The sequence below is a fragment of the Providencia sp. wls1916 genome (assembly GCF_009706585.1).
Lineage (GTDB): Bacteria > Pseudomonadota > Gammaproteobacteria > Enterobacterales > Enterobacteriaceae > Providencia > Providencia lanzhouensis.
Window position 1 is genome coordinate 113,571 of sequence record NZ_WLUL01000009.1, and the last position, 57,671, is coordinate 171,241.

48 protein-coding genes (1 of these 48 only partly in view) are annotated in these 57,671 nt (G+C 40.6%); 31 read left to right on the top strand and 17 right to left on the bottom strand.

Features of this window, described 5'->3' with window-relative positions; all coding sequences use genetic code 11:
• On the top strand, window positions 1-2,245 hold the 3' portion of the coding sequence (locus GKR61_RS03775) for a TonB-dependent receptor domain-containing protein (RefSeq protein WP_154639556.1). It extends 788 nt beyond the left edge of the window; the window shows 2,245 of its 3,033 coding nt (coding positions 789-3,033); the start codon falls outside the window, past its left edge; it ends in the stop codon at window positions 2,243-2,245.
• Window positions 2,246-2,295: 50 nt separating this feature from the next.
• Window positions 2,296-3,075 (top strand): energy transducer TonB, encoded by a 780-nt coding sequence (locus tag GKR61_RS03780; RefSeq protein WP_154599301.1) that lies wholly within the window; start codon window positions 2,296-2,298, stop codon window positions 3,073-3,075.
• Window positions 3,076-3,148: 73 nt separating this feature from the next.
• Here GKR61_RS03780 and minE read toward each other — a convergent pair whose 3' ends face one another.
• The 3 genes from minE to minC are packed head-to-tail and all read right to left on the bottom strand — an operon-like array spanning window position 3,149 to window position 5,013.
• Complete coding sequence (gene minE / locus GKR61_RS03785; RefSeq protein WP_036948203.1) at window positions 3,149-3,445, bottom strand: cell division topological specificity factor MinE; 297 nt, start codon at window positions 3,443-3,445, stop codon at window positions 3,149-3,151.
• A gap of 3 nt (window positions 3,446-3,448) precedes the next feature.
• The gene (gene minD, locus GKR61_RS03790) at window positions 3,449-4,264 is read right to left on the bottom strand and encodes a septum site-determining protein MinD (protein WP_036948201.1); all 816 of its coding nucleotides are present in this window, start codon (window positions 4,262-4,264) and stop codon (window positions 3,449-3,451) included.
• A gap of 23 nt (window positions 4,265-4,287) precedes the next feature.
• Window positions 4,288-5,013 carry a septum site-determining protein MinC gene (gene minC, locus GKR61_RS03795; RefSeq protein ID WP_036948199.1) on the bottom strand — a complete coding sequence of 242 codons (726 nt, stop codon included), beginning with the start codon at window positions 5,011-5,013 and terminating at the stop codon, window positions 4,288-4,290.
• A gap of 129 nt (window positions 5,014-5,142) precedes the next feature.
• Here minC and GKR61_RS03800 point away from each other — a divergent pair, with 129 nt between their 5' ends.
• From GKR61_RS03800 to GKR61_RS03835, 8 genes are all read left to right on the top strand, one after another.
• Complete coding sequence (locus GKR61_RS03800) at window positions 5,143-5,412, top strand: YcgL domain-containing protein (RefSeq protein WP_036948197.1); 270 nt, start codon at window positions 5,143-5,145, stop codon at window positions 5,410-5,412.
• Between the two features lie 49 nt (window positions 5,413-5,461).
• Window positions 5,462-6,565, top strand: a complete 1,104-nt coding sequence (locus GKR61_RS03805) for a lytic murein transglycosylase (RefSeq protein ID WP_036948195.1) — start codon at window positions 5,462-5,464, stop codon at window positions 6,563-6,565.
• Between the two features lie 20 nt (window positions 6,566-6,585).
• Window positions 6,586-7,242, top strand: a complete 657-nt coding sequence (locus GKR61_RS03810; RefSeq protein WP_036948193.1) for a fumarylacetoacetate hydrolase family protein — start codon at window positions 6,586-6,588, stop codon at window positions 7,240-7,242.
• A gap of 17 nt (window positions 7,243-7,259) precedes the next feature.
• Complete coding sequence (locus GKR61_RS03815) at window positions 7,260-7,703, top strand: YcgN family cysteine cluster protein (RefSeq protein WP_196231028.1); 444 nt, start codon at window positions 7,260-7,262, stop codon at window positions 7,701-7,703.
• Window positions 7,704-9,373: 1,670 nt separating this feature from the next.
• Window positions 9,374-9,949, top strand: a complete 576-nt coding sequence (locus GKR61_RS03820) for a fimbrial protein (protein ID WP_036948189.1) — start codon at window positions 9,374-9,376, stop codon at window positions 9,947-9,949.
• Window positions 9,950-10,037: 88 nt separating this feature from the next.
• Window positions 10,038-10,739 (top strand): fimbrial biogenesis chaperone, encoded by a 702-nt coding sequence (locus GKR61_RS03825; protein WP_036948187.1) that lies wholly within the window; start codon window positions 10,038-10,040, stop codon window positions 10,737-10,739.
• A gap of 8 nt (window positions 10,740-10,747) precedes the next feature.
• Complete coding sequence (locus GKR61_RS03830; protein WP_154599300.1) at window positions 10,748-13,222, top strand: fimbria/pilus outer membrane usher protein; 2,475 nt, start codon at window positions 10,748-10,750, stop codon at window positions 13,220-13,222.
• On the top strand, window positions 13,213-14,229 hold the full coding sequence (locus tag GKR61_RS03835; protein ID WP_154599299.1) for a fimbrial protein: 1,017 nt from the start codon (window positions 13,213-13,215) through the stop codon (window positions 14,227-14,229). Before GKR61_RS03830 ends, GKR61_RS03835 begins: the two co-directional genes overlap by 10 nt.
• Before the next feature lie 239 nt (window positions 14,230-14,468).
• Here GKR61_RS03835 and GKR61_RS03840 read toward each other — a convergent pair whose 3' ends face one another.
• On the bottom strand, window positions 14,469-14,780 hold the full coding sequence (locus GKR61_RS03840; protein ID WP_154639557.1) for a helix-turn-helix domain-containing protein: 312 nt from the start codon (window positions 14,778-14,780) through the stop codon (window positions 14,469-14,471).
• Between the two features lie 621 nt (window positions 14,781-15,401).
• Here GKR61_RS03840 and grxB point away from each other — a divergent pair.
• Entirely contained in the window at window positions 15,402-16,046 is a 645-nt protein-coding gene (gene grxB, locus GKR61_RS03845) for a glutaredoxin 2 (RefSeq protein ID WP_036948175.1), read from the top strand.
• An 82-nt stretch (window positions 16,047-16,128) separates the two neighbouring features.
• Here the strand turns inward: grxB and GKR61_RS03850 are convergent, their stop codons facing one another.
• Together GKR61_RS03850 and GKR61_RS03855 are read right to left on the bottom strand one after the other, a co-directional pair.
• A complete protein-coding gene (locus tag GKR61_RS03850) occupies window positions 16,129-16,566 on the bottom strand; it encodes an META domain-containing protein (RefSeq protein WP_108478170.1) in 438 nt (145 codons plus the stop codon).
• Between the two features lie 14 nt (window positions 16,567-16,580).
• Window positions 16,581-17,579, bottom strand: coding sequence for a 2-hydroxyacid dehydrogenase (locus GKR61_RS03855; RefSeq protein ID WP_036948169.1), 999 nt, complete (start codon window positions 17,577-17,579; stop codon window positions 16,581-16,583).
• Between the two features lie 276 nt (window positions 17,580-17,855).
• Here GKR61_RS03855 and GKR61_RS17660 point away from each other — a divergent pair, with 276 nt between their 5' ends.
• The 4 genes from GKR61_RS17660 (at window position 17,856) to GKR61_RS03875 (ending at window position 21,793) form a co-directional block, all read left to right on the top strand.
• Window positions 17,856-18,365 carry an AAA family ATPase gene (locus GKR61_RS17660; protein ID WP_230083116.1) on the top strand — a complete coding sequence of 170 codons (510 nt, stop codon included), beginning with the start codon at window positions 17,856-17,858 and terminating at the stop codon, window positions 18,363-18,365.
• A 235-nt stretch (window positions 18,366-18,600) separates the two neighbouring features.
• Window positions 18,601-21,243: a YdbH family protein gene (locus GKR61_RS03865; protein WP_154639558.1), complete on the top strand. Its 2,643-nt coding sequence runs from the start codon at window positions 18,601-18,603 to the stop codon at window positions 21,241-21,243.
• A gap of 38 nt (window positions 21,244-21,281) precedes the next feature.
• Window positions 21,282-21,467 carry a YnbE family lipoprotein gene (locus GKR61_RS03870; RefSeq protein WP_036948339.1) on the top strand — a complete coding sequence of 62 codons (186 nt, stop codon included), beginning with the start codon at window positions 21,282-21,284 and terminating at the stop codon, window positions 21,465-21,467.
• Window positions 21,464-21,793, top strand: a complete 330-nt coding sequence (locus GKR61_RS03875) for a YdbL family protein (RefSeq protein WP_154599296.1) — start codon at window positions 21,464-21,466, stop codon at window positions 21,791-21,793. The genes GKR61_RS03870 and GKR61_RS03875 overlap by 4 nt, the downstream gene beginning before the upstream one ends.
• Window positions 21,794-21,892: 99 nt before the next feature.
• On the opposite strand, the gene GKR61_RS03880 is transcribed toward GKR61_RS03875, so the two are convergent.
• Entirely contained in the window at window positions 21,893-22,492 is a 600-nt protein-coding gene (locus GKR61_RS03880; RefSeq protein ID WP_036948157.1) for an FMN-dependent NADH-azoreductase, read from the bottom strand.
• A gap of 222 nt (window positions 22,493-22,714) precedes the next feature.
• Here GKR61_RS03880 and hrpA point away from each other — a divergent pair, with 222 nt between their 5' ends.
• Window positions 22,715-26,614, top strand: a complete 3,900-nt coding sequence (gene hrpA, locus GKR61_RS03885) for an ATP-dependent RNA helicase HrpA (RefSeq protein ID WP_154599295.1) — start codon at window positions 22,715-22,717, stop codon at window positions 26,612-26,614.
• Window positions 26,615-27,008: 394 nt separating this feature from the next.
• Here hrpA and GKR61_RS03890 read toward each other — a convergent pair whose 3' ends face one another.
• On the bottom strand, window positions 27,009-28,400 hold the full coding sequence (locus GKR61_RS03890) for an amino acid permease (protein WP_036948151.1): 1,392 nt from the start codon (window positions 28,398-28,400) through the stop codon (window positions 27,009-27,011).
• 331 nt (window positions 28,401-28,731) lie between these two features.
• Entirely contained in the window at window positions 28,732-29,682 is a 951-nt protein-coding gene (ydgH, locus tag GKR61_RS03895) for a DUF1471 family protein YdgH (RefSeq protein WP_036948148.1), read from the bottom strand.
• Window positions 29,683-30,069: 387 nt separating this feature from the next.
• Here ydgH and pntA point away from each other — a divergent pair, with 387 nt between their 5' ends.
• Window positions 30,070-31,599: a Re/Si-specific NAD(P)(+) transhydrogenase subunit alpha gene (gene pntA / locus GKR61_RS03900; RefSeq protein ID WP_154599294.1), complete on the top strand. Its 1,530-nt coding sequence runs from the start codon at window positions 30,070-30,072 to the stop codon at window positions 31,597-31,599.
• Between the two features lie 13 nt (window positions 31,600-31,612).
• Entirely contained in the window at window positions 31,613-33,001 is a 1,389-nt protein-coding gene (gene pntB / locus GKR61_RS03905) for a Re/Si-specific NAD(P)(+) transhydrogenase subunit beta (RefSeq protein WP_036948336.1), read from the top strand.
• Window positions 33,002-33,187: 186 nt separating this feature from the next.
• Here pntB and uspE read toward each other — a convergent pair whose 3' ends face one another.
• Window positions 33,188-34,132, bottom strand: a complete 945-nt coding sequence (uspE, locus tag GKR61_RS03910; protein ID WP_036948142.1) for a universal stress protein UspE — start codon at window positions 34,130-34,132, stop codon at window positions 33,188-33,190.
• A gap of 126 nt (window positions 34,133-34,258) precedes the next feature.
• Window positions 34,259-35,014: an FNR family transcription factor gene (locus tag GKR61_RS03915; RefSeq protein ID WP_154639559.1), complete on the bottom strand. Its 756-nt coding sequence runs from the start codon at window positions 35,012-35,014 to the stop codon at window positions 34,259-34,261.
• Between the two features lie 342 nt (window positions 35,015-35,356).
• Here GKR61_RS03915 and GKR61_RS03920 point away from each other — a divergent pair, with 342 nt between their 5' ends.
• From GKR61_RS03920 to GKR61_RS03940, 5 genes are all read left to right on the top strand, one after another.
• Window positions 35,357-36,367 (top strand): NAD(P)H-quinone oxidoreductase, encoded by a 1,011-nt coding sequence (locus tag GKR61_RS03920; RefSeq protein WP_195848376.1) that lies wholly within the window; start codon window positions 35,357-35,359, stop codon window positions 36,365-36,367.
• Window positions 36,368-36,769: 402 nt separating this feature from the next.
• On the top strand, window positions 36,770-38,710 hold the full coding sequence (locus tag GKR61_RS03925; protein ID WP_036948139.1) for a pyridoxal phosphate-dependent decarboxylase family protein: 1,941 nt from the start codon (window positions 36,770-36,772) through the stop codon (window positions 38,708-38,710).
• A gap of 82 nt (window positions 38,711-38,792) precedes the next feature.
• Window positions 38,793-39,941, top strand: a complete 1,149-nt coding sequence (gene tyrP / locus GKR61_RS03930; protein WP_230083129.1) for a tyrosine transporter TyrP — start codon at window positions 38,793-38,795, stop codon at window positions 39,939-39,941.
• 306 nt (window positions 39,942-40,247) lie between these two features.
• Window positions 40,248-40,787: a PadR family transcriptional regulator gene (locus GKR61_RS03935; protein ID WP_230082446.1), complete on the top strand. Its 540-nt coding sequence runs from the start codon at window positions 40,248-40,250 to the stop codon at window positions 40,785-40,787.
• A 1-nt stretch (window position 40,788) separates the two neighbouring features.
• The gene (locus tag GKR61_RS03940; RefSeq protein WP_036948133.1) at window positions 40,789-41,007 is read left to right on the top strand and encodes a hypothetical protein; all 219 of its coding nucleotides are present in this window, start codon (window positions 40,789-40,791) and stop codon (window positions 41,005-41,007) included.
• 199 nt (window positions 41,008-41,206) lie between these two features.
• Here GKR61_RS03940 and GKR61_RS03945 read toward each other — a convergent pair whose 3' ends face one another.
• Window positions 41,207-42,952: an ABC-F family ATP-binding cassette domain-containing protein gene (locus GKR61_RS03945; RefSeq protein ID WP_036948130.1), complete on the bottom strand. Its 1,746-nt coding sequence runs from the start codon at window positions 42,950-42,952 to the stop codon at window positions 41,207-41,209.
• Between the two features lie 414 nt (window positions 42,953-43,366).
• Between GKR61_RS03945 and GKR61_RS03950 the strand changes: the two genes are divergently transcribed.
• From GKR61_RS03950 to ahpF, 6 genes are all read left to right on the top strand, one after another.
• Window positions 43,367-43,843, top strand: coding sequence for a GNAT family N-acetyltransferase (locus GKR61_RS03950; RefSeq protein WP_154599291.1), 477 nt, complete (start codon window positions 43,367-43,369; stop codon window positions 43,841-43,843).
• 401 nt (window positions 43,844-44,244) lie between these two features.
• Window positions 44,245-45,315, top strand: coding sequence for an HlyD family secretion protein (locus tag GKR61_RS03955; RefSeq protein WP_154599290.1), 1,071 nt, complete (start codon window positions 44,245-44,247; stop codon window positions 45,313-45,315).
• A 41-nt stretch (window positions 45,316-45,356) separates the two neighbouring features.
• Window positions 45,357-48,098, top strand: coding sequence for a ribosome-associated ATPase/putative transporter RbbA (gene rbbA, locus GKR61_RS03960; protein WP_195848380.1), 2,742 nt, complete (start codon window positions 45,357-45,359; stop codon window positions 48,096-48,098).
• A 2-nt stretch (window positions 48,099-48,100) separates the two neighbouring features.
• Window positions 48,101-49,228 (top strand): ABC transporter permease, encoded by a 1,128-nt coding sequence (locus GKR61_RS03965; RefSeq protein WP_036948121.1) that lies wholly within the window; start codon window positions 48,101-48,103, stop codon window positions 49,226-49,228.
• Window positions 49,229-49,449: 221 nt separating this feature from the next.
• The gene (gene ahpC, locus GKR61_RS03970; protein WP_006659869.1) at window positions 49,450-50,013 is read left to right on the top strand and encodes an alkyl hydroperoxide reductase subunit C; all 564 of its coding nucleotides are present in this window, start codon (window positions 49,450-49,452) and stop codon (window positions 50,011-50,013) included.
• Between the two features lie 126 nt (window positions 50,014-50,139).
• The gene (gene ahpF / locus GKR61_RS03975) at window positions 50,140-51,714 is read left to right on the top strand and encodes an alkyl hydroperoxide reductase subunit F (protein ID WP_036948118.1); all 1,575 of its coding nucleotides are present in this window, start codon (window positions 50,140-50,142) and stop codon (window positions 51,712-51,714) included.
• A 118-nt stretch (window positions 51,715-51,832) separates the two neighbouring features.
• Here ahpF and GKR61_RS03980 read toward each other — a convergent pair whose 3' ends face one another.
• From GKR61_RS03980 to pdxR, 3 genes are all read right to left on the bottom strand, one after another.
• Window positions 51,833-52,159 (bottom strand): hypothetical protein, encoded by a 327-nt coding sequence (locus GKR61_RS03980; RefSeq protein WP_154599289.1) that lies wholly within the window; start codon window positions 52,157-52,159, stop codon window positions 51,833-51,835.
• Window positions 52,160-52,405: 246 nt separating this feature from the next.
• Window positions 52,406-52,987 carry a YebB family permuted papain-like enzyme gene (locus GKR61_RS03985; RefSeq protein WP_036948113.1) on the bottom strand — a complete coding sequence of 194 codons (582 nt, stop codon included), beginning with the start codon at window positions 52,985-52,987 and terminating at the stop codon, window positions 52,406-52,408.
• Window positions 52,988-53,081: 94 nt separating this feature from the next.
• A complete protein-coding gene (gene pdxR, locus GKR61_RS03990) occupies window positions 53,082-54,569 on the bottom strand; it encodes a MocR-like pyridoxine biosynthesis transcription factor PdxR (protein ID WP_036948110.1) in 1,488 nt (495 codons plus the stop codon).
• Between the two features lie 102 nt (window positions 54,570-54,671).
• On the opposite strand from pdxR, the gene GKR61_RS03995 reads away from it, so the two are divergent.
• The gene (locus tag GKR61_RS03995; protein ID WP_154599288.1) at window positions 54,672-55,130 is read left to right on the top strand and encodes a GNAT family N-acetyltransferase; all 459 of its coding nucleotides are present in this window, start codon (window positions 54,672-54,674) and stop codon (window positions 55,128-55,130) included.
• 63 nt (window positions 55,131-55,193) lie between these two features.
• Here the strand turns inward: GKR61_RS03995 and GKR61_RS04000 are convergent, their stop codons facing one another.
• On the bottom strand, window positions 55,194-55,733 hold the full coding sequence (locus GKR61_RS04000; protein WP_036948323.1) for an NADAR family protein: 540 nt from the start codon (window positions 55,731-55,733) through the stop codon (window positions 55,194-55,196).
• A 216-nt stretch (window positions 55,734-55,949) separates the two neighbouring features.
• Between GKR61_RS04000 and GKR61_RS04005 the strand changes: the two genes are divergently transcribed.
• The gene (locus GKR61_RS04005; RefSeq protein ID WP_036948104.1) at window positions 55,950-56,858 is read left to right on the top strand and encodes an AEC family transporter; all 909 of its coding nucleotides are present in this window, start codon (window positions 55,950-55,952) and stop codon (window positions 56,856-56,858) included.
• 78 nt (window positions 56,859-56,936) lie between these two features.
• Here the strand turns inward: GKR61_RS04005 and GKR61_RS04010 are convergent, their stop codons facing one another.
• Complete coding sequence (locus GKR61_RS04010) at window positions 56,937-57,269, bottom strand: MliC family protein (protein WP_132495912.1); 333 nt, start codon at window positions 57,267-57,269, stop codon at window positions 56,937-56,939.
• Between the last annotated feature and the right edge of the window lie 402 nt (window positions 57,270-57,671).

Below are 57,671 nucleotides of genomic sequence, written 5' to 3' on the forward strand. Positions count from 1 at the left end.
ACGGCAAGACAAATTTGACTTGTTATTTGCATATAGCCACCGAAACCAAGGTAACTATTTTGCGGGGCGTCATGGCGCAAACTATTTCCGAGAACCAATTATTCCTCGAGACAATAAATACTCAGAAAAAACGTTAGATCCTAATATCCCTTTTGTTGCCAATGTTTACTTGCCAACTAAAGAAGTAGGTAATACTTCCAGTAATATCGAAACTTTTCTGCAAAAAATGAATGTGCAGCTCTCTGAATCCCAGAGTGTCTCCTTCGGCTATGTGCATACCAAAAGCCATTATGGGGAAATTATGCCCTCGCAAATTCGCTTTCATGATTTGGCAGGGGAAATTCCCCAATGGCCGTTGGCAAATCTTAGTTTAGGCTCTCTCTATGTTAACTATGGATTTAAACCCAGCGACCAGCCGTTTTTTGATTTTCAGTTAAGTTATTGGCTAACAAAAATGGATTTAAATTCTAATACGGCGGGTGACTTGCCTAGGCAAGCGATGGAGTATGACTGGTATGTAAATGGTAATCGTAGAAATCCACATGTTAACGGGAAATTAGTAGATGGAATAAAACTGAGTCAACTCAATGATAGGCAAGGTATTTCCTTATCTAATAAGACCCAATTACTGCCTAGCTTTGATGTGACTTTCATTGGTAACTTTACAAATGAGAAAATTCACAGTCATGATGATATTTATGACCCTAACGCAGAAATACCTAAATACAGCTCATTTCGGGCTATCCCACGTGAAGGAAAGCGCCAAGAGTACAGTGGAGCAATTAGATTGGATTGGCGACCAACGGATTGGCTAAATGTCAATGCAGGTATTAAGTATCAAAATTATTGGTCGCGAGATTTATTAAGAGAACGCCGATTAAAAGTAAAAGATGAGTGCTTTGCTATGCATCAAATTGAGACAGCTATGAACTTTGAATACTCTCGGCCGTTAACGGAAGAGGAAGCGCGTAAAGTGAGAGAGTATGTGGATAACAAAGGACGTACTTTTGATGGTTACAATAAGACAGGGCTCTGGCCGGATAGTACCATTGGTGTTTCTAAAATTGAGTGGTTTGTCGCAGAAGCATTATCACTTCCTAAGTATTCCCTAAAAAAAGCCGAGCACTATTCTACAATCCATGAAGAGTATGAGGGATTTCGTATTACCGGATTCGACTATATCAAATGGCGGGTGGATGAAGATGGCAAACTCACTACAGAGAAAAACCCATTCTATAATGGGAAAATTGACCTATCAGAAGAAGTGATTGACCCGATTAGCCAGAAAAAAGTGAAAGCAATTATAGCCTATCGTGCTCCAAATAAAGAATGGGACTATATTTTAGTCAGTGAGAATGAAAAGTATAAAAAACCGGGTAAACGTATTAACTCAGCGTGGAGCCCATCACTGGGAGGTTCAATTTACCTTTCAGAAAATGATCGCGTTTTTGCTCGTTATGCTGAAACCGTTAGAATGCCAAGTATTTTTGAAGATACCATCGGTTTTTCTGGCGGAGGTAAAGTCACTATAGGGCATCACCCCTTTAAGCCAGAACGTAGCCATACTTTTGAAATCGGTTATGTACGTAATTTGCAAAGTTGGTTGAAAGCAGAAAATGCCGCCGATTTTAGAATCAATTACTACCATAATATTATCGATAATGCGTTTGATCGTGATGGTAATTTGGTTTTTGCGCAAATGGATCAGCACCGAACCGCCGGTTTAGAAGTGTTAGCCCGCTATGATAATGGGCGTTTCTTTGGCGATTTAGGGGTAGATTTCCGACTGAAAAATGAAGTTTGTGATGATGCTTCGATGGTTCTCTTAGACCCGTTGAACAAGTTCAAAGGGTCAATTTGTACTGAAGGTGGCTTTCCACTCGGTTATCTCCGAACCCAGTTGCAACCTAAATACAGTATCCATACTAATCTTGGTATGCGCTTCTTTAATGAAAGTTTGGAAGTTGGCGGGCGGGTGCGATATCACGCCAAAACAGAAAATAAAGATGAAGCACAGATGGCGAGCAAGTTTGGCCCTTCCTATTCACCTTTAAACAATAATCCGATGAGTTGGAATGCGGTATTTGTCACGGATGCCTATGTCACTTATCAAGTGAATAAGAACCTGTTAGTGGAATTGTTAGCCTCTAACGTATTAAACGAATATTACATTGACCCGCTGACACGTAGCATGATGCCAGCACCGGGGAGATCCCTTCGTTTAAGTGTGACCAGTCACTTCTAAGGCTCAGCCCCAGCAAAGCACATTTGCTGGGGCTGATTAGGAATATCGCCATGAATTATTTTCGAATTTATTATGGATTACCGCTTTCTGGCTTATTACACGGCACCATTATTTATTTCTGTTTTTTTGCATTCAATTCATTGTCATTCAAAATGACAGCACCGTTAATTTCGCCAGTAGTGACCGTCGCGTTAACCCAGTTTTTAGTTGAGCAACAAGTGAGCATCCCCCAAGAAAGCCAATCGGTAACTGGCGGTGAACTCAATGTTATTGAGGAGCTTGAGTACGCCAATATCAAGGTCAGAAAGCAGCGTAACCAGCAAGATAATACCTCAAATACCGTCGCTGAAAGAACACCCAAAGAAGTGAAATCTGAAAAACGTAGTTCTATAAAAAATAAGGCTAAGCCGGAAGAAAAAACCAAGAAAGAAAGCCTTCGAGATGATTTGCAAACCCAAAGAGCTAAAGAAGGAGAAAACACAGCAAATTCTTTAGCAGCAGGGCAGCAAGGTGATCTCGCTCATTTTTCTGATGGTGAAAATAGCATCAATGCCAAACAGCGCTATTTAGACCAGATCAAACGGGAAATTGATAGACATAAACAGTACCCGCGACGAGCACGCAAAATGCGTATACAAGGGGGTATTCAAGTTCAGTTTGATGTCACAGAGAAAGGTGAGTTGGTCAATGCGAAAGTGGTGGATTCAGAAAAGAGCCAATTTTTTGAACAGGCGATATTGGATGCGATTAAGCGTTGCAAGCCACTCGGTAAGCCGCCTGAAAATATGAACAGAAAAATGATATTAAAAATTAACTTCAAGTTAGACTAATACTGAAATCGCTAACAAAATCAAGCCGCTATGGCGTTATATAAATATAGCGATATAGCGGCATTGTACAATATTACTGTTCTGCTGGTTTTGCTTCTTTAACGTCTTTACCTTCTTCCGCTTCAGGAAGGGTGACGTTTAATTCGAGAACAGAAATATCATCATCTTTTTGTTCAAATTGTACGGATAACATTTCTGGGTCAACTTGAACATACTTGCAAATAACTTGCAAAATATCTCGCTTCATATCAGCAAGATAAGCTGGCTCACTATCACCGCGGCGACGTTCAGCAACGATGATCTGCAGTCGCTCTTTTGCGATATTTGCTGTCGTCTTTTTTCTCGACAGAAAGAAATCCAATAAAGCCATTATTTATCCCCCAAATAGACGCTTTAAGAAGCCTTTTTTCTCTTCTTCAATGAAACGCATAGGGCGATCTTCACCTAAAATACGTTCTACACAGTCGCTATATGCTTGTCCTGCTTCAGAGTCAGAGTCCAGAATGACAGGTTCACCTTGGTTGGATGAACGTAAAACAGACTGATCTTCTGGGATCACACCCACTAATGGAATGCACAGAATTTCTAAAACGTCTTCCATACTCAGCATATCACCACGAGTCACTCGACCTGGGTTGTAGCGAGTTAATAATAAACGCTCTTTAATTGGGTCTTGACCTTGTTCTGCGCGACGAGATTTAGAGGATAAGATCCCTAAAATACGGTCTGAGTCACGAACAGAAGAGACTTCTGGGTTAGTTGTGATAATGGCTTCATCAGCAAAATAAAGCGCCATTAATGCGCCACTTTCAATACCGGCAGGAGAGTCACAGATAATAAAGTCAAACGCCATTTCGTTGCTGAGTTCATCAAGAATTTTTTCAACACCTTCACGAGTCAGCGCGTCTTTATCACGAGTTTGTGATGCAGGAAGAATATAAAGGTTTTCAGTACGTTTATCTTTGATTAACGCCTGATTAAGAGTTGCATCACCTTGGATAACGTTAACGAAGTCATAGACTACTCGACGTTCACACCCCATGATTAGGTCAAGGTTACGCAGACCGATATCGAAATCGATAACTACGGTTTTCTTCCCTTTTTGAGCTAGGCCGGTAGCTATGGCCGCGCTTGAAGTGGTTTTACCAACGCCACCTTTACCAGAAGTAACAACAATTATGCGTGCCATGAATAATTCCTTGTAAATAAGGTCTAATTTAAGTATTCAATATTAAGTTTGTTATCAACTAAACAAAGTTTAGCTGCTTTGGCGAGAAATTCAGTAGGTATCTGATCACTCAACCAATACTCGCCTGCAATGGACACTAGCTCTGCTTGCAAATGAGTACAATAAATCTGGCTTTCCATATCACCTGAGGCACCAGCAAGGGCACGACCTCTCATAACGCCATAGATATGAATATTACCATCTGCTAATAATTCTGCACCTGCACTAACATTACTTGTGACGATGAGATCACTATTTGGCGCATAAATACGCTGACCTGAACGAACAGGAGTATTGATAATACGGGTTTTGCGATAAGCAGATTCAATTGGAGCAGGTTGTGGGGCAATATCCGATTTCGCAAAAGTAACGTCATCCGTTGATGGTTCTGGCGCTTTTTTGCTTTTACCTTCAATAAGCACTGGTAAGCCCGCTTCATTGATCTTTTGTCTTAACAGTGGATCAGTACAGCCGCTGACACCCACAATTCGAAGACCTGCAGAGACAATCGCTTTGTGGATACTGTACATATCCGCATGGTGAGTTAATTCCGCAACATTAATAACAACTGGGGCATTTTTAAGAAAATCAGGAGCCTGATTGACCTTGTCTTGCAGCGCTTTTTTGATGAGTTTAGGCTCTTCACTGTGTAAGTGAATGACTGAAAGAGTAAAACTGCTGCCTTTAAGTTCTATTGGCGATTGTGGCATCTATCTAGACTCAGCAAATTAAAATTTCCGAAACAATCCTCGGGTGAAGATACTCAGTAAAACAATAGCATGTTATAGTTACTGCATACTTCAAGCAAGCTTACGAACTAAGAAAAAGAGTTAAATATAATGATTTGTGCAATTTATAGAAGCCCGAACCGTGATCAAACTTATTTATATGTCGAAAAGAAAGATGACTTTTCACGCGTACCAGAAGAACTCCTGAAGCAATTTGGCAAACCACAGTTTTCAATGTTAATTTCATTGGATAAACGTGAAAAGCTAGCAAATGCGGACATTGAGCGAGTTCGAGCTGATCTTCAAGACGTTGGCTACTACTTGCAATTTCCACCTCCGGTTGAAAATTTACTTTCTGAATATCGCGAATTAAACGACTAAGACAATTTAGGATGATCCTTAAAAAGCCATTATCGTCAGGAGGATAAAAATGAAGCCAACGTTATTATATACCTTAGTCGCTGGTGTACTTTTAGCAAGTTGCAGTGCTCCGCAAACCCAAAAAGCTGCAACTCAAGCAAACGAAACTCGAATTCTGACAACGGCACAAGAAGCTGCGATTGAGAAAGAAGTTATCGCACTAGATAAAGCTTTTCCAATTGAACAACGTGAGCCTTCACAATTTCCTGCCTATGTGGAATTGCTGAAACAACATGCTGCGGCTCAAGGTATCAAACAGTCTACGATTGATCGTGGCTTTGCTAACATTTATTTCCTTGAACGTGTCGTAAAAGCGGATAAAGGGCAACCTGAAAAACGCGCAACAGTGACGTTAGCCAGCTATTTAAAAAATGTCTTACCACAATCTCGCATTAATGCGGGTGTTGAAAAGTACTATGAAAACCAAGCGGTATTGAACGCAATTAGCCAGAAATATGGTGTACCGCCACAGTACATTGTCTCTTTATGGGGACTCGAAAGTGGTTTTGGTCGTTCACAGGGTAAAGAAGATGTAATTTCAGCGCTTGCCACACTCTCTTTTGAAGGGCGTCGTGAAGCACTGTTTAGTAAGCAATTATTAGCAGCCTTGGAAATCATGGATAAAGGTTATATTCCTGAAGATCAGCAACTGAAAGGTTCATGGGCTGGGGCGATGGGGCAGAGCCAATTTATGCCAACGTCTTATTTATCCTATGCCGCAGATGGCGATGGTGACGGCAAAATGGACATTTGGAATAACAAAGCCGATGTCTTTGCTTCAGTTGCCAACTATTTATCCACGGAAGGATGGCAATCTGCATTACCATGGGGCTATCAAGTTTCACTACCAGCTGATTTTAACCGTAGCTTAGAAGGGGTTAAAACGGAACAAGGAAAAACCGTTCAGGAGTGGGAAAAATTAGGGGTTAAATTACCTGCATTTTCTCGACTATCGCCAGATTTAAAAACATGGGTGGTTATTCCTGATGACCCTGAAGGTCGAACGTTCTTAGTGACCCAAAACTTCCGCACGATTATGCATTGGAATCGTTCATATTATTTCGCATTAAGTGTTTGTATGATGGCGGATGGTATCGCTGCAAAAATACAATAACGATAATAGGAGTTACCGATATGTATCAACATCGCGACTGGCAAGGTGCTTTATTAGATTTCCCTGCCAATAAAGTAGTTTGTGTGGGCAGTAACTATGCCAAACATATTAAAGAAATGGGTTCAGCATTACCTGAGGAACCTGTCTTATTTATTAAACCGGAAACTGCCCTGTGTGATGTGAACCAGCCAATTGTTATTCCTAAAGAATTAGGCTCGGTTCACCATGAAGTTGAGATGGCGATTTTGATCGGTATGCCTCTTAAAAATGCGGATGAAGATAGGGTTGCTCGTGCAATTGCCGGTTATGCAGTCGCACTTGATTTAACCCTAAGGGATTTACAGGCGAAATTTAAGAAAGCAGGGCAGCCATGGGAAAAAAGCAAAGCTTTTGATGGTTCATGTCCAATTTCAGGATTTATTCCCGTTAGTGGTACCAGTGACCTGCAAAATATGTCACTGAGTTTAGAAATCAACGGCGAGATTCGTCAGTCTGGCTCGACCCGTGATATGATCACGCCTGTTTTACCGCTCATTAGCTATATGTCCCGTTTCTTTACCCTACGTCCTGGAGACGTTATCTTAACCGGCACACCGGAAGGTGTGGGGCCATTGGCTTCTGGGGATATGTTAAAGCTAACGATTAATGATAATTCACTGACCACTAGAGTCATTTAAGTATAGGATTTTGCAGTATTATGTCTCAGTTTTTCTGGCAGGTTAAAACCTTAGATGAAATGACCGATGAAGAGTGGGAATCTCTCTGTGATGGATGTGGGCAATGCTGCTTGCATAAATTAATGGATGAAGACACCGATGAGATCTATTTCACTAATGTGGCTTGCAACCAGTTAAATATTAAAACCTGTCAGTGCAGACATTATGCAGATCGTTTCAAATATGAAGCGGATTGCATAAAACTGACTCGGGATAATCTGGAAACATTCGCTTGGTTACCAAGTACCTGTGCATACCGTTTGTTAATGGAAGGAAAGCCGCTTCCTGCATGGCATCCATTGAAAACTGGTTCAAAAGCTGCAATGCATAATGAAGGTATTTCAGTTCGCCATATCGCAGTACGAGAAATTGATGTGGTAGAGTGGGAAGATCATATTATGAACCGACCAAACGACAGATAATGCATCACTAATCGACTCTTCTAAAAACCCGCTTCATTTACACTGAGCGGGTTTTTTATCCTTACGCCCTCATTAGATCCAACGCCATCAATTCGATTAAAAATGACAAATCGAACAAAAAACAACCACTCTTAATCACCTGTCAAGATTTTTTATTACAAAGAAGATATTTGTACTTTGTGGAACCTATTGAAATAGATTACTTATAAATGAGAACAAACTTGGTTTATATTTAGTAATGTTCAAATGTTAAATATTCTTTAATAAAAAGTAGAGTGATATTTAAATAATATTCAGTCAGCCTAATTCACACACATGGTGATTTTAAGTGATATTTCATAGCATATTGAAATAATATACTTTTTCTGTCTTATTTCACTCAAATATCATATTGTCATTCAAGAGCTAATTTAATGAGTCAATGTTATCTAAATAGAACTATTATTAACGTTATTGTCACGTTAGTTCACTGAAAAGATGGGTAGAATAGGTAGTGTTAAAATCGATTAGCACTTAGCTTTAAATGCTTTTTTGTTCAAAATGAAGACATAAGACAAATCAAAAACTCACAAAATGCGTTTTTAGGAATATTCCTAATATGCATTTTTTAGGCAATTTTTATAAATTTGGTCGAACTGTTATTATTGGCAAATAACCTTATATATCACTGAATTACGCAAATTCGCCAAATTTTGATACAGATCAAGTTTTTGGTTAAAAAGTACCACTTATTTAGTATTGTTAGATCAGAAATGATTATTTCCGCTTACATAGCCTCACACCCTGATACTCTTAATAAGATTAAATTGTCAAAGTCTTATTATATGACAGGAGCATTATCTTGCGGTATTTATGATTTTTTATCATAAATATTCTCCCCGCTTCTTTACTGTGTTTTTTCTATTCCCTCTACGATAGTGGTAGTCACTAAAAAATTGTTGTTATATAACTTTTTACTTTGCCCTAATGCGCAATAAAGTTATAGATAATTCTTTTACTCTCAATGAGAGTTAATTTGTGGGTTGGAATAATAATTCGATATTTAATTTTATTTATTGGCAAATGTTTCAATATGAACATGGGTTATTTTAATAAGAAAAATTTATCAATTACGTATTTTTAACACGTATAGCGTGACTCTATTTTGTAATCAAAAGACTAGAAAAAGTGTCTAAATGTAAATAAAAATACAAAATTTAACTTATATCTCAAATTTAAAATATTCACAAAAATCTTTTATATCTTATAAAATCGAAATTAAATTTTATAAATTTAAATATTTATTTTTGAATATGCTTATTCAGCCTCTAAATATGACTTATTAAGTGTAATTAATATATTGACCATTTCGATTAATAGATCATTTGCAATAGTCTATGCCTATCAAAATGTTAATAAGCTAAGGTAAAAACGATTTAATGACACATAAGTTTTTATGTATTCTTTGCTTCGAATTAGATGGTCATACAAGTTGTTGGTCAAAAACAGAATGCACTGAGCTACTTTTGATTTGTGCATTACAGGGATCTGTTAGAAGCTTTAAATATGCTGACTTCTGGCTGTATTTTAATACGGTCGAGCTCTGTTTTTGCTGTTACCCAAGACTGAATAAAAGACCTCTTAATAATTTGTATAAGCAATAAATAAAAAACTCATCTTAGGAATTGAAAATGAAAAAAGTTTTACTGACTGCTATCGCAGCAACAGTTCTTGGTTTCACAACAGCAAATGCAGCAACTTCAGTTGGCGGTGGCCAAGTTAACTTTAACGGTAAAGTTATGGATGTTTCTTGTAACGTTTCTGTTGATGGTCAAGGCAGCGATGCAACTGTGTATTTAGCACCTGTTTCTTTACAAGAAGTTAAAAACGGTGGCGCTAATACTATTCTAAAACCAAAAACTTTCGCTATCGAAATCAGTGATTGTGCACAAAGCGGCAAACCTGTTACTGATACTGCAGCCTTAGGCGTGCGTTGGACTGGTGGTAACTTAGCTGCTAATACTAACGGTAGCTTAGCTAACACTGTTGTTAATGGCGCTAAAAACATCCAATTAGCACTGTCTACTGACGGCGAAAAAACCACTAAAATTTTCCCAGGTCAAGCAAGCCAACCAAAAGCAGTTGGTGAGAAAAACGGTAGCAATACCCGTTTCACTTACTATGTTGGTTACTCAACAGCAACTCCTGACACTGTAAGCGCGGGTGAAATCCAAAGCTACGCGACTTACGAAATTACTTATAACTAATTTTTCAGTCAGTTTTTATCGACATTTTCGATAAAAGCATGAGTTAGTAAGCGGTGGGCTAACTGCCGCTTTTTGCTTTGAGGCCTACATGAAAGCCATTCTATTTAGCCTTTGCTTACTGTCGAGTATGACAGCATTTGCAAATAACATCATCGTTAACGGTACTCGTTTTGTTTATCCTAGCGATGAGAAAGAAATCACTATCCAATTAAATAATACGGCTGACCGCCCGGCTATGGCCCAGGCATGGCTTGATACAGGTGATGCATCTGAAACACCTGATACGATTAAAACGCCATTTCAACTCACGCCACCGATTTCCCGAATTGAAGCAAAAGGTGGACAAACTATCCGCATTAAGCTGATGGATAAATCCGCCTTACCACAAGACAGAGAATCCTTATGGTGGCTGAATTTGTTAGACATTCCACCAATGGTCAAAAATAAAGCAGAAGAAAATCAAAATGTGCTGCAATTGGCTATCCGTTCTCGTTTTAAATTTTTCTATCGCCCATCAGGCCTAGGTAGCCGAGAGCTTGCTCCTGAGCAACTCGTTGTTAAAGCAGATGGCAGCAAACTTAATATCGGCAACCCGTCGCCATACTTTATTACTATTACAAAAATTTCTACTGATGGTTCTAACGGATTGAATAATGAAACAATTTTTTTAGAGCCTAAAAGCCAGTCGACAGTGACACTCAAGCGAGCACTGACGTCAGGAACTAAAATTATTATTAACAATATCAACGATTACGGCTCAGATGTAGCGGTAAAAACTACCGTTAAATAGGATTTAGAATGAAGCAGAGAGAGTTAAAAAATAAATATACAAACTTACTCTCAGTGACAGGTTTAGTCACAGTCTGTGCTTTACCGTCGTTTTATGCTTGGAGTGAAGAAGATACCACGTATGAATTTAACAGTGGTTTCATTATAGGTAGCCAAGAAAACGTTGATTTTGACAGATTTAATACAACAGGGATTGGCCCAGGAAAATATTCCGTTGATGTATATACCAATGGGAGTTGGAAAGGGCGATACGACCTTGATTTCGTCGCAAAAGAAAATGGACAGTTAGGAACCTGCTATACCCCAGCCCTGTTATCTGACTTGGGTATTAATGTCGAAAAGTTTGCCCCGACGGCGAAACCCGATAGCAAAGAGTGTCTCTTTTTAACTCAGTGGAATAGTGATCCTGATGTTAGTGACACATTTCACTCATCAACATTACGAGTTGATATTTCTGTTCCTCAAATTTATGAGCAGAAATCATCTCGTGGCTATGTCTCTGAACAATTTTGGGAAACTGGAGTCCCTGCGTTGAATCTGGGGTATATGAGTAACTATTATGATAGTCGCTCAAACGGTAACAATAATGCGAGTGCTTATCTCGGATTAAATGCAGGATTAAGCTATGACGGTTGGTTATTAAAGCATATTGGAAATTTAAATTGGCAACGTAAAGAGGGTGCTAATTGGCATAGTAACCAAACCTATTTACAACGTCCTATTGTTGGATTGAAATCTAAAGCAACCGCAGGTCAGTTTTATACTGACGGGGATATGTTCGACAGTATCAGTTTATTAGGGGCTAAAATTGCCACTGACGATACAATGTATCCTGATAGCATGAGTTCTTTTGTACCTGAAATTCGAGGTGTTGCACAAAGTAATGCCCTTGTTACCGTCAAACAAAATGACGTCGTTATTTATCAAACCTCGGTTTCCCCCGGGCCATTTAACCTCAATGATGTGTACCCATCTGGTTATGGTAATGACCTTGTTGTGACTATCAAAGAGGCAGATGGAAGTGAATCTTCTTTTAGTGTGCCTTACACGTCTATGGCACAGTTACTACGTCCCGGTTATACCCGTTATCAACTGTCAGGTGGTAAATCAGATGCTAAAGGCATCAGTAACCAACCGTTCATTATGCAAGGTACTTTGCAGCACGGTTTAAATAACACGTTCACACTGTATGGTGGAATCACTGCATTTGATGACTATCAGGCTTATTTGCTAGGTGCGGGTGTGAATACGGTTATTGGTGCGGTTGCCGTCGATGTTACCCAATCAAGAACGGTATTCAATCAAAAAACGGATATGGGGCAGAGTTATCGATTTACTTTCAATAAGTTATTTTCTGATACTGACACAAACCTTGTATTAGCGGCATACCGTTATTCAACAGAAGATTATTACAGTCTTTCTAATGCGATTTACACGATTGATGCGGATAAGAAAGGAATAGATAGTTCATTAGGGCGTGAGAAAAACGGTTTTAGCTACACAATTAACCAAAATTTACCGTACGACTTAGGTAGTTTCTATTTCACTGGACGTATTTCAAGTTATTGGAACCGTAGCGGTATCGAAAAACAGTACCAATTAAATTACAACAACCAATTTGAACGCTTTTCGTATGGCATCTCATTTATGCGAGTCTATTCAGATAATACGCAAAGAACGCAAGATGACCGTGTGAGTTTAAATGTGAACTTCCCTCTCTATTTCGGGGATCGCAATTACGCTGCCATTACCTCAAACACCATCTTTAATAATGATAAATTTGGTTCTTCACAAGTGGGAGTTAATGGGTCAATTGATACAGATAATAATTGGACTTATGGTTTAAATACGTCGTTTGAAGAACATGGTAATAGTAATTTTGCACTGAATACGGGATATCAAACTTCGGTTGTGAATACGAATGCTAACTACAGCCAAGGTAATGGTTATCGTCAATATGGTGCTTCTGCTAATGGATCAATGGTGGTGCATGAGGGTGGAGTCACATTCTCGCCGAATACCTCTTCAACGATTGCATTAATAGAAGCGAAGGGGGCCGAAGGGGCTTCTGTCATGGGGTCACAGAACACCAAAATTGATAGCCATGGGTATGCGTTAGCGCCTTATGTTCGCCCTTATCGTATTAATAATGTCGACATTGACCCGAAAGGTAGCCCTGAAGATATCGTGTTTAACAGTACCACAGCGCAAGTTGTACCGTATGAAGGTAGCGTTGTAAAAGTTGTTTTTGATACGAAAGTTGAGAAAAACGCAGTGTATAGCGTCGTTCGACCGAACAGTAAAGCGCTGCCATTCGGTGCCAATGTGTTGGATCCTCAAGGGAATTACATTGGTGTTGTAGGGCAAGGTGGGACAGTCTTTATCAGTAATAATGAATCTAAACTTGCGACAGTGAAGTGGGAAGGCGGAGAGTGTTCGTTCCCATTAACGACGGAAAATAGTCAGGAGAGTCTATGTCAATGATCAAAAAATGGCGCTGGCTAATTGGTGCTGGTGTTCTCCTTGCTACTCAGTATGCATTAGCTTTCGGGTATGCAGATGTTTGTTATCGCAAGAATGTAAGACCCATAGATCTCAATATGACCTTAGGCAATGTTGTTGTTGATCCAAACCTTCCTGTTGGAGGGGTTATTATGAGAAAACAATGGCCTATGCGTACTAATGGCTATCAATCGTATTTAACATGTTATGGAACGAATACGCTTCAAGCTGAAGTGGTGATGGGTGGTCTGCGTCATTTAGGTGATGGCGTTTATCAATCCAGTATTCCAGGAATAGGTATGAAATTTGAACGAGGTGGAAACCAAGTCAATATTCTCTATCCCGGTACTCATACGATTTATGGCGGACGAAATGGCGTAAGCGTATACCTTGAAAACTCAACGTTCACATTAACGTTGATAAAAACCGCAAGAAAAACAGGTTCTGGCACAATTGCCAATGGGCAGTACACCGAATATGGTTATAAACATAATACGGATCCATTAATTCGAACGTATCTACAAGGAAATGCGATCACGATTGTATCGCCATCTTGCTTAATCAATGGTGGACGAGAACAGAATGTGACACTCGCGCCGATAAAGCGTAATCAATTGACCGCTTATCAAGCGCCTGTAGGAGATATTGATTTTGATATTACCATGGAGTGTAATGGTGGAATTACCTCTTCAGGATTAACTACATTTAATATTGATTTTCGTGGAAATGTGTCGGCGAGTGATGTTAATGGCGTACTAAGAAATGAAGAAGCTGGAACTAATGGTGCAAAGGGTGTTGGTATTCAAGTAATAGAAAGAAGTAGTAAAGCACCATTAAGTTTTACTCGTAGTTATAAAGTCGGTACGGTAGTGAATAATCAGGATGACTTATTGATTTTTCCTTTAACCGCTCGATATTTTCCTTATGAGAGAGCCATTTCGGCAGGTGATGTTCGGTCACACTTAGTTTTCAATGTCACTTACGATTAAAAATCATATTCAACTTCAATAGGAAATCGCATATTTTTAATAAAACATATGCGATTTTTTTGTTTTTAAATTAATGCTGGTCAGTGGTGTGAGGTCGGATGTTTTATTATATATATAATATGCAGCTTTAATTTTTTAAAAGAAATAAAAAAATACCCAGAAAGCTAATTTTAATCGATGAAGATTAATGGTCTACATTAGCGTTAACTGGGTATTTTTAGATAATCGAAAAAAGATTATTATGCGTGATGTTTAGATGGAATAATTACACTTTCTGCTGCGTATTGTAATTCTCTATTCGGAATGTCGAATGAATGGTCATCGTTATTATTAATTTCACTTTTATAACCGTTAAAGAACCATTCAATAGGGCACATTAAAATTTCAGAAATATCAAGCAGATGGTCAATTGGGATCTTGTTAACACCATTTTCATACCGCGATATTTGCTGCTGACTTAAATGTAACTTATTTGCTAGATTTGCACCTGACAAGCCTAGCACTTTTCTCCGGTTTTTTATTCTAAGACCAATGACACTATGAATGTCCATATGACATACTCAACTTATTATTAAGGTTATTATCAGTCGTTTTCACTATATATTATATTAAATTACAAGCTGGTTTAAAAGCTAATAATTAAAATTAACGTCAAATTAAAGTATTTAACTTTCAATGATGGTCTTTCATTTTGTGATAGTCACATTCAAAAATTCGACGTTTGTTTCTGTAGTGCCATTTTGAATATTCCGAATTAAAATAACAATAAGAATATCCCGCTAGAATTACGCGGTTAAACCTGTCTGTTTAATAAAATCAACATTTATCTTATTTGTTAGTTAATTGTTTAATATGTTAATTAGATTAGTTGAACCGTTTCATTATGAAACATTGGGGTTGATTTTGGATGGTTTTCATTTTTGTTATCCTATAATTTATTCATTTTAATTCTAAATTAAAATATAAAATCAGGAATTTAAAATGCAATGTATTACTTTTTTGTGAATTAAATTTCAATTAATTTTATTTATTTTTGTTTTTATAATTAAATATAACTAGATTTATTATATTAAATAATAAAAAAGAAATTTCTTTAGCACTACACTAAGTATAAATATCAAGTATACTTAAGTTAACTTAATTCGCTTTATCACTGAGTGTGTGAGGGTAATATGAAACTGTATATCTATGATCATTGTCCATTTTGTGTTCGCGCCAGAATGATTTTTGGCTTAAAAAAAGTTGCGGTAGAAGAAGTGATTTTGTTGGATAACGATATCGAAACCCCAACACGTATGATAGGGCGTAAAATGGTACCTATTCTAGAGAAAGAAGATGGTAGCTATTTACCTGAGAGTTTAGATATTGTGCGCTATATTGACCAATTAAGTGAGCCTCGTTTAGCCGCAGGGGAAATTAGCCCTGAAATTGATAGTTGGTATAAAGCAGTTTCGTCGACGGTATCTAAATTAGTGACACCACGTTTTACTGAATCTGAGTTTCCTGAAATAGCGACGGAAGCGGCTAAAACCGCGTATATCCAGCGTGTTAGCAAGTTTCATGGAGATGATTTATCTGTACTGCGTAAAGAAACGCACACGCTGTTGATTGAGTTAGAGCCGCATATGGATCTATTAGATGTATGGCTAGAAAAGCGTAACAAAGCACTTGTAGATATTAATGATTTTATTATCTTCCCTGTGTTGCGTAGCTTAAGTATTGTGAAAGAAATAGGTTTTAGCACCACAATTCATGACTATATGGACCGCACATCAAAAGCGACAGGAATTAATTTGTTATTCAGCCAAGCCAAATAATATTTAAGCAATACTAATATAGGAAGATAAAAAAACCGCCAAATTAAGAATGGCGGTTTTTTATTTTGCAATAAAAGCAGAATTACTGCATATAATCACTCAAGATATAAACAAGTTTATAATGGCCTTGTGTCAACGTTAAATGATCTTTGGTTAATGTTACTGTTGCACCATTTGTCAGCATACGGTTAATTAAGGTATCCCATCGTGAAAGATCTTCATCTACGCACTCTAATTCTGTTTTACTTAATGTTTTAACTTTTAGTGTTGCATTATTAATTGCACCCATTCCGTTAAAGTCATTACACATAGAGGCAGAGACAAACATTTTTTCACCGAATGAAATGGACGGTGCGGTCTGTTTTTTGGCAATGCGCTGACCATCCACTTCAGTTAAGACAAAATTATGATGCATCAGCTGCTGCTCAAGGGATTGCTGACTACTACCTGCCTTTACCTGATGGGTTTGGCAAGCTGCAAGTAACAACCCAAAGAGCGTTAGAGGGATCAATCTTTTCATGATGCGAGATCCTGCTAAGGCTTCACAACGTTCGGGCAATTTTCGCCACGACTGATTTGTTGAATATTACTCAGTGTTGTTAAGCTGATACTTGTTAAGGCTTCTTCGGTTAAAAACGCCTGATGGCCGGTAAATAATACGTTATGACAAGAAGATAATCGGCGGAAGATATCATCTTGAATTACATCATTAGATTTATCTTCAAAGAATAGATCTCTTTCATTCTCATACACATCCATACCTAATGCGCCAATTTTTTGGGATTTGAGCGCATTAATCGCGGCAGCCGAATCGACTAAAGCTCCACGGCTGGTATTGATGATCATTACGCCTGATTTCATGCGATTAAACGCGTTTTCATCCAGCAAATGGTGGTTTTCCGGTGTTAAAGGACAGTGCAGAGAGATAACATCGGATTCTCGATACAAGGTGTCTAAATCGACATATTCGGCACCCAGATCAAGGACGGCTTGGCTTGGGTATGGGTCATGAGCCAGTAGGCGCATTCCAAACCCTTTTAAAATTCGTAATGTGGCTTGACCAATTTTACCTGTACCAATAATGCCCGCAGTGCGGTTATGCATGTTAAAGCCAGTTAGGCCTTCGAGAGAAAAGTTAGCATCTCGAGTACGTTGATACGCGCGATGAATACGGCGATTCAAGCATAGCATCATGCCAACAGCATGTTCTGCAACAGCTTCAGGAGAATAAGCAGGAACGCGAACGACTTGAATTCCCAACTCATGGGCTGCATCTAAATCAACATTATTAAAGCCAGCGCAGCGTAACGCGAGAATATGCACATCGAGAGCCGCGAGCTCTTCCAGCACAGCACGGTTTGCTTCATCATTAACGAAAATGCAAACTGCGTCAGCACCGACGGCATTTTTAGCTGTCTGAACCGTTAATGGAAAATCAAAGTATTCAATATTAAAATTAAACTCTGATTGTTGGTTGACCTGTTCCATATGTTTGCGATCATACTGTTTGGTGCTATAGGAAACAATTTTCATCAGAGGAACTCCATAATTTATAGGAACCAATAAATGACAAAGTGTAGGTAAAATAAACAAACCTACAAAAATATGCGTTCAGAATAAGACAATTAGTGATGTAAATCACCTCTAAATTAAGAAAATATCTTACTGTTTACGTTTGATTTTCGTTTGCTCACTATCTTTAACAAAGACGGCCATTTTTAGTGTTAAAATAATGCCATTGTTAAGTTTTATTTTTCTTCTTTTACAGAATAGATTGGTTTTAAAGAACAAAGAACGTTAAGGAGCAGCGTGAAAATTTGCATTATTGGTATATCAGGAGCAGGGAAAACAACGCTCGCTCAAAAGTTATCGGAAGAATTTAATCTCCCTGCATATGGCTACGATGACATTTATTGGAATAAAACCCAAATGGAGTACGTTAAAAATACGCCGGAAACCATGAACTCACTGATTTCGGAGATAAAATCTAAAGAAAGGTGGATAATGGAAGGCTCTTATGACAAGCGTTTAGCGCCTTTTTTTGTCGATTGCTCATTAATCATTCGGCTCAACATTCCTTACCGAGTTTGCGCTTTTCGGATCATTAAACGCTTTTTAATATCGCAATTAAAGGGCATGCGACCAAAAGAAACCTTGATGAATACGTTAGAACTGCTGCGTTTTGCTAAACACTTTGATCAGCGATTGGATGAGTTTTTTGCAGCTAATCCGATATTTGCCGAGAAAGTGAAATTTGCACATGATACACCATCATGTTTTCGTGAAATTGCCAACTATACAGCATCACATATTCACTAAGAACTGACTGAAAATAATGAAGTAACGGAGTGAACACATAGGGTTAAGTTGTTCATTTCTGCTTTAAAAGATTAGAATATATTTATCTGAATGGAGATAGTTATTATGGAAATGACCTACATCGCAATGCAAGTCGTTGAACTGCTCGTTCCAATGCATCCTTTCGCTTTATTTTCATCCATATCATCAATGATATTTATCGCTGCTTCATGAAGATGATGCTCAGAGAATATTCATGAAACGGGCAATAAAAATACTGTTTTTCTTATTAGGGGTGAGTGTTGTGCTCCTAATCATATTATGGTCAACATTAACCCGTTGGGCGCCCATTGTTGCGAGTCATTTTTTACCGCCGCCAGTGACGCTGTCACTTTCTGAGCCACAACTTGTTAATCATCAAATTAGATTCCCGAGTGTGGGATTAAGTGCAAATAATTGTTCTCTTGTCACAGTAACGGATGCCAGAATCTCTTTTTTCCCGATTAGAGCCAAAATTGATGGGCTTGATGTTAATGCGGAATGTTTGGATAGCATCAAAACGAGTGAGGAGTCACCAAGTTCTCCTATCAATATCACCGAGATACTGGATGCACTCCCTCAATTTTCACTCGTCATTGATAAAATCACACTGCATTCTTGGGAACAATATCAAGGGAGTTTATGGTTACGCAGTACCGCTGATTCTCCACTTATGTTGGATTATCAGGGGGAAAATGTACGGGTTTCTTCTTTTGTTAATTCACAAAATCAACTGATTGTGCAGCAATTTTCGGCAACATTACCTCAGAGCACATTAGCGTTAGAAGAGTTGCAAACACTGGATCAACGTAAGCCACAAGAAGAGCCTCAACATATTGAATTAACCGCGCAATTGGCTTTACCTCTGACGACGGCTCAACTGCCCGAAACGGGAGATATCGAAGCGCAATTTAAGCTTATTGAGTTAAATAAACGCTTAAATACAAAATTGCATTGGCAGCGCGACCAAGGATTGCTGACTGTGACGGATCTTGAGCAGCAAAAAGAATTATTCCATCTTCCATGGCAGGTTTCATCATCACAAGTGATCGTAACGGATGGTCAATGGCGCTGGGATGATGCACAAGTTCCACTTCATGGTGGAATTGCATTTCAAATTGATAACTGGAATCAAGCCTTGAGTGAGTTTGTGGTTTCAGGACGTTTGAACATGTTGACTGATGCAAAAAAAGGAAAAGCTAACTTAGTTCTTACCCTTGAACCTAGCCGTATCAATCTCCTCGATGCAAATATTGATTTTAGACTCAACGGTCAAGTGAAATACGATGACATGGTGCTGGATATCAATTTGCCAGCAAAAATTGCAGGTCAGTTGGTTTCACCCACCGTTGTATTTATGCCCGGCTCATTAATGAGAGCCTATGGGCAGGTTTCACCGACAATTCTGTTACGGGAAATACGCTTACCTTTGGCGGGTACGCGTTTAAATGCCGACGGAATTTCGGGGCGCTTACAAGCGATTTTAAAAGTAAAAGAACAGTACTGGGGGGATTTTGATATTCACCTCGATGGTAGCGCGAATAAGTTTAATATTGATAAAGGTAAATGGTTCTGGAATTACTGGGGAAATGCTCAGCTACCCGCGTTAGCCGCTCGTTGGGATGTGAAAGGTAACGGTAATTGGCAAGATACACAATTAACGCTCAATAGTTTAAATACGGGATTTGACCAAATTAAATATGGTTTACTCTCCATGTCTGCTCCACGCCTTAAATTGACATCGCCACTGGTTTGGCAGAGAGACCCAGCAAAAGCTGATTTTTATGGCGCATTGCAATTAACTAGTAATCGAATGTTATTTGGTGCTGACAGCTATTTACCTAAAATTACGGCGAATGCAGAACTTAAAGGTACATCCCCAGCCAGTTTTCAGTTAAAAGGGGATTTAAGTACTAGGCAAGTAGGACCTATCGTGATATTTGGGCGCTGGGACGGTGAACGTCTGCGTGGTGAAGCACGTTGGCCAGAGCAGTCAGTGAAAGCATTTCAAACATTAATTCCGAAAGACCTAAATATTGAATTACGGGAGGGTAAACTATTTTCTCAAGCCGCTTTTTCCATGACTCCAGAAAATGGTTTTATTGCTGGTGGGCATTGGCGAGTGCAAAATACGAGCTTATGGATGAAGGATGGTGAGCTTAATGGTTTGGATTTTGTCTTGCCGTGGAAATTACATAATAGTACGTGGACATTAGGTGAAAAATCGCCCGTTGAATTACGAATAAAACATGTCTCGAACTTATTCGAATTCACCGATATCAAAGCGGATTTATCGGGAACATATCCTCCAACGGAAACGCATCCGATCCAACTGAGTAATGTTGGATTTAAAATGTTAGGTGGTGAAATTAATCTCGATTTACTTCGTTGGCCACAAAATAAACCCGCGACGATAAGTGTCCACCAAGTGGAACTTAGCGAGTTATTCACAAAACTAAAAGTCTCACAATTTGCTGTTTCTGGTCGAGTAAATGGCGAGTTGCCATTTTACCTGAATAACCCTGATTGGATTATTAAAGGGGGATGGATGGAAAATAGTGGGCCTTTGACATTACGCTTAGATACCAATTTTGTGGAGTCTATCGCCAAAGATAATATTTCAGCGGGATCGGCAATTGGTTGGCTACAATATCTTGAGATTCAACGCAGTCGTACGGATGTGAATGTTACCAACTTGGGATTACTCACCATGTCGACTATTCTTGAAGGATATAACACCAAAGAAGCCAAGAAACGTGAAGTTCACTTAAATTATCACCATCAAGAGAATATTTTTCAGTTATGGCGTAGCTTACGTTTTGGCACTGGCTTAGAAGAATGGCTTGAAAAGAATATATAGAAGAGAAAAGGACTAACGTGAAAACATTAAAATTGATCATGATGATGGCAATGGCATCGCTATTAACGGCATGTTTACGCGTAGAAGTCGCTACGCCAGATAAGCCAATTAACATCAATATGAATGTTAAGATTGAACATGAAATCCAAATTAAAGCTGACCGACAAGTCGAAGAGTTATTGAAAGAAAACAGCGATCTATTCGGTGAGGTACCTGCAAAATGATGAACTGGTTTAAAGTCGTCACGTTATGTTCCACATTAAGCATATTTTCTGCATTTGCTCTGACTGTGGAAGAAGGTAAAACTCACGGTCTGATAGGGGAAACCTTATCAGGATATTTGGCGGTAATTGACCAAAGTAGTGCAGATGCAAAGCAATTGGTTGAACATATCAATACTGAAAGAAAAAACCGATATACAGAAATTGCAGATAAAAATGGGCTTAAAACCAACGATGTCGCAAGAATGGCAGGGCAAAAATTGGTTGAACGTGCACCCGCGGGAGAATATGTACGCGGTATTAATGGGCAATGGATGCTGAAAAAATAAAAATGCGCACTATTTTTAATTTTAGATGAAATAAGTGCGCATTATTTTCGATGCTAAATTAAGAACCAGCAGTAAAGCGTTATTTAACGAGGCATACTGTTAAGCAATCAGTGAATCAATATGGTTTTTCGCATGTGATTGCGCTTTCTCTGCTGATTCAGCGCCTAACGAGGTGCCTTCCGCGAAAACAAACTCAATGTTTTTAATGCCAATGAAATTCAAAAATAGGGTGATGTAAGGCACCATGATATCCGTTGGTGTATCTTTATAAATCCCGCCTCGGCTAGTCAGAACATATGCACGCTTATTGGTTAATAGCCCCACAGCACCTTGTTCGGTATATTTAAAGGTATGACCAGATCGAGCGATAAAATCAAAGTAATGTTTCAGCTGAGAAGGCACTGAAAAATTGTACATCGGTGCGGTGATCACTAAAACATCGCTTTGTTTAATCTCATCAATGAGTTGATTTGATAGGTTTAAATGTGCTTGTTGCTGCTCAGTTTTAGTGTCAGTAGGTGCAAAAGCTGCTAAAATTTCGCCATCAATCGCAGGGATCGGCTGGTTAACTAAATCTCGAACTATAAATTCATCATCGGGATTTTTTTCTTGCCACTGTTGTACAAAATAATCAGCCATTTTATTGCTGTGTGAATAATCTGCCAAAATGCTTGATTTCAATAGTAGTACTTTACTCATTATTTTCCTCGAAACTCATGTGTCTATCTCATCAGATAATGATGATACTCGGTATGTGGCAGATTAATAGGAAGAAATTTAGAAGTCATACTTCAAAAAAACTGATGGTATTTGTATGAAATAACTAAAATCATAAAATAAACCTAAATATTATCTTTAGCCACCACATGATTATAGGTTGATGAGTGGCGTTATAATGAATTGAAAAATAAGGATTTAAGAATGGATTCCATTCTATCAGCATTACATGCTGACATTGAACAAACATCACTGCGTGATCAATGGCAACTGAAGAAACGCCTTCACGGCATCTCAAAAATACAAGATCAAAAATCTCGTATGGCAGTTATCGAAGTCATCAAAGGGGATATTGAAAAGGCAAAACAGAAGGTTGAGAAAAAACGTCTGAATATGCCGAAAATTGTTTACCCTGAAAACTTACCAGTTAGCCAAAGAAAACAAGCTATTTTTGATGCGATTAATCAGCATCAAGTGGTGATCATTGCTGGTGAAACGGGGTCAGGTAAAACCACGCAGATCCCTAAAATTTGCTTGGAGCTGGGCCGTGGCGTGAAGGGCTTTATTGGTCATACTCAGCCAAGAAGATTAGCGGCTCGCTCAGTGGCTTCGCGACTTGCACAAGAGTTAGAGTGTGAGCTAGGTACAAATGTCGGTTATAAAGTCCGCTTTAGTGACCAAGTGAGCGATACCACCCAAGTTAAATTAATGACGGATGGTATTTTACTGGCGGAATTGCAGAATGATAAATTGCTATTGCAATATGACACAATTATTATCGATGAAGCCCATGAGCGCAGTTTAAATATTGATTTTATTTTAGGTTATTTACGTCAATTATTGCCTAAGCGCCCTGATTTAAAAGTCATTATTACATCAGCGACGATTGATCCAGAGCGATTCTCTCGACACTTCGGTCATGCGCCAATTGTTGAAGTTTCAGGGCGAACATACCCAGTTGAAGTGCGTTATCGCCCAATTATGGGGGACGATAATGACAGCGAACGCGACCAAATTGACGGTATTATCGATGCAGTTAATGAGCTAGGGCGTGAAAGTGCCGGCGATATTCTGATTTTTATGAGTGGTGAGCGAGAAATTCGTGACACCGCTGATGCACTATCCAAACTACAGCTGCGCCATACGGAAGTCTTACCGCTATTTGCACGGTTATCTAACAGTGAGCAAAACCGAATTTTCCATCCTCATGGTGGTCGCCGAATTATTCTCGCAACGAACGTGGCAGAAACCTCACTGACGGTTCCGGGGATCAAGTATGTGATTGATACGGGTTATGCACGTATCAGCCGTTATAGTTATCGCACCAAGGTACAACGCTTACCGGTCGAAGCGATTTCACAAGCCTCTGCCAATCAGCGTAAAGGGCGATGTGGCCGTGTTTCGGACGGTATCTGTATCCGCTTGTATTCTGAAGAGGATTTCTTATCTCGACCGGAGTTCACCGATCCTGAAATCCTAAGAACCAACCTGGCGTCGGTCATTTTACAGATGACCTCAATCGGACTTGGGGATATTGCGGCATTTCCATTCGTTGAAGCACCGGATAAGCGTAATATTCAAGATGGTGTCAAATTACTGGAAGAGCTTGGTGGGATCCAACCTCACAAAGATGCAGATAAAGGTTATCGATTAACCGATATCGGACGCCAGCTAGCACAGCTCCCCGTTGACCCGCGTTTAGCGCGAATGGTGATTGAAGCCAGAAAGTATGGCGCGGTACGCGAAACAATGGTGATCGTTTCGGCATTATCGATTCAAGATCCCCGCGAAAGACCGCTTGATAAACAGCAAGCTTCTGATGAAAAACATCGACGTTTCCATGATAAGCAATCGGATTTTCTGGCATTTTTAAATCTGTGGGATTATTTAAAACAGCAGCAAGAAGAATTATCTAACGCACAATTTAGAAAAATGTGCCGTCAGGATTTCCTTAATTATTTGCGAATTCGCGAGTGGCAAGATCTCTACACGCAGTTGCGTCAAGTCGTGAAAGAACAAGGGTTTGCTATCAACAGTGCTCCAGCAGATTTTCGCAGTATTCATGTCTCGCTATTGGCAGGGTTGCTCTCACATATCGGCCAGAAAGACGCTGAAAAACACGAGTTTACGGGAGCGCGAAATGCGCGATTTACTATTTTCCCAGGTTCTGGTTTATTCAAAAAACCACCGAAGTGGACGATGGTTGCTGAACTGGTTGAAACATCAAAGTTGTGGGGGCGGATTGCGGCTTCGATTGATCCTGAATGGATTGAACCTCTAGCTGAGCATTTAGTGAAACACCACTATAGCGAACCCCATTGGTCAAAATCAGAAGGTGCTGTCACAGCATCGGAAAAAGTGACTTTATACGGGTTACCGATTGTTGCTTCACGCCAAGTCAATTATGGCTCTATTGATCCATTATTATGCCGCGAACTCTTTATTCGTCATGCACTGGTGGAAGGTGACTGGAATACCCGTCACGCGTTCTTTAGAGCTAACCTAAAACTGTTATCAGAAGTAGAAGATCTGGAACACAAATCACGTCGCCGTGACATTTTAGTGGATGACGAAACGCTATTTGCATTTTATGACCAGCGTATCCCGAATGATGTGATTTCCTCTCGCCATTTTGATAAATGGTGGAAGACTGTATCAAAACAGCAACCGGATTTGCTCAGTTTCGAAAAAAATATGCTGATCAAAGAAGATGCAGGAAATGTATCGGCGCTTGATTACCCGAATTATTGGCATCAAGGCGATCTTAAATTCCGTTTAAGCTACCAGTTTGAACCAGGCACTGATGCCGATGGAGTCACCGTTCATATCCCATTAGCTATTTTGAATCAGGTGCAAAATGTGGGCTTTGACTGGCAAGTACCGGGTCTGCGCCATGAATTAATCGTTGCGTTAATCAAATCATTGCCTAAACCTATCCGTCGTAATTTTGTGCCTGCACCAAACTATGCATCTGCATTTTTGGAGCGAGTTTCGACCCCAGAAGGCAGCGTGTTAGATAAACTAGAACGTGAACTGCGCCGAATGACGGGGGTTACGGTCGAGCGTGAAGCTTGGCAGTTAGACCAACTTCCAGTACATTTAAAAATGACCTACCGAGTGGTGAATGACAAAAATAAAACTGTCGCGGAAGGGCAAGATCTGGATGTCTTAAAAGATAGCCTTAAGGAAAAAGTGCAAGAAACACTGTCCGAGGTTGTGGATGATGGTATTGAACAAAGTGGCTTGCATATTTGGAGTTTCGGAGAGTTGCCACAACGTTATGAACAAAAACGCGGAGGATATTCAGTTAAAGCCTATCCAGCGTTAGTGGATGAAAAGAACAGTGTGGGGATCCGTGTTTTTGAAACCGAATTTGAACAACAGCAAGCAATGTGGGGCGGAATTCGGCGATTATTACTCTTGAATATTCCATCGCCAATCAAATATTTGCATGAAAAGCTGCCGAATAAATCCAAATTGGGGCTCTATTTTAACCCTTACGGTAAAGTGCTTGAGCTAATTGATGACTGTATCGCGTGCGGTATTGATCAGCTGATTGCAACTTATGGCGGCGCGGTATGGACTGAAGAGCAGTTCGAATCATTGAAAGAGTATGCGAGAGCGGAATTGAACGATGTGGTTGTGAATATCGCCAAGCAAGTTGAGCAAATCTTAACGGCTGTATTTGCTATCAATAAACGGTTGAAAGGCCGCGTTGATTTTTCGATGGCGCTCGCATTGTCTGATCTCAAAGCTCAAATGTCAGGATTGGTATTTAAAGGGTTTGTGACAGAGCAGGGCTGGAAGCGATTACCGGATATTTTGCGTTACTTAAACGGAATTGAACGTCGATTGGAAAAGTTAGCCATCGATCCAAATCGTGACCGTGCTCAGATGAGCAAAGTTGAACACGTACAAACCATGTGGCAGCAGTGGATGAGTAAACTAACGCCACTACAAAAGCAGTTACCGGAAGTACAGGAAGTTCGCTGGATGATTGAAGAGTTACGAGTGAGTTTATTCGCTCAACAGCTTGGAACGCCATACCCGATATCGGATAAACGGATCATTCAAACCATGGAAAGTTTAACGCAGCAACTATAGCTAGGGGTCAATGATAGCGTTAGGCTGGGATAATTTATTGTTTAATAAGATAAAAATGTGCGATGTGGTAACGGTACCGCTCGCGCATTTTTTATTGTGAAATTATTAATTACGGATAAGCTTTACTACCCAATCTCATTTTAGTTACAACATACTAATGATTTTTACCATTCCTACATTAACAACTGAGTTGTCTGCAATATATTTGCCTTGCTAGCGTGGTTTGGGGCTTATCGTTTTTTGAATTTCTGTATTAGTGAATAGTCATTCAAAAACTACATCACCAAAAGGATGATAATTGTAAAAAGCGAGGAGGTTGGTCAGGGGAAAAGAAGATAATACAAAGCGAGCTAAATTCAATACGTTAAATTTAGCTCGCGACTAAAGAGCGGGATTAAGCTAATAGGGAATATAACGCTGGCACTGAGGCTATTGCAATTCCAAATGCTAAGATTTTCTCTATTAACTTCAGTGGGGCTTTTGCTGTTTGCTGTGAACGGGCATACAGAAAAATAATGATCCCCGGCGCATACAGCACTACAGAGAGCATTAAGTTAATCAATCCAGATGCGTACAACAGCCATAATCCATAGACAGCAGCAACAAAACCAACCGCGAGCAGGGCTTTGCTATGACGTTGATAAGCAACTTTGACTAAAAAGGCACCGACTAAAAAGTAAGGAACCAAAATCATCTCTGAAGCGATAGTCAGCAGAGTATTGTAGTTACTGCCACTTAACCAAATTAGCACTAATGATAGTTGAACTGCACCGTTGGTGAACCATAACGAGGAAGATGGTGCATCATTCTTATTTAATTTATTGAAAATTTTAGGGAATGATTGGTATTGTGCGGCAATATACGGAACTTCAGCGGCCATAATTGTCCAGCTCAAATACGCGCCACAAACAGAGATAATCAAACCTGCGGCAATAATGATGTCACCGCTAGAGCCAATTAAAGAGACCATTAAAGTCGCCATCGACGGGTTTTTAATCTCAGCCAGATCGGCACGAGGCATGATCCCAAGAGATAGTAGAGTGACAAGAATATAGATAATTAATGCGGAGCTTACCGCAAAAATGGTAGCTAGACCGACATCTCGGCGGTTTTTCGCCCGAGCGGAGACGACGACCGCCCCTTCAATACCAATAAAGACCCACAGAGTGATCAGCATGGTGTCTTTTACTTGTTCCCAAACGGGAATGCCAAGGTCAATACCGCTAAAATCGGCATCAAAAATATCGAGCTTGAAGGCAAAGAATGCGAGTACGATAAATAACCCAAGAGGGACTAATTTCGCCATCGTGGCGAGTTTGTTGATCCCCGCCGCAGTTTGCACACCGCGAAGAACTAAGTAATGCACAACCCACAGTAAGATAGATTCACCGATTAGAGCTTGCCAAGTATTACCATCGCCAAACACAATGTTATCCGGTGTATCGGTGAAGAAGCTGATCGCAGCAAAGACAATCACTAAATAGGAAACGTTGGCGACAACAGCACACAACCAATAGCCCCATGCAGAACAAAAGCCAATAAACTCACCAAATCCTACTTTTGCATAAGTAAATATTCCGCCATCCAGGTCAGGACGAATTCTGGAAAGGAGTAAAAGAGAGAATGCAAGAAATAAGATCCCTACGCCCGTGATGGACCAGCCGATGATTAATGCTAATGGGCTTGCCACTTCAGCCATATTCTGAGGAAGGCTAAATACACCAGCACCAACCATTGAGCTAAGAACTAGCGCGGTGAGTGCAGTAAGGCTTAATGTATTTTTCAATGTATATCCTGGTTGTTGTGCAATCAAAAGTTAAAATCACGTTAAGATAGCAATGCTATAAATGGATTCACTGTCACAGCTTTTAAATCCAGTTGGATCACCTGCTAAATTAGAGTGTGGATTCTACGAATGAAATGCGCCAGATGCAATGGGAAAATATGCATAGAACAAGATGTTTTATTCACTTTCGCTATTTATGGTAAATAGGCTCACATTTTATAAAGTGCTAATTTGAGCTGTTCAGGAATAGGTATCAGGAAGTAGGGCAATGCAAACAAAAAAAGCCAGCTTAATATTTAAGCTGGCTTTCATAATAAAGTAGAGCTATCGACTATTTGAACAGGTCTGCACTGATGGTGACGCTGCCACCATTCGACTGCCATTCACGAGTGATATGGTAGTATTTTGCACCTTTAGCTTCTGCACGTTTGGCGATTTGATAACGAACTTCTGGGGTATTAGTGTAATAACCGGAGAAAGTAATGGAATCAAATGGAACCATCATGGCTGCTGCTGTTTTGTTCACTTCTTCAATGACATAACCACTTGGTAATGTCACGCTAGTACGACCCGGCTGGCTTGAGGACGTTTCGAAGAAACGACCAACAGCTTCGGTTGGTTCTTCTGAGCTTGCAACGCCAGGGATCAGAACTTTATCAGCAGCTTCACCACCCTGCGCTAATAACGCACGACCCGCCTCTGAATCAGCAGGAACAACTGCTTCTTCTTTTTGAATTTGGCGCTTAGGTGCATCTTTCTTATAGATATATGCGGTTGCTAAAGTGTTACCACCGTCATTCATGGCTACGTTGCGAACCACATAAAATGAGGCTGCATCTTTTTCTTTGGCTTTTTTCGCGATTGCTTCGTATAAGTCCGGTTCAGATGGGTAGAAACCACTTACAGTGACGGCATCAAAAGGCTGATACACTTTTGCGTCCGCTTTAGACATTTCTTCAACACCACCGAAAACTCGGCGAGCAGATTCTTCACGTTTTGATGCATCTTTTGCGTACACATCAGCAACAACACGCATGTTGCCACTGTCACCTATATCATCAAGGCTTTGAATGTAAAAGGCATAAGCCCCCATCTTATCAGCCCTACGGGAAACTGCATCGGATGCTTCATAGATAGCATTAAAACGCCCAGTGACGGTTATACGCTCATAAGGTTGTAATTCGGTAGCCTGTTTTGGCGTTAATTCAACAGCCGCCTGTGTAGCGGTTATACTAGTTAATGATAGCACCGCGGCTGCGATGACCGTAGTTTTCAGCTTCATACAAAATCCTTCCGCCTTGCGCAATTTATTATAAACATGCTGAATAATAGTTGTAACACATGGCGGTGATTATTACACGTAACTGCCCATGTTGTCGCACTATTTTATTTTTATAAGACACAAATAATGATTGACTAGTCAAATTTACCAGTTTTTTTAAAGTATCCAGTATTTTATTGACCTAAAACTAAGATTTCCACGGTGAATTCCATTTACTGTCTTAGAATCGTGATCAATTATGGATCAATAAGGCTAATTTCAGTAGGTTATTAGAACATTTTACATCTGTTCAACGACAAAATAGGACTTTTCCTTTTGATAAGGCAGTCATTTTTTTGGCGAATAACCTACAACATAGATTACTTCGAGCTTTAAAAAGGGAATATTATGCGAATTGGTATACCAAGAGAACGACTTGCCAATGAAGCGCGTGTTGCCGCTACACCATCAACAGTCACCCAATTGTTAAAATTGGGTTTTTCGGTGTGTGTTGAGCAAAATGCGGGACATTTAGCAAGTTTTGATGATGCAGCTTATGAGCAAGCTGGTGCAGAAATTGTCTCTCGTGAGAGCGCATTTTCTGCGGATATTGTGTTTAAAGTGAATGCACCATTGTCGGACGAAATTCCTTTATTAAAAGAAGGGGCGACTTTAGTCAGCTTTATTTGGCCGGCGCAGAACCCTGAGTTAATGGAGGCATTAAAAGCCCGTAATATCAACGTAATGGCAATGGATGCAGTGCCGCGTATCTCTAGGGCGCAATCGCTTGATGCATTGAGCTCAATGGCAAATATCGCCGGTTACCGCGCGATTGTGGAAGCAGCTCATGAGTTTGGACGCTTCTTCACCGGACAAATTACTGCTGCTGGTAAAGTACCGCCAGCAAAAGTGATGATCATCGGTGCGGGTGTGGCGGGCCTGGCTGCGATAGGTGCAGCAGGTAGCTTAGGCGCAATTGTTCGCGCATTTGATACTCGCCCTGAAGTGAAAGAGCAAGTTCAAAGTATGGGTGCTGAGTTCCTCGAATTAGATTTTAAAGAGGATGCGGGGAGTGGAGATGGTTACGCGAAAGTGATGTCTGAAGCCTTTATTAAGGCAGAAATGGCGCTATTTGCTGCACAAGCAAAAGACGTGGATATCATTGTAACGACAGCGCTTATTCCGGGTAAACCTGCGCCAAAATTGATCACCAAAGAGATGGTTGAATCAATGAAGCCAGGCAGTGTGGTGGTTGATCTTGCTGCACAAACGGGCGGTAACTGTGAGCTGACTCAAGCGGATAAATTGGTTGTCACCGATAATGGTGTCAAAATCATCGGTTACACCGATTTACCAAGCCGTTTACCAACGCAATCATCTCAGCTATATGGTACTAACCTTGTTAACTTGATGAAGCTGTTATGCAAAGAAAAAGATGGCGAAATCACGATTGATTTTGATGATTTAGTCATTCGCGGCGTTACGGTTATCAAGCAAGGCGAAATCACCTGGCCAGCACCGCCAATTCAAGTTTCAGCTCAGCCACAAGCGAAGCCGAAAGCCGTTGAAAAGGTGAAAGCGCCAGAGAAAAAGATGTCACCGGTAACCAAAATGGCGCTGATGGCACTGGCTATCATCTTGTTTGGATGGTTCGCCAACTCAGCTCCAGCCGAGTTTTTATCGCACTTTACCGTCTTTGCGCTGGCTTGTGTGGTGGGATACTACGTGGTGTGGAACGTCACCCATGCGCTGCATACCCCGTTGATGTCGGTCACTAACGCCATCTCAGGGATTATTGTTGTTGGTGCATTGCTGCAAATTGGCAGCGGTGGCTGGGTAAGTTTCTTATCCTTTATTGCGATCTTGATCGCAAGCATCAATATTTTCGGTGGGTTCACAGTAACTCAACGTATGTTAAAAATGTTTCGTAAGGGATAAGGAGTAACTTATGTTGTCAAGTGGAGTTGTGACAGCAGCCTACATCGTTGCTGCTATCCTATTTATTTTCAGCCTTGCGGGGCTATCTCGCCATGAAAGTTCTCAACGAGGGAACACATACGGCATTATCGGTATGGGGATTGCCCTGATTGCAACCATCTTAGGACCTCATAGCGCGAATGTGGGTTGGATGATTGTGGCAATGGTGATCGGTGCCGTAATTGGTATTCGTTTAGCCAAAAAAGTTGAAATGACCGAAATGCCTGAGCTGGTTGCTATTTTGCACAGCTTTGTGGGTTTGGCAGCGGTACTTGTGGGCTTCAACAGCTTTATTGCAAGTGAAGGTCATGCCAGTAGCGTGATGGAAAATATTCATTTAACGGAAGTTTTCTTGGGCATTTTCATCGGTGCGGTCACGTTTACAGGCTCAATTGTGGCTTATGGCAAACTGTCAGGAAAAATGTCATCGAAGCCGATGATGCTACCAAATCGCCATAAGCTTAACCTTGCAGCCTTAGTCGTTTCATTTATTTTGCTGGTTATTTTCGTTAAAACTGACAGCGTTGGCTTACAAGTGTTTGTCATGTTGATCATGACCGCGATTGCATTAGCCTTCGGTTGGCATTTAGTTGCCTCTATCGGTGGTGCAGATATGCCAGTGGTTGTTTCCATGCTGAACTCATATTCAGGATGGGCAGCGGCAGCGGCAGGCTTCATGCTCAGTAATGACTTACTTATCGTGACAGGGGCCTTAGTTGGTTCATCGGGTGCTATCCTTTCTTATATCATGTGTAAAGCAATGAACCGTTCGTTTATCAGTGTTATTGCTGGCGGGTTTGGTACTGATGGTTCATCAACAGGTTCTGAAGAAGAGATGGGCGAATACCGCGAAACGACAGCGGAAGAAGTGGCTGAAATGTTGAAAAACTCCACTTCAGTGATCATCACTCCGGGCTATGGTCTGGCGGTAGCTCAGGCGCAGTATCCGGTGCATGATATTACGGCAAAACTGCGTGAACGTGGTATCAATGTTCGTTTCGGTATTCACCCAGTTGCAGGGCGCTTACCGGGGCACATGAACGTACTGTTAGCGGAAGCGAAAGTTCCTTATGACATCGTATTAGAAATGGATGAAATCAATGATGATTTCGCCGAAACAGATACGGTGCTGGTTATCGGCGCGAATGATACCGTGAACCCAGCGGCACAAGAAGATCCAAACAGCCCAATTGCGGGTATGCCTGTGTTAGAAGTTTGGAAAGCAAATAATGTCGTTGTGTTTAAGCGCTCAATGAATACAGGGTATGCAGGGGTACAAAACCCACTGTTCTTTAAAGAAAATACTCAAATGTTATTTGGTGATGCGAAAGCAAGCGTGGATGCAATTTTAAAAGCGCTGTAATTGCTTATCATTGACAATATAAAATAAAACGCCCTGAATTCAGGGCGTTTTTATATCTGAATATTTTGTTTTTTATTATTAATCGAATCATGAGTAATTAAGAATGGTCATTAAAAAGATAATAGAAAAAGCTCATAAATATTTCCATTTATGAGCCTCTAAATTTGATTGTTACTGCCAGTTTAACTAATCATCTGCGGCACTAATAGGGCAGACAAAACCATCAGGTTTAATCGCTAATAAATCGCATTTTAGCTTATCAATAACATGTTCAGCAGTATTACCTAAGAATGCAGCTGAAAGCCCAGTACGACCTAATATACCGAGTACCACGACACCTGCGTGTAACTCTTCACACATGTCAGGAATGATTTTTTCAGGTAACCCTTCACGAACATGGGTGTATTTCTCATCAATCGCAAATTTCTGCCGCAGGCTTTTCATGGCTATCAGATGCTGACCGCGTAGGGCATTGTTATACAAGCTTGGGTCAAAATCAGGCAGCTCAATGGCAATGTTCATTGGCGCAATCGGGTAAGCGCTAACTAAATGAATTTCCTGCTCTTTAATAACCCGTCGCGCGAGATCTTGGGTTTTCTCAACCAATTTGATATTTAGGTCATCATGGTAAGATTCTTCATTAGAAAGATTCACTGCAACCACAACAGAACCGTGATCTGGCCAAACTTTATCTTTTACCATCCAAACAGGACACGGGCATTTTCTTAATAAATGCCAGTCTAGCGGGGTAAAAATGATGGACTCTAAGTTGTCAGTTTGATGCGCCATTTTCAGTAGAAGGTCATGTTGACCGCTGATCACTTCCTGAATGATGGCTTCATAAGGCTTGTTGTGCCAAATGACTTTAATTTCTATCTCAATACCCGCTTCTAAATAAAAATGGGCTTGCTGTTTGATCCAAGCAGCTTTTTGGCTGATCACCCCTTTGCGCATCGCATTGCGTTCTTCAGGAGAAAGCAGGGTGGTCATGTCATAAGATAGGTCGTAGATAGGCAGGAAGGCTTTTATCCGTCCGCCATTACGCTGCACGATATAAACTGCACGCCTTAATGCCGGTTGATCATCCTGATTTGGGTCGATTGCTACTAAAAGATTTTTATAGTTAGCCATGCTGACATCCTCTCAATAAACGGATAGTTCCATCTCTCTAAACTATGTTATTGGGGATAAATACGCAAGAAATGTGATTAAAAAGTAACAACGGATCACAAAGTTTGTGACCCGTTTATAGGAATACTAGCAAGAAACAGGGGATACTTTACCAGCGATATCAGTCAGTTTCGCCATATCGTCGATGGTAATATATTTACCTTTAACGCTGAGCATACCGCTTTTTTGGAAGCGGCCTAACAGACGGCTAATTGTCTCAACGGTTAAGCCAAGGTAATTACCAATATCGCCACGAGTCATGGTGAGTCTGAATTCTCTTGGTGAGAAACCACGCTCAGCAAAACGATGAGATAGGTTAAGAATAAATGCAGCTAAACGCTCTTCCGCATTTTTCTTAGATAATAAGAGGATCATTTCTTGGTCCCCTTTAATTTCACCGCTCATCAGGCGCATAATTTGCTGGCGCAGGTTAGGCATTTTGCCAGATAAATCGTCCAGCGTTTCAAATGGAATTTCACAAACCATTGAAGTTTCTAGCGCTTGAGCAAAACTTGGGTGCTGTGTATGAATAATGGTATCAAAACCAACGAGGTCGCCCGCTAAGTGGAAACCGGTAATTTGCTCATCGCCTTCTTCAGTAATGGTGTAGCTTTTAATTGTGCCAGAGCGAATAGCGTATAAAGAACGTAATTCATCGCCGGCTTTAAATAAAGCTTGGCCTTTTTGAATAGGTTTTTTACGTTCGATAATATTATCGAGTTGATCCAGTTCGTGTTCATTCAGAGTAAAAGGAATACACAGCTGACTAATACTGCAATCCTGGCAATGAATAGCACAACCACCAGACTGGATGCGACGAACAACTCTTTTTTCTGGGATCATATTAAATGCTCAATCAGGTTAAAATTATTGATATGAGTCAATTTTAGCATAAGATAATTGATCAGGTAAGGGCTATATAAGACAGAAACGAGTTATTAAATAAAAAAGCAAAGAATGCTAAATTTACCAATCTAATAGATTCAGCAGATCATGCTAATTTACGGGATATTCGCAATTTCATGATTTGACATATATTAAATACATAAATTTAATATATAAAAAGAGGAACAAAAAACTTAATAAAAACACGTTTTATTTTACGTCATTTATTAGCATTAAATTAACACAAGAATAAACAGAAAAATATCATTTTTTCCTATTAACTTATAAAAAGAGGTCATAATGAATAACAATTTGATGTCGTTGCCCCCATTAATGACAGCTGTCGACATTATTGATCCAAGCGTTTCGGATGAACTGCAGCTAATAGAAATTCCGCTCCCTAAACTCCTTCCTGGTCATTTAATCGTTAAAGTGGAAGCCTCAGGTGTTAACCGTCCTGACATTTTCCAACGCAAAGGCTCATACCCACCACCGCCAGATGCTTCACCAATCATGGGACTTGAGGTATCAGGTACAGTTGTGGCTAAAGCTGATGATGTAACAACGTGGGCGATAGGCGACCGAATTTGTGCACTTGTAGCAGGTGGTGGTTACGCAGAGTACTGCTTAGTGCATCAGGATATTGCTTTGCCATTAGGAAATTTATCCTTTGAAGAAGGGGCTGCTATCCCAGAAAACCTTTTTACTGTTTGGGCGAATATGTTCCAGATTGGGCAGTTGAAAAAAGGGGAAACAGTACTTATTCATGGTGGTACCTCGGGTATTGGTAGTGTCGCCATCATGTTAGCAAAAGCCTTTGGTGCCACGGTGATAACGACGGTTGGCTCAGAAGATAAAGCGATAGCGGCGAAATCACTTGGTGCGGATTGTGTGATTAATTACCGAACAGACGATTTTGTTAAAGTGACTCAGGAGTATACAAATCATCATGGTGTGAATATGGTCGTCGATATTATTGGTGGAGACTATGTCAGTAAAAATTACGTAGTAGCCGCAAAATTTGGACGGATTATCCAAATTGGCATGATGAAAGGAAACCCAACTCAGCTGAACATGATGCCAATGATGGTAAAACGTTTAACCCACACTGGATCGACAATGCGCTCTCGAAGCAATGAAGAGAAAGCGCAAATCGCAAAAGAGCTGCATCAGCAAGTTTGGGGAATGTTACAGAATGGTAAGATAAAACCAATAATTAACAAAATATATACATTGTGTCAGGTGGAACGTGCACATCACCATATGGAGTCAGGGGATTTGATTGGTAAAATTATTTTAGTAAACAGGTAGCTACGACCTAACTATTTTTTAATCTTTATATAATTAGATAATAATTACGTAGGGTATTATTTGTTATTTATAACAAATAATTTACATTATCAAGTCTTTTGAGCGTAAATATCTCTTTACAGATGATTAATTTTTGAATTTTTGTGCCTGTCCACAAATCCGAACAAAATTAAGATGAGTTTGTTAATGTTTTAATGAAGATGGATTATATCTATAGACAAGTTGGCTCATTAACGGCTTGTCTACTACTGAATATAGGTTAAGGATATAAGTCTAGTCATATCATTAACAAGTTGTCATTCGACACAGACATCCCCCCGTTATTGCACTTTCCAATGATAATGAGTTGAGTAACTTAATGCAGCTGGTGCCAGCCAGCTGTAGTTTGAAGGTGTAGTGATAATGAATAATTTTAAAAATAAAAGCATGAACGTAGATGCATTGTTCCTCGGACCTAAATCTGAAAATGCGGTATTTTTCAGAGAAATGATGGAATATGCGGTGACTGAGCATATGCATTGGCGTTCTGGTTATCATCCTGAAGATCCCGATTTAATTACTACCGTCGATAGATATGCACCGGAATATCGGGATACGTTATATCGCACCGAAGGTATCCTTAATCAGCTTTCCTCAAAGTTAAAAACTACGTCAGTGCCTTGGTTTTCACCGCGTTACATGGGGCATATGAACGCGGATACTTTGATGATCTCCAATCTCGCGTATGTCATGGCTATGATGTACAACCCAAATAACTGCGCACAAGAATCTTCACCGACAACGACGGTATTAGAAATCGAAGCGGGGTTAGATTTATGCGGTATGTTTGGGTATGACGTGCAAAAATCTTGGGGGCACATTACCTCGGGTGGCACAGTAGCTAACTACGAAGGGTTATGGGTCGCGAGAAACATTAAAACCTTACCTTTAGCCATGGCATCCCACCCTCAAGCCAAACAACTCTTAACGGATGTTTCAGAAAACGCGTTACTGAATATGCGTACCAGTGATGTATTGGATCTGATTGATGAGTTGAAAAAGCAAGGGTTGTTTGAAGAAATTCGCAATCTGACCTGCCGAGGCACCGGTGTTGAACAAGGTAAACTCGGTAAATTGTTAGTGCCGCAATCCAAGCATTATTCGTGGATGAAAGCGATGGATATCTTAGGGTTAGGGCAGCAAAACATTGTTCAACTTCCCGTTGATAAACGTTATCGCACGGATGTTTCGCAAATGCGTGACATTGTTTTCTCATTGATTGAAAAAGGCGAGCCTATTCTTGCAGTGGTCGCTGTTGTAGGTACCACTGAAACAGGTGCTATTGATAACGTCGCTGAAGTCATTAAATTACGCGAGGAATGTGAGCAACGCTTTGGCGTTTCATTCTATGTGCATATTGATGCGGCGTATGCAGGTTATGCCTGCGCAATGTTCCGTGATGAAAACAACCAATTCCTTGAATATGATGCGCTTATTGCTCGTTACCATGACGAAGGTGTTTTCCCGCCAGATATCGTTTGGCCAAAGCCTGATGTTTATCAGAGTTTCCGAGCTTTAAACCAAGCTGACTCCATCACAGTCGATCCGCATAAAGTCGGTTTTATCCCTTATGCTGCTGGGGCGATTTGTATGAAGGACAAACGCATTGTCGATTTGATTTCCTATCATGCTGCCTATGTGTTTGAAGAAGTGAAAGAAAGTAGTCGTAAAACCGATAAACAACAGAATGTATTACTGGGTTCATCGATTATGGAAGGCTCAAAAGCTGGTGCGACGGCAGCGGCGGTATGGGCTGCACATCGGTTAGTTCCGCTGAACTTATTGGGGTATGGCAAAGTCATTGCGGCTGGGGTAACAACCGCCAATTGGATGATTGAAAAAATCAATGCCAGCGAGCCGTTTGTGATTGATGGGCGTGAGTTTACATTGGCAGCGATGCCTGCACCGGATTTCCACATGATCAACTTTATGTTCAGGGAAACGGGAAACACCTCACTAGAGAAACAAAACCAGTTAAATAAACGTTTGTATGAACTCTGCTCTTATGCAGCAGGACGCACTTATGCAAATGATTTTTTAACGTCGTCAACATCACTAACCCATGAAGAGTACGGTGATAATCCTCAGAATCTGTGTCTAGAGGCGAATTTCAAGGAAGAGGAATGGCACAAAGTCCATTCAATTTATGTATTAAGGGCCGCAATTATGACCCATTGCCTGCGTGATAAACAGCACTTCGATAACTACTGGAATGAATTAAGAAACATCTTTGAAGACAAACTACAACAGCTCATTGATGAAGAAAATAAACGTAATCATTCCATTCAAAAAGTTAGTGTTTAATTAATTTTGTTAGGATCTCAATATGAAAAATCGCACACTTGGTAGTGTTTTTATTGTTGCAGGTACTACGATCGGCGCTGGAATGTTGGCAATGCCAATTGCAGCGGGAAGTAATGGGTTTTCAGTCAGTTTGGTGATGTTGTTTGGTCTGTGGGCGCTAATGTGCTACACCGCGTTATTGCTGGTGGAAGTTTACCAGCATGAATCCCATGAAACAGGGATAGGTAGCGTTGCTCAGCGCTATTTAGGCTCGAGTGGGAAGTTCATCACGGGTTTTAGTATGATGTTTTTAATGTATGCCTTAACCGCCGCCTATGTGACGGGAGCAGGGCAAATCATTACCTCCAATCTGAAAGGTAGTTTTGCCATTGAAATGGCAGACTGGATGGGCATTGTCGTCTTTACCATCATTGGTGGTGGGGTTGTTTGCTTTGGTACCTCATCCGTCGATTTTATTAACCGCATCTTGTTTACTGCGAAAATCGTCTTTTTAGTGATCATTCTGGCAATGATGTTCCCGCATGTGGAACAGTTAAATTTACTATCAGCACCAACCGATAAAATTTTGATCCTCGCGGCTATCCCAGTCTTCTTTACCTCATTTGGTTTCCACGGAAGTGTGCCAAGTGTTGTGAAATATATGGGCGGTGATGTCAAAAAACTGCGAATTATCTTTGTGTTAGGAAGTGCGATTCCGCTAGTTGCTTACATTTTATGGCAAATCGCTACGCTGGGCAGTATTGGCACGAATACCTTTGTGGGTATTTTAGCTGAGAATTCTGGGTTAAATGGACTATTGGAAGCCATTAAAACAGTTGCGCAGTCAGGTAAAACTGAATTCGTCGCGCAAATGTTTATGAGCCTTGCATTAGCCACATCATTCCTTGGGGTTGCGTTAGGCTTGTTTGACTTCTTAGCTGACTTGTTTAAGCGCCAAGATAATGCATCTGGGCGTATCCAAACCGGGCTGATTACCTTTTTACCTCCGCTTGTTTTCGCATTGTTTTACCCGAAAGGTTTCGTGATGGCGTTGGGTTATGCGGCAATCGCGCTGTCTATCTTAGCGTTATTACTGCCAAGTGCGATGGCTCTGAAATCTCGCCATGTTAACCCTCGCAAATACCAAGTACTTGGTGGTAAGCCAGCATTAGTGATTGTATTCCTGTGTGGTATCGCAGTTATCGGCATCCAGCTCGGTATTGTCTTCAAAGTTCTGCCGGATATTGGCTAACACTAACGAGTTATTGTTTTGATTTAGAAAGCCAGTTCTCTCGCAGAACTGGCTTTTTTCATTTACTTGGATCACTAAAAACACTTTTTGTACTCTAAGACGCTAATTTTCTCGCTATCATAATGATAATAGTTATCATTAGCACACAATGATAAAAACAGATATATCTAATTCTGGCATTATTCAGAAAACCGATTATGATATTAGATATATCGGTTTTTATTTTTTGCACATTTACTGAGAGACCAAATGGACAATCCAAAAACCCTCGATACATGTCTATGTGGGGGTAAAAGTGTTCGGCGCATGTTTAATCCAAAACAGCTGCGTATTTATATTTTGCATTTACTCGTAGATGGCGCGAATTATGGTTATGAACTGATAAAAAAAATCAGTGAGGAAACTGCTGGATTTTATTGCCCAAGCCCTGGCGTGATTTATCCGACACTGACATTACTGGAAGAACTGAATTTTATTTCAACCAGTAAAGAAACGGGTAAAGGGCGTAAATGCTTTGCTATCACGCCGGAAGGCCGCTGCTTTTTACTTTTGAAAGCGGACATTCTGGCTGAAGTTAAAATGAAGCTAAATTATGCGCAAGAGCTGAAAGCGGGTAACCAATTTGCCAATGAAATTGAGTTAGCGGTAGATAAATTCAAATCATTACTCCGGCATAAAATTGTATTACAGCAGTTATCAAAGCAAGAATCGGCTCAAGTGGTGGATATTATCAACCAAGCCGTAAAACGAATTGAGCAAGTGAATGAGGCGCTATTAGTTTCTGAAAATAACGTAGTCTCGGAAAATAATGCCGTTTTAGAGAAGAACGCAGTAGAAGGAAAATAACATGGCAAAAACCCGTCATATTATCCAAGTTAAAGAGCAAATTCATATGAAAGAGACCATGCAGCCAGAACAAGTGATGCAGCCGGAAGAAAATAAGCAAACTGAGCCAAAAGAAGAACAGGCAGATTCCGTGCCGAAGAGTAAGGTTAAATTTAAAGAGGTAGTTTGTCCTAGTGTGCCAATGTCATACTTTAAGCGAGCAAAAAAACAGAAATATTAAGTTAGATGTAACACAGGTGGCAAAACAGTTATTCATAAAATGAGAGTAAATAGGGTGATTGACCCCATTTCACCGATAAGGATTTGCGTTACTTTATTAATAATTATTTTGTCACGGTATTATTTTATCACGGTATTGTTTTGTTATTGAAGCAATGAAAAGCCCCTAGTGCACGTTGGCATCTAGGGGCTTTATTATTTTAGATCTCTAGCAAAGTTTGAATTCGCTTCATTTCCTCAATCCACTGTTGCTGAAGAAGAGGCTTCTGATGCGCAACTTTACGTTGTTTATCTGCTGCTAACTTTTCTTCCAGCTCCAACAGCTGCTCAAGTAGGTCATCTTCATGAGAATGAGGCATGACCCCTTGTGTATTTTCAGAAATTAAACGGGTTTGGCTCTCTTCCAACTCGTTCTCTGAGAAGGCGGATTGTTTCTCTATCTTCTGGTAAATTTCTTCCAGATCCAGATACTCTTCCAAGCGATTATTATGAATATACCAATAACGCTGGCAACTATTTTCAATTAACCATTTATCATGACTAACGACTAACAGCGCCCCTTCGAATTGGGAAATTTGCTCACTCAGCGCTTCCTTACCTTCAAGATCAAGGTGGTTTGTCGGTTCATCCAGCAAAATTAGCGCATATTGCGCCAAACTTAGCCCAATAAATAACAAACGCGCTCGTTCACCACCACTTAGCGTTGCCACTTTTTGCTGATGGCGAGAATAGGCAAATCCTGCACTGATCAGCGCCATTTTTCGCTGTTCATCGGTGATAGGGGCAAAATGCCGCAATGCATCGATTAAACTATCATGGTCATTCAACTGAGTTAATTGCTGATCGTAATAACCTACTGAAATCGTTGGATGGAACTTTAACTGTGTTTCATAACGCAGGTCAGCAAGGTATTGCTGCCAAATCAAACGCAGTAGCGTGGACTTTCCGCAGCCATTGGCACCCATAATGGCAATTCGGTCACCGCTTTTCACTTGCGAAAAGGGGACTGAAAACAGAAATTGTCCATCCGGCGTGGTGACTTGTGTATTATCTAACTCAAGTACTCGATCCGCAGGTATCGCTTTTCCATTCAGTAACAATTGCCATTGATAGCCTTCAGTGAGGTCTGTTTGATCCTCTTTTAAACGATCTATCTGTTTTTCCATTTGCTTCGCTTTTCGAGCAAGCCCTTCATTGTCATAAACTTTGCCCCAAATCGCTAACCGCTTGGCACTTGAAGCAATACGGTCAATTTCCTTTTGCTCGGCGTTAAAGCGATGCTCATCGGCGCGGTCGGTTTCTGCTAATGCTCGGCGTGCTTGGCTGCATGGAAGCCGATAAAAATGCAGAGTTTTATCTCGCAAAATCCACGTACTGTTTGTCACCTTATCCAACAAAGATTGGTCATGAGAAACCAACACAAAGCTACCTTTCCAACTTTGAAGGAAATTCCCTAACCAAATAAGGGTAGGTAAATCCAAATGGTTACTCGGTTCATCTAACAGCAATAAATCAGGCTGGCTGATTAACGCACGCCCTAACAGTAAACGCGTATGTTGACCGCCACTAATGGCATTTGCCGATTGCTCCCACTGATGAGGTGCAAACCCTAATTCCGTTAATAACACTTCTGCTCGCCAACGTTCAGAAACATGTTCTTGCGTGGGCAGTTTTTGCAGTAGCGCATCTATCAAGGTTAATGGGGCGACTTCCGCAGGAAGATGCTGCTCGATATACGCAGTCACACAATGATTGGAATAGGTAATTTGCCCGCTATTTGGCGATAACTGAGAGGTCAAAAGCTTCAATAAGGTACTTTTGCCGCTACCATTGTGACCAATCAAACCAATACGGTCACCTTGAAGTAAAGTGAAGCTGATATCAGACAGTAATGAGGTGGTGGAGGTATCGTAGTTTAATGATTTTACAGATAATAATGTGCTCATAGCTTACTCAATTTCTAGGCGTAAAAACGCCGGGTATCGTCGATACGACAACCCAGTAAGCTGAGAAAAGACTCTTTAGCTGCTTTGCTCAGGCAGGGTTATCGCAGTGTAACACTGTGAAAGCCTGAGCTCTGGCGATTACCAAAGAAGTGTGAGTATTCAATAAGATCACACAACAGCATAAGATTAGCCTCCTTTTTTATTTTCAATATTTCGGTTGAACAATGGGGTGGATGATAGCAAAGAAGGGGATTTTAGAGCAATAGACCCATTCATTCTGTTTATCTGTTGTTACGAATTATTGGTATAAATCATTCTTATAATGGCGTTGCTTTGATGAATAAAACTGCTGAGCGTTAGGGTTTAGCGCCATCGATGGTTAAAATTGAGCCTCAAACAACAAGAGAGATAATAATGGATATACAAATTAGAACGGCAACCCGTGAAGATGCCCCGCTGATTTTAGACATGATTATTGAGTTAGCCGTCTATGAAAAAGCGCGTCATGAAGTAAAAGCCAGTGTTGCTGATATTGAAAACTCATTGTTCGCACCAGACTCCAAAACCGAAGCGTTACTGTGTTACGTTGACGGTAAACCGGCGGGTTATGCCGTATTTTTTACCAGTTATTCAACATGGTTAGGCAATAATGGGATTTATTTAGAAGATTTGTACGTTTCACCCGAGTGCCGTGGCGCGGGGGCAGGAAAAAAACTCCTCAAGCACATTGCTCAATTGGCTTTTGAACGCCAGTGCCAGCGCTTAGAGTGGAGCGTATTAGATTGGAATCAGCCAGCCATTGATTTTTACCAAAGCATCGGTGCACAACCACAAGACGAATGGGTTCGATATCGCATGGATGCTGAAAAAATTGCGAAGTTTGCCAATTAATTTGCTAGCAAAGCAATATTAACTGCTAAAAAAACATTAACGCTTAAATAATATTTTCATCACCATGTCAAAGCCAGCAAATAACGTTGCTGGCTTTATTGTTACTTTTTTATATTCCTATCTACACTTGAAACAATCTCTTTTTTCGAGAGGGTGACTTTTTTGTGATACATAACGATTTAACCTAAGCTAAATTCTGATAAAGTTATAATAAATAATAAGATAGCATCGCAAAATGGCTGTTATATAGACTTTGTCCGTTATAAAAATAATAAAACAATAAAATGTAGATGATATTTATTTCAAGAGAAAACAGTTTTGTAATGTGACTAATTAATTTAATTATCGACCAAAAACAACTGTGGTTCACTAATTTATTCAATGAATAGAGAAGGGATGGTATGAAAATAAATAAGCGCAAAGTATCGTTTTATCTTATTTTGGTTCTGGCAATTATAGCGGCCGGATATTATTACTGGAACCAAAACTCGAGTAGTCTTCCAGAGGGTTTTGCACAAAGTAATGGCAGAATTGAAGCCACCGAGATAGATATAGCGACTAAAACAGCGGGGCGAATTGATACCATCCTTGTCAAAGAAGGGGACTTTGTCCAACAAGGGCAAGAACTCGCCCGTATGGATACCCGTGCCCTACAGGAACAACTCCATGAAGTACAAGCTCAGTTACGGCAAGCCATTAGTGCGGTTGCCACGGCAGAGTCAGGGTTAGTGCAGCGCAAAAGTGAAAAGCTGGCGGCTCAGGCAGTCGTTCGTCAACGTGAAGCGGAGCTAGATGCTGCACAAAAACGGTTAAATCGTTCTCGCGTCCTAGTGAAAACTAAAGCCGTTTCTCAACAGCAAGTGGATGACGACACAGCACAAATGCAAGGTGCAAAGGCTGCGCTTGAAGCTTCAAAGGCTCAAGTTGCTGCATCCACCGCCGCCATTGACTCTGCACAAGCGGGTATCGTCCAAGCGAAAAACCGCGTAGAAGCTGCAACGGCAACAGAAAGACGCATCACGGCTGATTTAGAAGACAGTATTCTAAAAGCACCACGTAATGGACGCATTCAATATCGAGTGGCGGAGCCAGGTGAAGTCCTTGGTGCGGGTGGTCGCGTGCTGAACATGGTGGATTTAAGTGACGTGTATATGACCTTTTTCTTGCCAACAGAACAAGCTGGCAAGGTTGCTCTTGGAAGTGAAGTTCATATTATTCTCGATGCAGCCCCAAATATTGTGATCCCAGCCAAAACCTCATTCGTTGCCAGTGTTGCACAATTTACGCCTAAAACAGTGGAAACCCAAAATGAACGCTTGAAACTAATGTTCCGCGTTCGTGCACGTATTTCTCCTGAATTGCTGGAAAAACACCTTGAATATGTCAAAACAGGTTTGCCCGGAAAAGCATACGTTCGCTTAGATGCACAAGCCGCATGGCCAGCTGATCTTGAGGTGAGATTACCACAATGATCGCTAACACAATGATCCATAAAACAAAGACCGATAAATTGATGGATGATGTGATTGTTGATTTACAGCATGTCAGCCAACATTACGGTGATAACTGTGCGTTGGATGACATCACTCTCGCAATTCCTGCTCGAAAAATGGTGGGGCTGATTGGTCCCGATGGCGTGGGCAAATCAAGCTTAATGTCACTGATTGCAGGCGCCCGTGTGATCCAGCAGGGGCAAGTCAATGTACTCAATGGGGACATGCATAACAGCGACCATCGTCGCAACGTTTGCCCTAAAATTGCTTACATGCCTCAAGGGTTAGGAAAAAACCTCTACCATACGCTTTCCGTGTACGAGAACGTGGATTTTTTCGGCAGATTATTTGGGCAATCCAATGAAGAGCGAGCGTATCGCATTCAGGATCTTCTTGAAAGTACAGGGCTAGCTCCCTTTAAAGACCGACCCGCAGGAAAGTTATCGGGAGGAATGAAGCAAAAGCTAGGGTTATGCTGTGCGTTAATTCATGACCCAGATTTATTAATTCTTGATGAACCGACAACGGGAGTTGACCCCTTATCTCGGGCACAGTTTTGGGATCTTATCGACCGCATTCGAGAACGCCAAACCAATATGAGCGTGCTGGTGGCAACGGCCTATATGGAAGAAGCGGAGCGATTTGATTGGTTGGTGGCGATGGATGATGGCAAGGTGATGGCAACTGGGCATGCTTCTGAATTAAAAGCCCAAACGGGTTGTAATGACCTCGAAGCGGCCTTTATCGCGTTATTACCCGAAGAAAAACGTGCTGGTCACCAAAAAGTGGTTATTCCTCCTCGAGATACACGAGGTGATGACGTTATCGCTATCGAAGCTCAGGATTTAACGATGCGTTTCGGTAACTTTGTGGCGGTGGATCATGTGAATTTTAAAATTCCGAAAGGGGAGATATTCGGCTTTTTAGGTTCCAACGGGTGTGGTAAATCCACCACCATGAAAATGTTAACAGGCTTATTGCAAGCCAGTGAAGGGCAAGCATGGCTCTTCGGGCAAGAGATTGATCCAAAAGATATTGAAACCCGCAAACGCGTGGGATACATGTCCCAAGCTTTCTCCTTGTACAGCGAATTAAGTGTTCAGCAAAACCTTGAATTACATGCCAAACTATTCCACATTCCCGAAGATAAAATTAACCAGCGCATTGATGAAATGTGCCAGCGTTTTGACTTGGAGGATGTGCGTGAAACGCTGCCTGATGACTTACCCCTAGGGATACGCCAACGCCTCTCTTTGGCTGTGGCGGTTATCCATCAGCCGGAAATGCTGATCCTTGATGAACCGACTTCTGGGGTTGACCCTGTCGCGCGGGATATGTTCTGGAACTTAATGGTCGATCTTTCAAGACGTGACGGTGTCACTATTTTTATCTCCACCCACTTTATGAATGAAGCGGAACGCTGCGACCGTATTTCATTGATGCATGCGGGCAAAGTACTGGATTGCGATACGCCAGAAAACCTGATCGAAAAGCGTGGATTAGATACCTTAGAAGCCACGTTTATTGCCTATTTGCAGGATGCGGTGGGCGATAAAGATACGGGCAAAGAGACCGCCCCTGAATTTCATGTGGATGCAAAACTGAAAGAGCAAGCAGCGGAAGCACTCAAAAAACGCTTCAGTTTACGACGCTTATTTAGCTATAGCATTCGTGAAGGTATGGAGTTACGGCGGGATCCTGTACGTTCCACATTAGCGTTATTAGGGACGGTGATCCTGATGTTTATCATGGGATATGGGATCAGCATGGACGTGGAAAACCTACGTTTTGCTGTGCTCGACCGAGACCAAACGGGCTTAAGCCAAGGTTATACGCTGAACTTAGCAGGTTCTCGCTATTTTATTGAGCAGCCTCCATTGCAAGATTATGAGCAGCTCGAATCAGGTATGCGCAGCGGAAAAATCACTGTGGCGATTGAAATTCCACCTAATTTTGCTCGTGATATTGCCAAAGGAAATAACGTTAAACTGGGCGTATGGATAGACGGTGCGATGCCAAACCGAGCGGAAACGGTGCGTGGTTATGTGCAAGTGATGCATTTAGCGTGGTTAAGCACGATGGCGGCGCGTCAGCCGGCAGGTGTTGCAGGAATTCCGGCTATTGATATTGAAACACGCTATCGTTATAACCCGGATGTTCGTAGCTTACCGGCGATTGTTCCCGCCGTTATTCCTCTATTATTAATGATGATCCCTGCAATGCTCAGCGCGCTCAGTGTAGTGCGTGAAAAAGAGTTGGGCTCAATTATTAACCTTTATGTCACCTCGATCACCAAATTAGAATTTCTGCTCGGTAAACAACTTCCTTATATTGTTTTAGGGATGTTCAACTTTGTTTTACTTTGCATTTTATCCGTCTATGTTTTTGGTGTGGAATTTAAAGGTAGTTTCTTGTCATTGAGTTTAGCGGCATTTTTGTATGTCACCATTGCAACGGGAATGGGGCTGCTGATTTCCTGTTTTATGAAAAGCCAAATCGCGGCCATTTTTGGGACCTCGATTATTACCTTGATCCCCGCGACACAATTTTCCGGCATGATAGACCCAGTTTCTTCCTTGGAAGGGATTGGTCGCTGGGTAGGGCAGATTTACCCAACATCCCACTTTTTGACGATCACACGGGGAACCTTCTCTAAAGGGCTTAATTTCTTTGATTTACAAGCTTCATTTATCCCGCTAGCCATCACGATCCCGATTGTGATTGGCTTGAGTGTTTATTTCCTGAAAAAGCAGGAGGCATAGGGATGTTTCGTAAAATACAGAATATTTTTAACTTAGGCGTGAAAGAATTACGAAGCTTAGGGCGTGATAAAGCGATGCTGGCGCTGATTGTGTTTGCGTTTACTGTCTCGATTTATTCATCTGCAACGGTAACGCCGGGTTCACTGCATAATGCTCCGATAGCCATTGCAGATCAGGATAAATCCCAGCTTTCAAACCGTATTATTAATAGCTTCTATGAACCGTATTTCTTACCGCCAGCGGATATTGTACCGAATGAAATAGATGGCTTACTGGATAGAGGTGCCTATACGTTTGCAATTGATATTCCACCTAACTTTCAACGGGATGTACTTGCAGGGCGCCATCCTCAATTGCAAGTTAATATCGATGCAACACGTATGAGTCAGGCTTTTTTAGGGAATAGCTACATTCAGAATATTACCTTAGGAGAAGTGAACGAATTTTTGGCGAAATACCGCAGCCAAGGGCGTTTACCGGTTGATCTTGAAGTGCGTATGCGGTTTAACCCAAACTTAACGCAATCTTGGTTTGGTTCGGTGATGGCTATCATTAACAACATTACAATGTTATCGATTGTTCTAACTGGCGCTGCACTGATCCGAGAACGTGAACATGGTACCGTCGAGCATTTAATGGTGATGCCGTTAACGCCTTTTGAAATCATGATGTCAAAGATTTGGTCGATGGGATTAGTGGTACTGATTGCCTCGGCAGTCTCACTGTTGCTGGTGGTGAAAACCTTGCTGCAAGTACCGATTGAAGGGTCGATATTGCTGTTTATGTGTGGGGTGGCGCTCAGCCTGTTTGCCACCACATCGATTGGGATTTTTATGGGGACGATTGCACGCTCAATGCCACAATTTGGTCTATTGATGATCTTAGTGTTGTTACCATTAAACATGCTTTCTGGGGGGATGACTGCCCGTGAAAGTATGCCGCAACTGGTGCAAGACATCATGCTAACCATGCCGACAACCCACTTTGTTAGCCTAGCGCAAGCCATTTTATATCGTGGTGCGGGATTCGAAATTGTGTGGCCGCAGTTTGTTATTTTAGTGGTCATTGGTAGCGTATTCTTCAGCTTTGCATTAATGCGCTTTCGCAAAACCATTGCCACAATGGCATAGTTTTATTGCATCAGCTCCCATTAAATTACCTCGAATTACTTCTCACAAAACGCTTGCAGATTTTATCGGCAAGCGTTCTAATGCTGCACCATATAAAATGCTATGCCTATCAATTTTTAATTAATGATTAGATTTTGCCTATCAAATCGATAGCAACGACTGATTGGATTAAGTCTCTGCGAAACAGTAACTTAATAGTCAACCAAACAGGAGGACATCAAATGTCATTAATTAATACTCAAATCAAACCTTTTTCTAATCAAGCTTTTAAAGACGGTAAATTTATCGAAGTAACAGAGAAAGATGTTGCGGGTAAATGGAGCGTTTTCTTCTTCTATCCAGCGGACTTCACTTTCGTTTGCCCAACTGAATTAGGCGACATTGCTGACCATTACGCTGAATTCCAAAAAATGGGCGTAGATATCTATTCTGTATCGACTGACACCCACTTTACTCACAAAGCATGGCACGAAAGCTCTGAAACCATCGGTAAAATCAAATATGCGATGATCGGCGACCCAACAGGTGCTCTGACTCGTAACTTCGAAAACATGCGTGAAAACGAAGGTCTGGCTGACCGTGGTACATTTGTTGTTGACCCACAAGGTATCATCCAAGCTATCGAAATCACTGCGGAAGGCATTGGTCGTGACGCTGCTGACTTACTGCGTAAAGTTAAAGCTGCTCAATACGTTGCAAGCCACCCAGGTGAAGTTTGCCCAGCTAAATGGAAAGAAGGTGAAGCAACACTGTCTCCATCTTTAGATTTAGTCGGCAAAATCTAATCGATAACCCTCGATAAGAATATTGCAAAATAAGCCACGTTGCAGGCGCTAAACACAATTAAGTAAAAGCCTGCAACGGGCTATTCGACGGGTATATGTACCCGATTTTATGACCAAGGGGATTACATGCTCGATAATAATTTACAGGCTCAATTAAAAGCCTATCTGGAAAGATTAACTAAACCCGTAGAGTTAGTTTCGAATTTAGATGACAGCGCAAAATCAATTGAAATAAAACAATTACTTGAACAAATTGCGTCGCTGTCTGACAAGGTGACTGTGCGTGAAGAGCACGATGTTGCACAAAGAACACCTTCATTTTTAATCACCAACCCAGGGACTAATATTGGCGTGCGTTTTGCGGGCTCACCATTAGGCCATGAATTTACCTCTTTAGTGCTTGCTCTCCTGCAAGTGGGTGGTCATCCATCTAAAGAAGCACAAGAATTGTTGGATCAAGTGAAAGGGCTGGAAGGCGACTTTAACTTTGAAACTTACTATTCATTATCTTGCCATAACTGCCCTGACGTCGTGCAGGCGCTGAACTTAATGGCGGTATTGAATCCGAACATCAGCCATACGGCGATTGATGGTGCGCTGTTCCAAAACGAAATTGATGAACGCAACATCATGGGTGTTCCTGCTGTTTTCTTAAACGGCAAAGAATTTGGTCAAGGTCGCATGACATTAAGCGAAATCGTGAGCAAGGTGGATACCAATGCTGACGCGCGTGCGGCAAAAGCGATTAGCGAACGTGACCCATTTGAAGTTCTGATCATCGGTAGTGGTCCAGCGGGTGCATCCGCTGCGGTTTATACTGCGCGTAAAGGCATTCGTACCGGTGTTATCGGTGAGCGTTTCGGTGGGCAAGTCATGGATACCGTTGATATCGAAAACTATATCTCGGTATTAAAAACTGAAGGTGCAATTTTAGCTGGCGCCCTGAAAAATCATGTGGATAGCTACAATGTGGATGTGATTGATGGTCAATCCGTCACTAAGCTTATTCCTGCTGAACAAATTGGCGGATATCACCAAATCGAAACTGCATCAGGCGGTGTGATGAAGGCGCGCAGTATTATTATTGCTACTGGCGCACGCTGGAGAAATATGGGGGTTCCGGGCGAACAAGAGTACCGCACAAAAGGAGTGACATTCTGTCCTCACTGTGATGGTCCATTGTTTAAAGGCAAACGCGTCGCGGTAATCGGTGGTGGTAACTCCGGTATCGAAGCAGCTATCGATTTAGCGGGTATCGTTGAGCATGTGACGGTATTGGAATTCGCGTCAGAATTGAAAGCGGACTCCGTGCTGCAAGCCAAAGCCCGCAGCCTGAGCAATATCGATATTATTTTGAATGCTCAAACGCTTGAAGTTAAAGGCGATGGCAGCAAGATGACTAGCTTAGAGTACAAAGACCGCACGGATGAAAGCGTGCACTCTTTGGAAGTAGCCGGTGCGTTTGTTCAAATCGGTTTATTACCAAATACCAATTGGTTAGGTGATACTGTTGCTCGCAATCGTATGGGCGAAATCGAAGTCGATGCACGTAATGAAACGAGTGTGAAGGGCGTATTCGCCGCTGGTGACTGTACAACAGTGCCTTATAAACAGATTATCATTTCCGCCGGAGAGGGTGCCAAAGCCGCATTGAGCGCATTTGACTACCTTATCCGCACAAGTACCAGAACCGCTGAATAGGAGTTTTTTACTCTAAATTCAGTGAGTTGTAGTCAAAAGGCACTCGGGGGCGAGTGCCTTTTTTTTGTGGTTCTAATAATCAAGATAAGTAAGGCAATTTCATTAATATAATTGCTAATCACTTTACCCACACATCCACAACTCTAGCCACCACTGGTAGTAATTGAGTCAATATCACACTACCCACAAACCATAAAATGATTTTATTGGCGCTGGCGGCTAAAGCTTCTTTGGTGGAATAGTTGGATTTAATTATGGCGATATTGGTTTTGACTTCATGCAGATCATTTTTCATTTTATCGATTTCTTTTTCTAAGCTATTTAACTTTGAATCCATATTATTTCCCCCATGAGATGCTCTTGGATGATGTTGTTTAAATGAATTATCGCTGTAAGAAACAAATAACATTAAAGGGACTTGTTTTTCTCGGAATTGATTCGCCATTGCGTTTCTCCTCAATCCTTTTACTGAACGTGCTCATCCATTAATTGCGTTTTGAACAAACGAACGGGCATAAAAATCGGTGTATGGGGTAGGAGGGTATTTTGATGAGGAAATAGAGTCAAAAAATAGCGTGAAGATAGTGCTGAAGTTACTCCTAAAAACGTTGAGTTGCTAGCTAAAGCCCTGTGGTTCAGGGCTCTTTATCTGTGTAGTCAGAGTCAATCAATCAGTTGTTAAATGCAGGGATTAATGAATATCTTCGTGACTACGGTACACCAAAGAAAGCTCTGGATGATGCCATAAGCTAGCAGGGGTGACGGTCGTGCGCTCCCAAGGAATGGAACCAATAAACCACAGCTTCCAGAATTTTAATTTGGCATTCGGATTTTTTGTTAATAATTCTTGGAAAGTTTCGATTTCACCAATACGAATAGATAGGGCAGATTGGTAAATGTCGAATACAAATTTGGAACAAAACTGGCGTGATGAATCGTATTTAAACCCTGTATGGTAAAACTTATTTAATCGTGGAAAAACTTGTGTCACTAACGCTTGTTTTTGTGCCTCGGTTAAATGTGTGGATAAGCGGCGCACACTGTAACGATGCTCAGATGAGCGGGCAATAAAACGGGATAATGTGGTGGTAGTCGATAAAGGAATGCGGCTTTCAGCCACTAAATAATCGTCACCATCATGACCGATGATCATGCCCACATGGTTACTCCAACACTTTGATGCAGAAGCGATTTGGCGAAAAACTTCAGTGCCGATACTGGTGAAAACAATGTCACCGATTTCCAGTTCATATGGGTAGCTTATTTTTGTCATAGACACCTCAATAGAGTGAAAAGTTACATTGAGGTCATCTTATAAGCCGTCCAATACTAGCGGCAATCGGAATTGCGGCGAATATCATTTCTGTTTAACTTGGGTATATTTTCAACAATGCTTCACTTAATAACTGAATATTCTGGATGATTTTTTGTTCAGTGTGGGCGGCATATCCAAATAGAATGGCATCATTATTTTGGCTGTTAATACAATAACGAGATAATGGTTGTGCACCAAAACCAAGGTTACGACACTGTTCTAGGATAATCTCTAAGTTATAGCCTTTTCTTACCCAACAGACGGTATGAATTCCTGAATCATTCATTTGGGCATCAAAAATATGCGGGAGATATTGATTGATGGATTGGCAAAAAGCAGTTTGGCGTTCATAACAAATTTTGCGGATCTTACGAATATGTCTCGCGTAATGACCTTCTTGAATAAACTGCGCTAAAGCGGCTTGTTCTAAATAACTACAATGACTGTCACTGTAATATTTCATCATCGTAAAAGCTTCACTCAGACTTTCTGGCACAATTAAAAATCCAAGGCGAAAACCGGGATACATCATTTTAGAAAATGTACCGGCATATATAACACGTTGATGATTATCAAGCCCTTGTAAGGCTTGAATCGGTTTGGATAGAAAACGAAATTCGCTGTTGTAATCGTCCTCAAATATCCAAGCATTGTTCTGTTGCGCCCAATCTAATAGTGCAAGACGGCGGGGTAAACTTAAAGTTGTTCCAAGTGGAAATTGATGTGATGGTGTGGTGTAAATCAGTTTGGCATCACCATGATGTGCAGCCGCGTATTCAATATTCATTCCTTCATTATCGGAAGGGATCGGTGAAATATTGGCGCCAGCGGCGGTTAAAATTGCACGAGCACTATCATAACCAGGGTCATCGAGCCAAACAGTATCGCTTTGTTTTAATAAGACTTTAGCTACTAAATTTATTGCCTGCTGGGTTCCGTTGACGATAATAATTTGCTTGTCATTGCAATGAACACCTCGGGTTGAACGCACATAATCAGCTAATAATTTTTTGAGTGGTATATAGCCATCAGGATGATTATAGTGCGTGATATCATGCTTGGATTTTCGCCAAACTCTTCCTAATAACCGCCCCCAAAGGTCATGGGGAAACTGATCAACACAACCAACGCCAATATTAAATATTGAGCGCTTATTGGTATTTGGACGTGATTGTTCCCAAAGTGGCTGAAGGTTATTCAATATGGGGTTCAGATAAAGTGCAGGATTCTCTTGTTGGGAAGCCGCCTGTTTGGTGCTGATTGGACGAACTAGCTCATCAGGAATTTGTGCAGAAACATAGGTTCCAGAGCCTTGCTTTGAATATAAATAACCTTCATCGATTAAGCGTTCAAACCCTGCAATTACCGAGTTACGAGAAATTGACATCATCTCAGCTAGAGCCCGAGTCGAAGGTAATTTTAGGCCAGCAGCAATTCGTCCATCCAATATTGCATTACGGATCGTATGGTAAACTCCTTCATTAATTCGACCCTGTTCAATTAATAACAGTGGGAACTGAGCTTGCTGCTTTCGTCTCATAAGTGGATCCTAAATAAATAACAAAAGTGTATCTTATACAGTACCAGATAGCTCTGTACTATAACCTCATTCAGTTATATGTCTACAAATGGAAGGGTTATTATGAATAATGCAGAACTACCGGTATCTATTGAGTTTGTTTCCCTTGAGCACTACCCAGAATGGTTAGTTTATTGGCTGGAATATCAAAAATTTTATCAAGTGGATTTAAGCGAAGAAATTACATTAAAAGCATGGGCTCGTTTCTTCGACGAAAAAGAACCAATGCACTGTGCTGTCGCATTAGAAGGGAGCAAAGTAGTTGGTTTTGTGAACTATCTTTACCACCGTTCCACTTGGGCAGAAAATGATTTTTGTTATTTAGAAGATCTTTATGTGACCCCTGAAGTTCGTGGCCGCCATGTAGGGAAGCAATTAATTGAGTTTGTTCAGCAACAAGCGCAGCAGAAACAGTGTGGACGTTTATATTGGCATACCCAGGAAACCAATTTACGTGGACAAAAGTTATACAATTGGGTAGCAGAAAAACCGGGTGTTATTGAATATAGAATGCCACTATAAATGAGTATTCAATAAAATGAAGACCCGCTGTTTGATAACAGCGGGATATTTGTGCTAAAAATCTTAATTGGCTAATTGTGTCCGTACTTCCATTAATGCAAAGCCCAATAAATTTAAGCCTTTCCACGTAAGCGGATTTTCAATATTCTCCGTATCTTCCGCTAAACCAATTCCCCATATTTTATCGACAGGGCTCGCTTCCACAAGGACACGCTCATTGGTTGCCAATAAGAACTGCTTTAGCGCGTCATTTTGAGAAAACTTGGCTAAATTAGCTTTTACAACAATATCAAATCGGTTTGCATCCCAAATATCTTGTTTAAAGCCACGAACTTCTCGTCCAAAGGCTTTGGCTGCTCCAGGATTCGGAGCATGGATAATTTTTTGCAGAATTTCACTATCACCAAATAAACGCGCTTTTTCTGCCATCATAAAATGTTCAGCACTGGCGAAACGGTTACCATCAACGATAAAAGGGGCGGGATACCATTGGCTAAAACAGCTTTTTGTAATTTGCTGTTGTTTGGATTGATGACCCCAGAAAAAGACATACTTAAATTTCTTACCAGTTCGGTAGAGCTTACAAAGGTTTTTTATATCCATAGGACTAACTTGAAAAATAATAATTAGATTTAATGAGAGTAACGATAAATAAATGTGTTGGCTATCGGAAAAACCTGCACTGTATTTTTGAATAAAGCTCACACTCTGGAAAGGTATCTATATGTATCGCTTTTTTTAACTAACGTTTCATTGATTTTAACGATATAGTCACATTTATCAATTCATAATGGTTTGAAAAAAAAGAATTTCTTAATCATGGAAAAGATCTTACTCGTGTTGTGGCCGTTGTTTGCTCTCATCGCAATGGGTTTTGTTTTACGTAGAACAGCACTATTTTCTGCCGATTTTTGGCCTAGCGCAGAAAAACTCAATTACTTTATTTTATTTCCTGCATTATTAATAAACAGTTTGGCGAGTGCGCCACTCAATAATCCCAAATTACCCTATCTTGCCTGCGCCATTTTTTTCATCCTTGCTGTAAGTTCACTGCTTGTCGTGATAAATAAATATTTATTTAGAATACCAATCCCACGATTTGGAGCTCACATTCAAGGAATCATTCGTTTTAATACTTATTTAGGATTGGCGATTGTTGCGGATCTTTTTGGATCAGAAGGGATTGCGATTTCAGCGGTGATTATGGCGATTTTAGTTCCCAGTTGTAATGTTATTGCGGTACTGTCGTTAAGTGCAGGAAAAAAAGTTTCATTAAAGCAGTTAGCCATGCCTATTGTGAAAAACCCATTGATTATTTCTTGTGTCGTAGGAATATTATTAAATTTATTACCGATAGGTTTACCATTTGGGTCTGATCAATTTTTAAAATTATTGGCAGCAGCCAGCTTACCTTTGGGGCTAATTTGCATTGGTGGGGCATTACAAACAGCAACGCTCAGAAAAGAGTTTAAGCCTATTATGGTTTCAACATTGTTTCGCTTGCTTGCTATGCCTATTCTAGCCTCATTTACGGCTTATTTATTTGAATTACCTACATTAGAAAGTGTGCTTTTAGTTATCTTTTTCTCCATACCTACTGCACCAACATCCTATATTTTAACTAAGCAACTTAATGGAGATAGTCAATTAATGGCGGGGATCATTACTTTCCAAACTATTTTTGCCGTTATTACATTACCGCTAGTTTTAACATTAATTACCCAATAAGATTATTTTTATATAAAAAAGCAGTATCATAATTATTGCTATGCTGCTTTTTACGATTACGTGTAGTTAGATATGCAATTATTTAACCAGTTTACAATCACGACCTTTATCGTCAGAAATACGGTTATTAACAGCATCATCTTCAGAAATAGTGGCTAAGTTTAACCCTGCTTTGCTGCTCCATAGTTGGAAGTTTTCACCAACATAGCGAGCGCCACTCGCGGCTTCTTTGCTTTTCAGTAAAATCAGTTCATCGCTGTAAAGCATCACTGCTGTATCTTGATTAGGGAAAGAAACTTTAATTTTTTGTCCATCACAGTTATAAGTTTGTGTTTTCGCTGCAAATGCAGATGAAGAAGCAGCCAAAATTGATAATGCAGCGATAGAAGAAACTAAAAGTGTTTTTTTCATTGGATTTCCTTAATACCTTTTAAGTATTTATACCAGCGTTCATAAACATTGAAACCATAAGCTACAGCGACATAGTATTACTTTTAAATATACATTGTATAAACATTTATTCACTATTTGATGAAATTTAATAATGTTCTTAATTTCGGGTTTATTCCTTTATTAAATAAAATTACAAATATCGTAGAGGATATTTTTTCTGAAGGTTAATAATTCATTTAAGGTTTAAAATAATCTATAAGCACTATCTTAAAGTTGATTTAAATACTTTTTTTTTCTAATTTTAATTAATCTTGAAATTGGTGATAGGTAAAAATAGCCAAATAACAAATAGGATAAACGAAAATTTTAACTTATTAAATTTTCAAGGATTAAATGCAATTTCTTGTGAGTGTTCGATGA

What these genes read in the sequence shown, in the direction of transcription:
- GKR61_RS03780 (WP_154599301.1), top strand. Translation starts at nt 2,296, where the DNA reads ATGAATTATTTTCGAATTTATTATGGATTACCGCTTTCTGGCTTATTA.
- minE (WP_036948203.1), bottom strand. Translation starts at nt 3,445, where the DNA reads ATGGCTTTATTGGATTTCTTTCTGTCGAGAAAAAAGACGACAGCAAAT.
- minD (WP_036948201.1), bottom strand. Translation starts at nt 4,264, where the DNA reads ATGGCACGCATAATTGTTGTTACTTCTGGTAAAGGTGGCGTTGGTAAA.
- minC (WP_036948199.1), bottom strand. Translation starts at nt 5,013, where the DNA reads ATGCCACAATCGCCAATAGAACTTAAAGGCAGCAGTTTTACTCTTTCA.
- GKR61_RS03800 (WP_036948197.1), top strand. Translation starts at nt 5,143, where the DNA reads ATGATTTGTGCAATTTATAGAAGCCCGAACCGTGATCAAACTTATTTA.
- GKR61_RS03805 (WP_036948195.1), top strand. Translation starts at nt 5,462, where the DNA reads ATGAAGCCAACGTTATTATATACCTTAGTCGCTGGTGTACTTTTAGCA.
- GKR61_RS03810 (WP_036948193.1), top strand. Translation starts at nt 6,586, where the DNA reads ATGTATCAACATCGCGACTGGCAAGGTGCTTTATTAGATTTCCCTGCC.
- GKR61_RS03820 (WP_036948189.1), top strand. Translation starts at nt 9,374, where the DNA reads ATGAAAAAAGTTTTACTGACTGCTATCGCAGCAACAGTTCTTGGTTTC.
- GKR61_RS03825 (WP_036948187.1), top strand. Translation starts at nt 10,038, where the DNA reads ATGAAAGCCATTCTATTTAGCCTTTGCTTACTGTCGAGTATGACAGCA.
- GKR61_RS03830 (WP_154599300.1), top strand. Translation starts at nt 10,748, where the DNA reads ATGAAGCAGAGAGAGTTAAAAAATAAATATACAAACTTACTCTCAGTG.
- GKR61_RS03835 (WP_154599299.1), top strand. Translation starts at nt 13,213, where the DNA reads ATGTCAATGATCAAAAAATGGCGCTGGCTAATTGGTGCTGGTGTTCTC.
- GKR61_RS03840 (WP_154639557.1), bottom strand. Translation starts at nt 14,780, where the DNA reads ATGGACATTCATAGTGTCATTGGTCTTAGAATAAAAAACCGGAGAAAA.
- grxB (WP_036948175.1), top strand. Translation starts at nt 15,402, where the DNA reads ATGAAACTGTATATCTATGATCATTGTCCATTTTGTGTTCGCGCCAGA.
- GKR61_RS03850 (WP_108478170.1), bottom strand. Translation starts at nt 16,566, where the DNA reads ATGAAAAGATTGATCCCTCTAACGCTCTTTGGGTTGTTACTTGCAGCT.
- GKR61_RS03855 (WP_036948169.1), bottom strand. Translation starts at nt 17,579, where the DNA reads ATGAAAATTGTTTCCTATAGCACCAAACAGTATGATCGCAAACATATG.
- GKR61_RS03865 (WP_154639558.1), top strand. Translation starts at nt 18,601, where the DNA reads ATGAAACGGGCAATAAAAATACTGTTTTTCTTATTAGGGGTGAGTGTT.
- GKR61_RS03870 (WP_036948339.1), top strand. Translation starts at nt 21,282, where the DNA reads ATGATGATGGCAATGGCATCGCTATTAACGGCATGTTTACGCGTAGAA.
- GKR61_RS03875 (WP_154599296.1), top strand. Translation starts at nt 21,464, where the DNA reads ATGATGAACTGGTTTAAAGTCGTCACGTTATGTTCCACATTAAGCATA.
- GKR61_RS03880 (WP_036948157.1), bottom strand. Translation starts at nt 22,492, where the DNA reads ATGAGTAAAGTACTACTATTGAAATCAAGCATTTTGGCAGATTATTCA.
- hrpA (WP_154599295.1), top strand. Translation starts at nt 22,715, where the DNA reads ATGGATTCCATTCTATCAGCATTACATGCTGACATTGAACAAACATCA.
- ydgH (WP_036948148.1), bottom strand. Translation starts at nt 29,682, where the DNA reads ATGAAGCTGAAAACTACGGTCATCGCAGCCGCGGTGCTATCATTAACT.
- pntA (WP_154599294.1), top strand. Translation starts at nt 30,070, where the DNA reads ATGCGAATTGGTATACCAAGAGAACGACTTGCCAATGAAGCGCGTGTT.
- uspE (WP_036948142.1), bottom strand. Translation starts at nt 34,132, where the DNA reads ATGGCTAACTATAAAAATCTTTTAGTAGCAATCGACCCAAATCAGGAT.
- GKR61_RS03915 (WP_154639559.1), bottom strand. Translation starts at nt 35,014, where the DNA reads ATGATCCCAGAAAAAAGAGTTGTTCGTCGCATCCAGTCTGGTGGTTGT.
- GKR61_RS03920 (WP_195848376.1), top strand. Translation starts at nt 35,357, where the DNA reads ATGAATAACAATTTGATGTCGTTGCCCCCATTAATGACAGCTGTCGAC.
- GKR61_RS03925 (WP_036948139.1), top strand. Translation starts at nt 36,770, where the DNA reads ATGAATAATTTTAAAAATAAAAGCATGAACGTAGATGCATTGTTCCTC.
- tyrP (WP_230083129.1), top strand. Translation starts at nt 38,793, where the DNA reads ATGTTGGCAATGCCAATTGCAGCGGGAAGTAATGGGTTTTCAGTCAGT.
- GKR61_RS03935 (WP_230082446.1), top strand. Translation starts at nt 40,248, where the DNA reads ATGTTTAATCCAAAACAGCTGCGTATTTATATTTTGCATTTACTCGTA.
- GKR61_RS03940 (WP_036948133.1), top strand. Translation starts at nt 40,789, where the DNA reads ATGGCAAAAACCCGTCATATTATCCAAGTTAAAGAGCAAATTCATATG.
- GKR61_RS03945 (WP_036948130.1), bottom strand. Translation starts at nt 42,952, where the DNA reads ATGAGCACATTATTATCTGTAAAATCATTAAACTACGATACCTCCACC.
- GKR61_RS03950 (WP_154599291.1), top strand. Translation starts at nt 43,367, where the DNA reads ATGGATATACAAATTAGAACGGCAACCCGTGAAGATGCCCCGCTGATT.
- GKR61_RS03955 (WP_154599290.1), top strand. Translation starts at nt 44,245, where the DNA reads ATGAAAATAAATAAGCGCAAAGTATCGTTTTATCTTATTTTGGTTCTG.
- rbbA (WP_195848380.1), top strand. Translation starts at nt 45,357, where the DNA reads ATGGATGATGTGATTGTTGATTTACAGCATGTCAGCCAACATTACGGT.
- GKR61_RS03965 (WP_036948121.1), top strand. Translation starts at nt 48,101, where the DNA reads ATGTTTCGTAAAATACAGAATATTTTTAACTTAGGCGTGAAAGAATTA.
- ahpC (WP_006659869.1), top strand. Translation starts at nt 49,450, where the DNA reads ATGTCATTAATTAATACTCAAATCAAACCTTTTTCTAATCAAGCTTTT.
- ahpF (WP_036948118.1), top strand. Translation starts at nt 50,140, where the DNA reads ATGCTCGATAATAATTTACAGGCTCAATTAAAAGCCTATCTGGAAAGA.
- GKR61_RS03980 (WP_154599289.1), bottom strand. Translation starts at nt 52,159, where the DNA reads ATGGCGAATCAATTCCGAGAAAAACAAGTCCCTTTAATGTTATTTGTT.
- GKR61_RS03985 (WP_036948113.1), bottom strand. Translation starts at nt 52,987, where the DNA reads ATGACAAAAATAAGCTACCCATATGAACTGGAAATCGGTGACATTGTT.
- pdxR (WP_036948110.1), bottom strand. Translation starts at nt 54,569, where the DNA reads ATGAGACGAAAGCAGCAAGCTCAGTTCCCACTGTTATTAATTGAACAG.
- GKR61_RS03995 (WP_154599288.1), top strand. Translation starts at nt 54,672, where the DNA reads ATGAATAATGCAGAACTACCGGTATCTATTGAGTTTGTTTCCCTTGAG.
- GKR61_RS04000 (WP_036948323.1), bottom strand. Translation starts at nt 55,733, where the DNA reads ATGGATATAAAAAACCTTTGTAAGCTCTACCGAACTGGTAAGAAATTT.
- GKR61_RS04005 (WP_036948104.1), top strand. Translation starts at nt 55,950, where the DNA reads ATGGAAAAGATCTTACTCGTGTTGTGGCCGTTGTTTGCTCTCATCGCA.
- GKR61_RS04010 (WP_132495912.1), bottom strand. Translation starts at nt 57,269, where the DNA reads ATGAAAAAAACACTTTTAGTTTCTTCTATCGCTGCATTATCAATTTTG.